The sequence below is a fragment of the Pseudomonas sp. PDM10 genome, from assembly GCF_014852295.1.
Classification (GTDB): domain Bacteria; phylum Pseudomonadota; class Gammaproteobacteria; order Pseudomonadales; family Pseudomonadaceae; genus Aquipseudomonas.
In genome coordinates, this window is record NZ_JACVBJ010000001.1 from 1 (window position 1) to 56008 (window position 56008).

The following is a 56008-nucleotide window of genomic DNA, read 5'->3' on the forward strand; positions in this document are numbered from 1 at the left end:
TTGAGTCCCCTGAAGGGCCGTCGAAGACTACGACGTTGATAGGTTGGGTGTGTAAGCGCTGTGAGGCGTTGAGCTAACCAATACTAATTGCCCGTGAGGCTTGACCATATAACACCCAAGCAATTTGCGTCGAAAGGCCAGATTGCGGTGTGTGAAGACGACACCAGTCGAAAATTCGAAACGAAGCACACAAATCTATCACCTACCCATTCGCTGGAGCGTGAACCGAAAGGTAAACGACCTGGCTACCGAATTTCTTGACGACCATAGAGCATTGGAACCACCTGATCCCATCCCGAACTCAGCAGTGAAACGATGCATCGCCGATGGTAGTGTGGGGTTTCCCCATGTGAGAGTAGGTCATCGTCAAGATTAAATTCCGAAACCCCTATCTGCGTATGCAGGTAGGGGTTTTGTTTTGTCCGCAGGAATGTTGCGTTCAGTTAAAGCACAAATTTGCACAGTTATTTTCGATCCATGACACTAGAATAGGTCCAACTTTTTCGGAGCCAGAGCCTTTATGCCAGATCCGGTTGACGCCCCAGGGCTGTCAGAATTACCGCTGGACGACTTGGTAGCGTGTCATGAGTGCGACTTGCTGATGCGCAAGCCCGAACTCGCCCATGGCGAGAAAGCCCTCTGTCCGCGCTGCGGCTACGAGCTCTACGCCCATCGGCATAACGTCGTACAGCGCAGTCTCGCCTTGGTGCTTGCCGCTCTGTTGTTGTATATCCCGGCGAACTTTTTACCCATCATGCAGCTCCATCTACTCGGGCAGTCATCGAACGACACCGTCTGGAGCGGCGTTGTTGGTTTGTTCGATACCGGAATGCAGGGCGTTGCAGTCGTGGTGTTTCTCTGCAGCATGGGAATTCCGCTGCTCAAGTTGCTTTGCCAACTGGTTGTACTGCTGAGTATTCGTTTTGATATCGGACGCAGTTACGGCCTGTTGCTCTACCGCATTTATCACCATTTACGCGATTGGGGGATGCTCGAGGTCTACCTCATGGGCGTACTGGTGGCGATCGTCAAACTGGCAGATATGGCAGCAATTACCGTCGGGCTTGGCCTGGCGTGCTTTATCGGTTTGTTGTTGGTTCAGGTCTGGTTGGAGGTTGTGATGTCGCCCCATCAGATCTGGCAGGCTTTATCAGGAGAGGATGCCCATGCGGGCGATTGATGCAGGCATTCTGATTTGCGCCGAATGCCATGAATTGAACAAGCAGGAAGCCGACACCGACGAGCAGGTCTGCACCCGATGCGGTGCGCTGGTTCACGCCCGTCGCCCGAACAGCGTGATGCGTACCTGGGCGTTGCTGGTGACCGCTGCAGTGCTCTACATCCCGGCCAACGTGTTGCCGATCATGACCGTCAGTTCACTGGGGCAGGGCGATCCCAGCACGATCATGTCCGGTGTGATCCAACTGGTTCAACACGGCATGATCCCCATCGCCGCCGTGGTTTTTATCGCCAGCATTCTGGTACCCACGTTCAAATTGGTGGGCATCGCACTGCTGCTGTTTTCCGTGCAGCGCCGCCAGCCACTGTCGGCTCGCCAACGCATTTGGATGTACCGCTTTATTGAGTTCATTGGCCGCTGGTCAATGCTCGATATTTTTGTGATCGCCATCCTGGTGGCGGTTGTGAATTTCGGACGGCTTGCCAGCGTCGAAGCCAATCTTGGCGCCATCGCTTTCGCCAGTGTGGTGATTCTGACAATGCTTGCCGCAGTAACTTTCGATCCCCGACTGATTTGGGATAACACGGAGTCGGACGACGACCATGACTGATTTGCCTACAGCAAAAACCCGACCGGCCTCGAACTGGTCAGCTATTTGGGTGTTGCCCCTGATTGCCTTGATCATCGGCGGTTGGCTCGGCTGGCGTGCCTACAACGAGACCGGTATCGAAATTCAGGTGCGTTTCGAAAGTGGTGAAGGCATTCAGGCCAACAAGACCGAAGTCGTTTACAAAGGCATGTCGGTGGGTAAGGTAAAGACCCTCAAACTCGATGACGAAGGCAACTCCAAAGGCGTAATCGCTACCATCGAGATGAATAAGGACGTGGAGCCGTACCTGCGGACCAGCACCCGTTTCTGGCTGGTCAAGCCGAGCGTGACGCTGGCCGGCATCACTGGCCTGGAGACGCTGGTCTCGGGTAACTACGTGGCGGTAAGCCCGGGCGAGGGTGAGCCGACCCGCAAGTTCAAAGCCTTGGCCGAAGAGCCACCGCTGTCGGACGCCCAGCCCGGTCTGCACCTGACCATCAAGGCTGATCGTCTCGGTTCACTCAATCGCGGTAGCCCTGTGTTCTATAAGCAGATCAAGGTTGGCCAGATCAAAAGCTATCTGCTGTCCGAAGACCAAAGCACCGTCGAACTCAAGGTTTTCATCGAGCCCACCTACGCCAAACTGGTGCGCAAACACACGCGTTTCTGGAACGCCAGCGGCATCAGCATCGACGCCAACCTGTCAGGTGTGAAGGTGCGTAGCGAGTCCCTGGCGAGCATTGTCGCCGGCGGTATCGCGTTCGCCACGCCGGAGAACCGCAAGGACAGTCCTCCCACCGACCCGAGTCTACCGTTCCGTCTCTACGAAGATTTCGATGCAGCCGCCGCCGGTATTCGGGTCAAGGTCAAACTCAGCGACTTCGAAGGCATGCAGGCGGGTCGCACACCGGTGATGTACAAAGGCATCCAGGTCGGCAATCTGAAAGCGCTCAAGATCGATCCTGATCTATCCAGTGCCACCGCCGAATTGACCCTCGATCCTCTGGCTGAAGATTACCTGGTCGAAGGCACCCAATTCTGGGTGGTCAAACCGTCGATCTCGCTTGCCGGTATCACCGGCCTCGAAGCGTTGGTCAAAGGTAACTACATCGCCGTGCGTCCTGGAGACAAAGGCGCCGCACCGCAGCGCGAGTTCGTGGCTCGGCCGAAGGCACCGCCGCTCGACTTGCGTGCGCCAGGATTGCACCTGGTGCTGTTCACCGAAAACCTCGGTTCGCTGGAGGTCGGCAGCCCGATTCTCTACAAACAGGTCAAGGTCGGATCGGTCCAGAGCTATCAGTTCTCACGCACCAAAAAGCAGTTGGTGATTGGTGTGCATATCGAGAAGGAATACGAAGGGCTGGTCAACGCCTCGACACGGTTCTGGAATGCCAGTGGCATCACGCTGACCGGCGGGTTGACCGGTGGAATCCAGGTAAAAAGTGAGTCGCTGCAAAGCCTGATGGCTGGCGGCATTGCCTTTGAAACCCCGGAAGCCAAGGCGCCATTGCAGAAGCGGATTCCGCGTTTCCGTTTGTTCGCCAGTCATGATGAGGCAACGCAAAAAGGCGCCGTCGTAACGATCAGGGTTGATCGCGCCGATGGCTTGCGCAGCGGCACACCGATTCGATTCAAAGGCCTGGATGTTGGCAAGATTGAAGACGTCGACCTCAGCGATGACCTGCAATCGGTGCTGCTGACTGCACGAATCACCGAAGTGCCGGAGCGTATCGCTCGGGTCGGCAGTCAGTTCTGGGTGGTCAAACCTGAACTGGGTCTGATCAAGACATCCAACCTCGAAACGCTGGTCACTGGCCAATACATCGAAGTGCAACCCACCGCGAAGAACCTCGGCCCGCAGAAGAACTTCGTGGCCTTGGCCAATCCGCCGGAAGCCGCTAAACAAGAGGCCGGATTGAGTCTGGTGTTGAGCGCTGCCCGACGTGGTTCGTTAAAAACGGGTGTGCCGGTCACCTACCGCGAAATCACCGTGGGCAAGGTGACAGGCTATGAACTCGGTCAGACGGCGGACCGCGTGTTGGTCCACATCCTGATCGAGCCGAAGTACGCGCCGTTGGTGCGTAGCGGTACGCGTTTCTGGAACTCCAGTGGTTTTGGCTTTGATTACGGTTTGTTCAAAGGGGCGACGATGCGTACCGAATCGCTGGAGACGCTGATTCAGGGCGGTATCGCTTTCGCCACGCCGGACGGCGAGCGCATGGGCAGTCCGGCGCTAGCTGAGCAAACGTTCCCGCTGTTCGATAAGTTCGAAGACGAATGGCTGACCTGGGCGCCGAAGATTTCAATCGGCAAGTAAGCCCAAAACAGCAGGGATGAAAAAGGCCGCGATCCATTGGATCGCGGCCTTTTTATTGCCTTCGATTAATGCAAATCAGACGGCATCCAGCTCCGGCTCGTCCGCTTCAACATTAACGGCAGCCTTCACCTCATCGTGACGACGAATGTACTTCCAGTCCGCCTCGTCGATGTAGATCCCGTTCGGCCCGCTGCCACCTTCCAGGTCGATGGCGACACTGGCGCAGACCTGCGGCTTCACACTCGCCAGGATCGGTACGAAGCCCAGTTGCAGGCTGGTTTCCAGCAGCGCTGCCTGGTTCTTCTCGTCGATGTCCGCTGCCTCGTCGAGGTAGTACGGCAGGCGCACGCGACCGGCCTGGTCGCGGTCCATCAAGTGCAGCAACAAGTACATGTTGGTCAGCGCCTTGATGGTCATCGTGGTGCCGTTGGACGCCGCGCCGTCGATGTCGGTGTGAATCACCGGCTGGCCGTTGACCTTGGTGATCTCGAACGCCAGCTCGAACAGGTCCTTGAGGCCGAGCTGATTGTGGTTAGCCGCCACCAGCCGCGCCAGGTATTCCTTGGCTTCTTCGTTCTTGTTGTCCTGATCGGCGCTTTGGCTCAGGTCGAAGACCGAAAGGGTTTCACCTTCTTCGTACTGGCCGGCACTGTGGATGATCTGGTCGATGTGCTTGAGCGCTTCCTTGTTCGGCGCCAAGACAATGCGGAAACTCTGCAGGTTGGAGACCTGACGCTTGTTGATCTCGCGGTTGAACAGCGCCAGTTGATGTTCAAGGCTGTCGTAGTCGCTGCGGATGTTGCGCAGGGTCCGGGCGATGTCGGTAACGGCCGCACGACGGGCCTTGCCAAGGGTCAGGGCTTCGTCGGTGCGGTGTGCGTAAGCGTTGATCAGCAGTTGCAGGCGGCGCTCCATGTCGTCTTCGCTGTCGAACTTGGCCACACCCTTGAGGCGGACCTGAGCGTACAGCGCCTCGATCTGACCATCGCTGCGCTGCAAACCCTGCCAGCTGTCCTGATAGTCATTGAGCAGCGGCAGCAGGTTGTCCATGGAATCGTCGATCGGGTCCATGAACGGTGTACCGAACGGCAGATCTGCGGGCAGCAGCTGACGGCGGCGCAGGGCGTCGTCGAGGGTGCGTTGCTTGGCTTCCATGTCGCCGATCTGCCGGCCGACCAATTGCAGTTTGGCCGACAGTTGCTGGACGCGTTCGGTGAAGGCGTCGCTGGAACGCTTCAACTCGTCCTGCGCCGCTTCCATCTGCGCCAGCTGTTCCAGCTTGTCGCCTTCCTCGGCGCTCAGGGTTTGCGCGCGGCGGAAATCTTCCAGCGCTTTCTGCGCATCCAGCACTTGCTGGTACAGCGCTTCGGTCTGGGTCTTGCTCGCGGCGCGGTCGGCGGCCACGGCCTGTTGGGTTTTCAGTTGCTTGAGTTCTTTGTCCAGACGCTCTTTCTGATCGCGTAATGCCGCGCGGTCAGCCAAGGCTTGCAGGGCCGGCGGCTCGATGTGCGAGATGTCGATGGACAGGCCCGGTACTTCGAAGCGCTCGCCTTTGAAGCCATCGAGAATCAGCTCCATGGATTTGACCCACTGACCGTCCTCGTCCAGCGTAATACCGTGCTCACCCAGCGGCAGGCTGAACAACGCGCTGTTGAACAAACGCATCAGGCGCTCGACATCCTGTTGCGAGAACTCCTCGCGCAGGCGGGCATAGCTGTTGTTGTCGGCATGATCGAGTTGCTGTTTCACCGACTTCAGGCGTTTTTCCAGATCCCGCAGGCGTTCTTCCAGGTCTTCGGCAGAGAACTGCCGCGACTGCGCCAGCGCACCGGCCAGTTCATCGTGCGCGTCCTTGGCCGCGAGCAGTTGCTGCTCCAGGACTTTGACGTCGGTGACCAAGGCGAAGCGATGCTTGAGCACCGACAACTCGCCCAGCCAGCGCTGGATGCCGGTGATTTCCCGCTCCAGACGCATCAGCTCTTGAGTGCCGCCGCGCTGATCGTTTTGCAGCGCATCCTGTTCGTTGCGGTAGTGCTCGGCCTGAATCGTCAGTTCTTCCTTGCGCGCACTGGCGTAGTCCGACCAGGTGCCGAGCAGGGAATCGAGCAGCGGCGAGATCCGGTGCAGTTTGCCGCGCAGGATATTGCGCTGGGTCACGCCTGCCGCAAGGGCTTCGACCAATGGGCCGGCAGTGACCAGCGAGTTGTAGTCCTGCTCCATGCGTCGTACGTCGCGGAACGCTTCTTCGCACGCGGCGATGTAGTCGACGCTACCGGAACGCAGGCTGTGTTCGAACGCATCGAGAAACAGCTGCTTGAGCTTGGCCGCGGTGATTTCGCGCATGTGCAGCAGGTTGATGAACAGTGCGCGGAACGTCTTCAGGCTCTGCTCGCTGGTGGAACGCAGCGGGATCAGCGTCAGGTCCAGCGGGATCGAGGTGTGACCGCCGACCAGCAAGCGACGCAGTTCATCCGGTTTGAGTTCGTAGGCTTTCAGGCCTTCGCGCTCAAGGTTGGTGAACAATTCTTTCTGACGCAGGCAGGTGTCGTTTTTCTGGTAATGGGCCAGGTCCAGTTTGCCGGCGTAGGCAAAGAACTGGTGACCGAAACCACCGCCCGGGCCGCGACCAACCACGCCGATCACATGTGGACCGTGAGGCAGCGAGACTTCGACCAGGATGTAACTGGTGTCCGAGGCGAAGTAGAAACGACGGGATTGTTCCAGGCTGTACTTGCCGAAACTCATGTCCGACATGCGCGCCAGAATCGGGAACTGCAACGCGTTGATCGACGCGGATTTACCGAGGTTGTTCGCGCCGTAAACCGACAACGGTTCTTCCAGCGGGAACAGGCCGAGGCTGTAACCGGCGGTGTTCAAAAGGGCAAAGCGGCGAATGCCGTAGCGTTCCTTGCTCATGCGTCGGTCTCCTGTTCTTCGGCGATGGCGCGGGCCATGGCGTCTTCTTCGCTTTCTTCTTCGAAGTCACTGAGGTCTAGCGGATCATCGGTTTGCAGCAGTTTTTCGTCGCTGTCGTCGTCGATCAGCACCGGCACCGGCAGAGGCAACACGCTGTGCAGGCTGGCCGCCAGATCACGGTCCTGCTGGACCGACAGGCAGACATCGAGGAAACGGTGCATCGGCGGCAGGAAACGGTAGATGCCGTTTTCTTCACCGGCAAAACCGAGCTGAGTCATGCGGCGCATGATTTTTTCTTCAAGTTCTTCGACGGTCTGCACTTCGGCCTGAATGAACAGGTCGCGGTATTTCTCCAGCAGCGATGGCAACTCATCGCGGCCGAGGCTGCCACCGTCGAGCACGGCGACCGGGTCACGGCCCTGATCGGCCAGATGTTCGACGAGGATGAAGGTGAATAGCGCCAGACGTTGCGCGGTCTTGTTCACCGCCGCCGCCGCGAGGTCCGGGACGAAGTAGTAGAAACCACGGGTGTCGCAGACCAGTTCAAAGCCGAGTGCCTTGAACAGCGTGCGGTACTGGTCCTGGAAGTTCGACAGTTGCGCGTACAGCTCCGGGTCGCGGCGGCTGACGTGGTAGCCCTTGAACAGCTCGCGAAAGATCGGCGCCAGCTGGGACAGTTCGTTTAGATCAAGATGCATGTGGGATGCTCGCAGAATCCTCGGCGGCGGTGTCGCGGGCCGAGAGCAGGGCGAAGGAGCGCAGGCTGACCTGATGCTCGTGAGTGTGGTAATCGCGGCGTTCCAGACGCTCGCGTGTGAAGCGTTTTTCCCGCGACAGACGCGAGAACCAATAAAGCAATTCGTCGGTGGCGCCGTCCGGCTCCTGCTCCAGTAGCCAGGTCATCAGGTCCGGCATCGGCAGGGCGTCTTCGCAGCGTTCGAGCATTTCCCGAACCGTACGTGGCGCGCGCGGCGCTTCGCCTTTCTGCGTTTTGTGGGCCTTGGGGAAACGTGCCGGTTTCGGCTCGAAACGCGCCAGGGCGTAAACGTAGGCTTCGACCTGACTGGCGCTGCCGAGGAAGGTGCTTTGCGGGCGGGTGAACATCGGCATCGCCGCTTGTGGCACCGCATCGATGCCTTTGCGACGAATGGCCGACAAGGCCAGCGCCGCGCCACGGGTCACGGCGTTGTGTCGACGGGCTTCTTCACGCAGCGGCAGCAGCAGCTCGCGAGCATGACGCAGCGTCAGCTGGGCGCTGGTCTGCATTTCGAGGATGCGCGCGTGGGTGCGCAGCAGCATGTCGTCGTCGACCAGATGGCCGAGGCGCTGCTGCTCGGTGAGCATCTTCAGCAGAACGTTCTCGACCTTGCGCACGCCTTGTTCGAAGGCGCCGTCGGCGTTCACCAATTGAATCATCGGCTCGACGTATTCGTCCCAGGTCGCCAGTACTTCAGCGTAACGCTGACGCAGGGGAATCTGCCGGTCGCTGGTCTTGGCGCGCTCGGCGACGGCCACCAGGGCCTGTTCGTCGTTGGCGAGTTTCTTCAATACGTCCCGTACGCGCATGTCGAGCAGGCGCAACTGGCGCGCCAGGTCATGGCCGTCGCGGATGTCGAAGGCGTCCTGGATATAACCGGCCAGGCGCTCGAGATGGCGCAGATAGGCTTCGATCTCCAGGCACAGGCCCAGACGGTGCTCACGGCGCAGGTAGGCGAGGAAGTCGTGGATCTGCGCATTGAGCTCGAAACGGTTCGGGCTTTTCGCCACGGGAACCAGAATGTCGAGGCGGATCCACACGTCCAGCAGGCTGGTGATGTCCTGCGGCGTACTGTCGAGTTGCTGGGCGGCCAACTGTGAACGCAATTCGTTGAGGCTCAGAGTGCCTTGGTCGAAGTGCTCGCACAGTGGCTCCAGAAGTGCCCAGTGTTCAGCGAGGGCGCGCAAGACGCGCTTGGGTTCGATCATCGGAATGGCCGGCTGGTTGGCGATTAAAAGTCGCGATTGTACTGCATCACGCCCGTTGCGATTCACTCTCGGGACGGACAGTTGGCTTTCTATCGATCAAGCGTGGGCGATCTTGAGCGAAGGGCGGTAGAATCACCGCACTTTAGTTATCCACAAGTGGCCGACCTTTGCTTATCGAGTCCCGTCGTCGCGCTTATTTGACCGCCATGCAGGTGGTCAACTGGCTGCCGCGCACCGAATTGCCCTTTGCTGCGCCCTCGCGCCCTGAGCTGCTGGAGATGCCCGAGCCGTTGGTCGTCGCGCCGGTTGCTCCGGTTGCGCCCGCGCCTGTGGCTGATTCGCCGGTGGAACCGCTGGTCAAACCGGCCGAACGGGTGAAAATCGAGGTGCCACGGCCATCGCTGGCCAGCACGCGCACGAATGCCAAGGTTGAAGAAGAGGCCGCTCCGGTTGTGGCCAGGGCGCCCGTCGTGCCGCCACCGCGTTTCGCCCTGCAATTGCTGCGGGCCGGGCGTTGCCTGCTGTTGGTGGAGTTACCCACAGGCGAATCGTTCCAGACCCGCGACCCTGCCTATCTGTTGCTCAAAGACATGCTGCGCGCCGCCGGTCTGCCGGACAGCCCGCAGATCGTCGGCGAGCCGGTGCGTTGGCCGCTGTTGTCTCGGGGCACCATGGATCAAGGCCCGGAAGCGGCTCGCGACTTCGTGCAAGGTTTCCTCTCGGCCCGGCTGGAAGACGCACCGTGTGTCTGCGTGTGGCTGATCGGCCTGCCGGCGGTGCGTTTCGCCGGTGAGGCGAACGCCGAATCCTTCAACCGTGAACTCCAGGTCGAAGGCCTGGGCTCGGTCTGGGCCCTGCCGGGTCTGGAATTATTAATGGAAGAGCCACAGCGTAAGGCTGATGTCTGGCAAGCCATGCGTCGGCTGATGGCGCGTTGGAAAGAATCGAATGAGTGACGCTGTATCGTTCCGCCCGATGACCGAGGCGGACCTGGACGCTGTACTGAAAATCGAATACGCGGCTTACAGCCATCCCTGGACGCGCGGGATTTTTCTCGATGGGCTGGGTAAATATCAGATATGGCTGATGTTTGAAGGCCAGCAGCAGGTCGGCCACGGGGTGGTGCAGATCATCCTTGATGAAGCGCATCTGCTGAACATCACCGTCAAACCGGAGAACCAGGGCCGTGGCCTGGGCTTGACGTTGCTGGAGCATTTGATGTCCCGGGCGTATGACGCCAAGGCGCGGGAGTGTTTTCTGGAAGTGCGCGACAGCAACCGTGGTGCGTTCAAGTTGTATGAGCGTTATGGGTTTAACGAGATTGGTCGGCGGCGCGATTACTACCCGGCGGTGGGTGGGCGTGAAGATGCGGTTGTAATGGCCTGTACCCTCGTCGATTGAGCTGTTTTAAAAGCTTCGCGAGCAAGTCGAATCGTCGCACCGCCGCTCCCACATTGAATCGGTGTCGTACACGAATGCTGTGATCGACTGGAATCAATGTGGGAGCGGGCTTGCTCGCGAAGGCGGCTTGTCAGGCGCTACAGATCAACGATTACCGTCCATCGGATCCCGCCGCGCCAGTTCCTCTTCATCCAGCCCATTCCCCCCGCCGATGTCGTCTTCATCGACAATGCTCAAATCCCAGTCGGCTTGGCCACCTTCACCCGCTTCGTGGGCGTCCCGTGCGCCGTCTTCACGGATCAGGGTTTCCGGGCTCATGTCGTCGTCGGTAGACTCATGGTCATCGGTCGAGGCCCCGGTCATGCCGGCTTCACGTACGCGTTCGCGAGGCATCAGGCGTTCACGCTCCGATTGCGTCAGCTCGTCGCCGATTTTGGCGCTGGGTTCTTCCTCGTCGAAATCCAGCTCTTGCATCGAGCCCATGCGGTCTTCGTTGTCATCGATGGGCCCGGGTTGCGCCGCATCGTACGGACGTCGTGATTCAGTCATGGTAATTCCTCATACTGTAGGCCTTACTACGGTGGACCCCCTGGGCTGCTGAGAATTCCTCCGGCATGGAAAACCGGTTATCTGCATCCGGCGCGTGACCCCGACAGAGGGTTGTCTGTCATAGAAGCGCATCATTCTCGAGGCTTCATTGCATGAACGAATTACAAGATCTGATTGATAACAACGAGCGCTGGGCTGACGCGATCACCAAAGAAGATCCTGATTTCTTCGCCAAGCTGGCCCGTCAGCAAACCCCGGAATACTTGTGGATCGGTTGCTCCGACGCCCGGGTGCCGGCGAACGAGATCGTCGGCATGCTGCCCGGTGATCTGTTTGTACACCGCAATGTGGCCAACGTAGTGCTGCACACCGACCTCAACTGCCTGTCGGTGATTCAGTACGCGGTCGACGTGCTGAAGGTCAAACACATCCTCGTGACCGGCCACTATGGTTGCGGCGGCGTGCGCGCCTCAATGCAGGACCGTCAGTTGGGCCTGATCGACGGCTGGCTGCGCTCGATTCGCGATCTCTATTATGAAAAGCGCGAAGAGCTCGCCAAATTGCCCACTGAAGAAGAGCGGGTCGACCGCCTCTGCGAATACAACGTAATCCAGCAAGTGGCCAACGTCGGGCACACCAGTATTGTGCAAAACGCTTGGCACCGCGGGCAGAGCCTGTCTGTCCACGGCTGCATCTATGGCATCAAGGACGGTCGCTGGAAAAGCCTGAACGCCACCATCAGCGGTTTCGAGCAATTGCCGCCGCAATACCGTCTGCGTCCGGTCGAGGCGTTGTAAGGCCCTTCAGCATAGACTTCGCCGGCGCCAGTGTTGCAGAAACAACTGGCCGTCGGCGTTCGGCGGTTCATCGTAGCCGGTGATCCAGCCACGGCAGTCGAACGAACCGCACTGGCAGGCGAACTGACGTATGAGTTTGTCTTCGGTGGTGGCGTAGTCCATCGTCAGTTGATCGCCTTTTTTGATGTCCTTCAGCGCCCACAACCACAGCTCGCTCATGTCGAGAAATACGTTTGGGTCGCAGGAGTGTCGCAGCAGCCCGCAGAAGCGCGGGTCGTAGACATGGATGCCATGGGCCAGTTGCCGGGTATGCCGACAGCGATAAGGCAGCAGGTGCCCCGACGCCCGGCAAATTCGGCTGATGCGTGGAAAATCCCGAAGTACTGCGACGGCTGCCGCGGATCCGTGGGTGTTGTCGATAATCTCGAAGTCGGCCCTGGAGGGGAATCCAAGGCGAACGGGCAGCTCCGCAAATGGATAAATCCCATCGGGAGGGTGTGCCAGCGTCTCGTGCGGGGCGTGGGTTTTCATAACGATCCTTGTTGGCTGGGTGCTGCGACCTCCATCAGCTGACGATCCTGTCAGCTCTGCAACACATGGGTGCGATTCAAGCCTCTCGCAAATGAAACGGCGGGTCTACTGTCATAACTGACAGTAGACCCGCCGTTCATCGTTTTACAGGGCCGGGGCAGGGATCGCCGTTTCGGGGATCGGTGCTTTCAGCTGTTTGAGCTGAGATTTGATGGGTGCCGTTGCGCACTTGGCCACGGCTTTGTCAGGCGTCAGGTTGCGGATCGAGGTGTAGAACAGCCGGCAAGTTTCTTCTGTGTTGGCCACTTGCCAGTTTTGGGTGCAGGTTCTCAGTTCAAGGTCGGGATTAGTGTCCGGTTGGCGACCCATGGCGGCCTGCCAGCACGCGGCACTCAAATCCTGCCCCATGACTTTAAGGCCAGCCGCGTCCGCCTTGGCCTGGGCATCTTTGCCGGTATAGCTTTCCGGGTCGGCGGCGTACCAAATGTAGCTTGGGTGGTTGGAACCCAGCACTGGCACTTTTACCCCGTCGCTCGGACTGATGCTGACCAGGCCCAGCACGTTCACGGTCGGCCCGTATTGCTGCTTGATCCAGTTACGCACCGGCGCGCCAAAGGCGACCATCGGCAACGCCGCACCACTGGCGTTCTGGCTGAGTTGCTTGACCATGGTGGTCTGGTAGTCCTTGAAGTAGTCGTAGACGCCTTCCAGATCCTTGCCAGCGTTTGATGGTGCAGCTATCGGTGCAATGTCGATGATGGTCTGGTAGCCCGGCGTCTGGTCGGCCGGAACTTTGTTGACAGTCAGCAGCGTGGCCCAGCGATCGGTGGTGGCGGATCGCAGGTAATCCTGAGCCTGGGTCAACGAATAGTCGGGTGGGAAGTGCAACAGTTCAATGCTTTTGCGGTTTTCCAAGGCCATGCCCAGTGGCAGAAACAGATACCAGCTGTAAGCCCACTTGCCATCGGCATTCAGCTTGCTGGCGCCGGTATAGGCCAGATCACCGGCATCGAGCAGCGCCGCCAACGGTTTTTCATAGCCATGGGGCACGCCGCTGATTTCGGCATAGAGCTGATTGTTATCGGTTTTGACCAGCACTTTCGCCGTGCTGTAACCATCGCGCTGCACGCTTTGAGTCAGGTAATGCTCGACCGTTTGCTCCAGCGTCCAGTTGCGAAAGCAGATCACGTTGCAGTTGTTGGGGTAAGCGAACAGGCGGGTGACGCGTTCGGTACTGCCCAGTTTCAGGTCGACATCGGCATGGGCGGCGGCGCTCAGGGTGAGGGCCGCGAGGGTGAGTCCTGCAAGTTTGAACATGCTCAGATCCTTTTCAGCGTGGTCCCGTTAATTGGGGTACGCGCCATACTGGATCAGCGGCGTTACACAGAATAGTGGTTGCGTGTAGTTTTTTTGCGTAGAGCCTGTGGTGTGTACGTCAGGAACACTCGGTTATGGCGTCCGGCCCGGGCTTGATGTCTGTGGGCCGGACGGAGGTTGAAGCGTTACAACAGCTTTAGTGCCAGATGAGTACCGGCGCGCAAGTACTCGACCTGTGCAAATACGGCATCCTTGACGAGGGCCTCTCCTGTATCGGTCAGTTTGGCTTTTTTGGCATCGATGATGGACGTTTGCGTCAATTGCATGACTACATCCATCGCTTTTTGAAGGGCGGTCAAATTGTTGTGCTGGCCGAACTCGCGGACGACAGCGTCCATACGGCGATCTGCATCATCACGCAGCTTTTTGTATTCAACGACTGAAACCCTACCGTCCTGGTAAATCTCGTTAATCATCTCTTCCAGCGTTTTCGAAACTAAAGACATGTGTTTGTTCATCCTTGGTCAGTGCTGTCTTGCTTTAAAAAGTGTGTGAGCTGTCGGAGTTTACTCAGCGATTTATAGGTTGGAGATAAGAACTCTCCGGGTTTCATGTCAGGCGCAATCGAGCCTGTTTGTAGGATAAATCCAGGCGTTTGTTTCATGCTCAAGCAGAGTGAACGGATTGCACCTGCCCGCTGCAGGTGCAATCACTGATGTGTTACGGCATGACCGGTGCCGTATACGTCAGCGTCGTCCCCAACGCCCACAGCAGAAACAGCACCAGCGGCGTGTGCACCAGCAGTTGCACGAACGAAAACCCGATCAAGTCCCGCGCCTTCAACCCGAGCACACCCAACAGCGGCAGCATGTAGAACGGGTTGATCAGGTTCGGCAGGGCTTCGGCGGCGTTGTAGATCTGTACGGCCCAGCCCAGGTGGTAGTTCAGGTCGGTGGCCACTTGCATGACATACGGCGCTTCGATGATCCATTTGCCCCCGCCGGACGGGATGAAGAAACCGAGAATCGCCGAGTACACGCCCATCAGCAGCGCGTAGGTGTCGTGGGATGCGATTTGTACGAAAAAGGTCGAGATGTGGTGAGCCAGCGTCTGAGCGTCAGTCCCTTTGACGGTGGTCATCAGCGCGGCGATCGAGCCGTACAGCGGGAACTGAATCAGCACGCCCGTGGTGGTCGGTACCGCGCGGGACACAGCGTCAAGGAAGCTGCGCGGGCGCCAGTGCAGCAGGGCTCCGAGCATGATGAACAGGAAGTTGTAGGTGTTCAGCCCGGAAATCGCACTGATCGCCGGTTTGGTCGAGAACTCATGGAACAGCCATCCGGCCGCCAGCAGCACCAGCAAAATCGTCAGCAGCGGGCTGTGCTCCAGCCATTCGCCGGGGCGGGTGCGTGGTTGCAACGGCGGTAGGTTAAAGCTCGGATCGATGCCGCAGGCTTTGGCATCACGGGCCGAGTTCGGGCCGGGTGCAGTGGCGTAGGCAATGATCAGCGAGATCACGATCAGCGCCAGCAACATCACGCCGGACTGCCAGAGAAAGATCGTTTGCGTGAAAGGAATCACCCCGGTGATCGACAGAATCGACGGCGGCAGGCTGGCCGGGTTGGCCTGCAATTGCGCGGCGGACGAGGACAGGCCTAGGGCCCACACCGCGCCGAGACCCAGATAGGCGGCAGCACCGGCGGCACGGTAATCCATTTTCAGATCGGTACGACGGGCGAGGGCGCGCACCAGCAAACCGCCAAACACCAACGACAGCCCCCAATTCAGCAGCGACGCAACCATAGAGATCAACGCAACCCAGGCCACGGCCGAGCGGCCGTTTTTCGGGATCCGCGCCAGCCGGTCGATCAGTTTCACTGCCGGTGGCGAGCTGGCGACCACATAACCGCCGATCACTACGAAAGCCATTTGCATGGTGAACGGGATCAGGCTCCAGAAGCCGTCACCGAAGGCCATGGCGGCGTCGGTGGGTTTGGCGCCCATGAACAGGGTGGCCACGGCGACGATAATCACCGCCAGTGCGGCAAACACCCAGGAGTCAGGGAACCAGCGTTCGGCAAAACTTGAGCAGCGCAGGGCAAAGCGGGCGGAGCGGGTATCTTCGATATCAGCGGCCACGGGTGTACCTCGAATTTTTATGTTTGTTGTGGTCTTTGGGGCGGCGAAGGCCCGTATAGACAGGCGCCAACAGTAAAACAATCGGTTCTATTTTGTGACGAAGTTTTACGAGTCTAGGACTTTGGTCTAACGGGTTGTCCGTTGGCGCGTTTGCGTAGACCATGGGCGCCTTGGTTTTTTGCCTATGCCAGAGTTCTTTTCATGACTGCCAACACCCACCCGCGTCCGGCGCCGTTCACCCGCTCGGATTACAAGACCCTCGGCCTTGCGGCCCTTGGCGGCGCGCTGGAAATCTACGATTTCATCATTTTCGTATTTTTCGCCCTGACTCTCAGCCAGCTGTTCTTCCCGCCGGAAATGCCTGAGTGGCTGCGACTGCTGCAAAGCTTCGGGATCTTCGCTACCGGTTATTTGGCGCGGCCGTTGGGCGGGATTCTGATGGCGCATTTCGCCGACCGACTGGGCCGCAAGAAGGTCTTCAGCCTGAGCATCCTGATGATGGCGCTGCCGTGCCTGCTGATCGGCATCATGCCGACCTACGCGCAGATCGGTTATTTCGCACCGTTGCTGCTGTTGGCCCTGCGAATTCTCCAGGGCGCGGCGGTGGGCGGCGAAGTGCCGAGTGCCTGGGTGTTCGTCGCCGAGCATGCACCTGTCGGGCACCGCGGCTATGCCCTCGGTTTTCTGCAGGCCGGGTTGACGTTCGGTTACCTGATCGGTGCACTGACGGCGACGTTTCTGGCGCAGGCGTTCACCCCGGCAGAAATCCTTGATTACGCCTGGCGTTACCCGTTCCTGCTGGGCGGTGTGTTCGGTGTAATCGGCGTCTGGCTACGCCGCTGGCTCAGCGAAACCCCGGTGTTCATGGCCATGCAGGCCCAACGTGATGCGGCCGTCGAACTGCCGCTGCGCACGGTCTTGCGTGAACACCGTCTGGCCATGCTGCCGGCGATGATCCTCACCTGCGTACTGACCTCGGCAGTGGTGGTGTTCGTGGTGATCACCCCGACCATGATGCAAAAAACCTTCGGCATGACCGCCAGCCACACCTTCGCCCTGAGTGCCTTGGGCATTGTTTTTCTGAATATCGGCTGCGTCCTCGCCGGGCTGCTGGTGGATCGCATTGGCGCCTGGCGAACGGTGATGCTCTATAGCCTGCTGCTGCCATTGGGTATCGGCGTGCTCTATACCTGCCTGATCATCGGTGGCAGCTGGATCGGTCTGGCGTACGCGGTGGCCGGCCTCGGTTGCGGGGTGGTCGGCGCGGTGCCGTCGGTGATGGTCAGCCTGTTCCCGGCGCGGATTCGTGTCTCGGGAATTTCCTTCACCTACAACATTGCCTACGCCGTCTGGGCGAGTATCACACCGTTGTTGCTGATCGGTCTGATGCCGTGGAGCCCATGGATCTGCGTGATTTTCAGCGCGGTGATGGGGACTGTGGGGGTGAGCAGTGCCGCGTATTTCGGGACGCGGATGCCTAATGTCGGGAGCCGCAGCGTGGCTCCCTGCGTTTAGTGACTGTCAGCGGGTTCCTGCGATGTACAGGAGCAACACAATGCAAAGGAGCAGCACAAGTGCAATTGGTACCCATCCTTGAAGTGTCCCGTCAGGTTCAGTCGCGTGTGCGCGATTTGCGTAATCAACCTGATGTTCGCCAATACATGTACACCGATCATGAGATATCCGAGGCCGAGCACACGGCCTGGCTCGGCTCGTTAACGGACAATCCGCGTCAATCCGTGTTCGTACTCATGCTCGACGGCGCAGCCCGTGGCGTGGTGTCGCTGAACGCGATCAGCACGTTGCACAAAACGGCTGACTGGGCTTTTTATCTCGACAGTGATCTGCAAGGACAAGGGCTGGGCAGTCGGTTGGAGTTCTGGCTTCTGGACCACGCGTTCGGTGTGGCAGGTCTGGAAAAGCTCAACTGTGAGGTATTGCAGAGCAACCCGGCGGTGATCAGCCTGCACCAGAAGTTCGGCTTTTCCGTTGAGGGCGTGCGACGCCAGAACATCATCAAGGACAACGTCAGAGTCGATGTGGTGATGCTGGGCATTACTCGACAGGAATGGGCGGCGCGACGGCCGAAGATGGAAGACGTGATGGCACGGCTAAACCGTGTCAGCTGATCAGGTGGGCGCACCGCAACTATTTTTGTAGGACAACCCTGAAACACTCTTCAGAAAATATCCCAAAGGCCGATGGCTAGGCTGCATGCCGCTTTCTTTCCCTGTCCATCGGTGTATCCCATGTTCAACAAACGCTTGAAGCAGGAGCTGTCGGCTCTTCGCGAAGAACTCTCCAGCCTTCAGCAAGTGAAGGAAAGTCTGGAAAGCGAGATGCTGGTCCTGACCCTCGATGCCGACGGGCGGATTCAATCGGTCAACCAGAACTTCATCGGCGAGATGCTCTACAAAAGCAGCGACCTGATAGGGCGACACATCGAAGACATCGTCCCGGCCCATGTGAAGTCGGACGAATTCCATCAGCGCTTCAAGTTCGCGTTGACCCGTGGCGAGCACTTTGCCGGCACGGTGCGCTTGTTGCGTGGCAATGGTCAGGAAGCCTGGCTGCGCTCGATCGTGCAACCGGTTCGGTCTGCGGACGGTCGGATCAAACACTTCTCGATTTACTCCAGTGACCTGACCCGCACCATCGAGGCGTCTCGTGAGCATGAGAACCTGATCGGCGCGCTTGTGCGCTCCACGGCAGTCATCGAGTTTGACCTCAATGGCAACGTGCTGGCGGCCAACGAGCGGTTCCTCAGCGGCATGGGTTACAGCCTGGCGCAGATCCAGGGCAAACATCACCGCATGTTCTGCGAGCCCGAGGAATACAACAGCACCGCGTACCAAGACTTCTGGCGCCGCTTGAATGCAGGCGAGTTCGTCGCCGCCCGTTTCAAGCGCATCGACAGCCACGGTCGCGTGGTCTGGCTGGAGGCTTCCTACAACCCGGTGGTCGATGCCAACAACAAGCTCTACAAAGTGGTGAAGTTCGCCACGGTAATTACCGATCAGGTCAATCAGGAGCAAGCCGTCGCCGAAGCGGCCAACATTGCCTACAGCACCTCGCAGCAAACCGACAGCAGCGCGCAGCGCGGGAATGCGGTGGTGACTCAGGCGGTCAATGTGATGCGTAACCTGGCCACGCACATGCAGACCGCCGGTGAAGGCATCGAAGCGCTGAACGAGCAGTCGCTGGTGATCGGCACCATCGTCAAAACCATCAGCGGGATTGCCGAACAGACCAACCTGCTGGCGCTCAACGCGGCCATCGAAGCGGCTCGGGCCGGGGAGCAGGGGCGTGGTTTCGCGGTGGTGGCGGATGAGGTCCGGCAATTGGCTTCGCGCACCAGCCAGGCAACCGATGAGATTGTCGGCGTGGTGCGGCAGAACCAGGACATGGCGCGCAACGCCGTGGCGCTGATGACCGAGGGCAAACTCCAGGCTGAACAGGGCCTGGCGCTGGCGGCAGAGGCGGGGACGGTGATTGTCGAGATTCAGGACGGTGCACAGAAAGTGGTGAACGCGGTCGGGCAGTTTGCCAATCAGTTGGCGACTTGATGCCTGCCATCGCGGCGTAAATCGCTACAATCGGCGTTTTCCCCAGGAGCAGCCATCATGAGCGTTTCTCACCGCCGTCCGGTTCCCTTGGCCAAGGCGTATCGTCTGCTCAATCACGGCCCGACCGTGCTGGTCAGCGCGGCTCATGACGGCCAGCGCAACATCATGGCGGCGGCCTGGGCCATGCCGCTGGATTTCGAACCGCCGAAAATTGCCGTGGTGCTGGACAAGTCCACCTGGACACGTCAATTGCTGGAGGCTTCGGGCACGTTTGTGCTGAATGTTCCCTGCGCCGCCCAGGCCGATATCGTCCAGACCGTGGGTTCGACGTCCGGCCTGGAATTGACCCGGGAGAAAGGCCGGGACAAGTTCCAGGTCTATGATTTGCCGACGTTCAGCGCTGAATTGATTGATGCGCCGATGCTCGAAGGCTGCGTCGCCTGGCTGGAGTGTCGACTGCTGCCGGAGCCCGGCAATCATCAGCAGTACGATCTGTTCCTGGCTGAAGTGATTGCCGCTCAGGCAGACGAGCGGGTGTTCAGTGACGGTCGCTGGCACTTCGAAGGGCAAGACGCGTTGCGCACCTTGCACCATGTGGCGGGCGGGCATTTCCTGAAAATCGGCGATCCAGTGGACGGCAAGGTCTTGCAGGCGTAAGCAGCCTGCCTTTCACACCCAGACGTCATTCTGCGCAGTGCGCTCGCCACCTTCGTTACCTGTGTTCAGCACACCTTTGGGTTCGATCAGCAGGAGTTTCACCTCCTGCTCGGCGAACGGTTTGTGCTCGACACCTTTTGACACCACATACATTTCGCCGGCGTTCACCAGCACGTGGCCATCGCGAAAGTCGATACGCAGTTGCCCTTCCAGGACGATGAAGGTTTCGTCGGTATCCAGGTGATCGTGCCAGATGAAATCCCCCAGCAGTTTCACCACCTTGAACTGGTAGTCGTTCATTTCGGCGATGACCCTGGGCGTCCAGTACGGGCCGATCCTGGCGATTTTTTCAGCGAAATTCAGGCTTTCGTAAGCTTTCATGCAGCAGCTCTCGTGGTTGATCGTGCATCCACGATAGCCGGCGTATCGGCGTGCTTCTTGAACGATCGTGCGGGCTCAGCGGCGGTGCATTTTCATCCAGCGGGCCGGCGACAGTCCGTAGGTTTTGCTGAACTGCCGGGTCATGTGGCTCTGATCGGTGAAGCCGGCGATCAGCGCGGCGCTGACCAGTGGTTGGCCCTGGATCAACAGCGAGCGGACCAGGTCGAGGCGGCGCATGGTCAGGTATCGATAAGGGCTGGTGCCGAACAACAGGCGAAAATCCCGCGACAGGCTCCAGCGATCACGGCCGCTGTGTTGCGCCAGTTCTTCCAGCGTCACGGTGCGATCCAGCGCGCTGTGGATGAATTCCCGCGCGCGTTCGGCGGCCGCGTAGTCGAAGCTCTGGCGGGTGGCAGGCACGCCGGAAACGCTGTTCAAGGCTTGGGCCAGGTCGAACAGCGCATCCTGCTCTTCGAGAGGGTCGAGAGGGCAATCGAGGCTTCGCAGCAGCACGGCGGTGGCGGCGAACAAACGTGGATCGGCTGACAGGCCGGTCTTGATAAACGGCAACGGCTGGCCGCCGAGCATTTGCTGGATCAGCGCCGGTTCGATGTACATCATTCGGTACTGGAACCCGGTCTCGGTGCCGGCTTCGCCATCGTGGACTTCGTCCGGGTGCAGCACCATGGTCCCGCCCGGCAGACTGTGACGCCAGCCGCCGCGGTACTGAAAACTCTGCACCCCGGCCAGGGTATGGCCGATGGCGTAGGTGTCGTGGCGGTGAAGGTCGTAGCCGTGGCCTGCAAAAAACGCCTCGAAACGTTGAAGCCCGCCAACGTCGGGCGCGCGGTGGAACCAGTCGATAGCGGGCGTTTGCTTGGCCATGGTGGTGTTGCCTTGAACTCGATGCTGAACACGTTACCCCACTCACCAACCGCTTGTCTGCTGCCGATCGAATCACCCGGCTGGTAGAAAATCCCCGACTAATGTTGCAAGGTGTTGCATATTTTTTAAGCCACGAAGGCGCCCCACATCATGGAAATATCCCACCTGAGCTACGCCGCTCCGTTGTTGTCGTTGGCGCTGTTATGGACAGTTGCGGTGGTGACGCCGGGGCCGAACTTCTTCAACACCGCGCAACTGGCTGCCAGTTGCTCCCGGCGCCACGGGGTCGTCGCCGCACTGGGCGTGGCCACGGGCACGGTGCTTTGGGGGTTGGCGGGTGGCCTGGGCATCAAGTCGCTGTTCAGCGCCGCGCCGACGCTCTACCTGAGCTTCAAGATTGCCGGCGGTTGTTACCTGATCTATCTGGGTTTGAAGCAGTTCAAGCGCAAACCACCGAGTGTGCCGGGCGATAACGGCTCGCTGAATGTCGCCGGTCGCACGCTGCTATCGGCTTATGGCCGGGGCTTTGTGGGCAACATGACCAATCCCAAGGCCGCGCTGTTCGTTGCTACGATTTTCGCCACGGCCATGCCGGCCTCACCGCCACCGATGTTGCTGGCGCTGGCCGTGCTGACCATGGCGACCTTGTCTTTCAGTTGGTATTGCAGCGTGGCGCTGCTGTTTGCCAGCCGGCGGGTCGCGGGTGCTTATGATCGTTCGCGTAAATGGCTGGATCGCTTCGCCGGCAGTTGCTATCTGCTGTTCGGCGCGCATCTGGTGGCCAATCGTTGAGGAGTTCTGAATGAGCAAACTGCGGGTAGGCATTATTTTTGGCGGCCGTTCGGCTGAACATGAAGTGTCGCTGCAATCGGCGAAAAACATCGTCGATGCGCTGGACCGTTCGCGCTTTGAACCGGTGCTGATCGGCATCGACAAGCAAGGCCACTGGCATCTGAACGACCCTTCGAACTTCCTGCTCAACCAGGAAAACCCGGCGTTGATCGCCCTTAACCAATCCAACCGCGAACTGGCCGTTGTGCCGGGCAAGGCCAGTCAGCAATTGGTGGAAACCTCCAGTCAGGAAATGCTGGGTCATGTCGATGTGATCTTCCCGATCGTCCACGGCACCCTGGGCGAAGACGGTTGCCTGCAAGGCTTGCTGCGCATGGCCGATCTGCCGTTTGTCGGCTCCGACGTGCTCGGTTCGGCCGTCTGCATGGACAAGGACATCAGCAAGCGCCTGCTGCGTGACGCCGGGTTGGCGGTCACTCCGTTCGTCACCTTGACCCGCGCTACCGCAGCGCGGACCGGGTTCGCCGAGGTGCAAGGCAAACTCGGTTTGCCGCTGTTCGTCAAACCGGCGAACCAGGGATCTTCCGTGGGCGTCAGCAAGGTGAATGATGAAACCGAGTACGCGGCAGCGGTGGAGCTGGCCTTGGGTTTCGATGAGAAAGTCTTGGTCGAGTCCGCCGTCCGTGGCCGCGAGATTGAATGCGCCGTGCTCGGCAACGAAGACGCCATCGCCAGCGGTTGCGGCGAGATCGTGGTGCGTAGCGGGTTTTATTCCTACGACAGCAAATACATCGACGCTCAAGCGGCGGAAGTGGTGGTCCCGGCAAACATCAGCCGCGAGGCTAGTGAACGCATCCGTGCCCTGGCCGTCGAGGCATTCCAGGTGTTGGGTTGTTCCGGGCTGGCGCGGGTCGACGTGTTCCTGACCGACAGCGGCGAAGTGCTGATCAATGAAATCAACTCGTTGCCCGGCTTCACCCGCATCAGCATGTACCCCAAGCTATGGCAGGCCACTGGTATGACTTACAGCGAGTTGGTCAGCCGTTTGATCGACCTGGCGCTGGAGAAGCATCAGGCGCGACAGGCGCTGAAGATCTCTCGCTAGGCTGAATCAGGCGCGCCGTGAACTCCGAAGTCGTCATCCAGCTCGATGGCGACGCTCACGGCGTCTCATATCATTTTGGGTATGTCGGCCTGATTCGTCTGCTGACGCAACCGCTTCGATTCATACGCTTCGATCAGCGTGATCATAATGTCGAAGAAATCACCCTCAGGGGTGCCAGGCTCTGGTTCGTTGTCGAACAGCGCTGACACGTTCTTGAGGGCTGCACGATAGTCCTCGTCGGTGTGAATGGGGCGGATGTTCATGGGTTACTCCATCTCGACAGTATCAGCGTCGATTGCGTCGTACTGTTTGTGAGTGCCGACTCTATCCAAGAAGCAGTCATTTGTAGGTAGGAAAAGGCTGCGTGAAGTGGCCGATCAGGATGTATCAGGTGTAAAAAAGGGCCTACCTCCCGGTAAGCCCTTGCTCATTCCCACGTACGACTCAATCCCCCAACGCCGCCCCCTCACGCCGCGGATCGGCCCCTCCTGCCAACGACGTTTTCCCCTGCGCATCCTTCACCCGAACAATCGCCTGGGTCCCGCTGGTCATGTCGATCTCGTTCACGCTGTGCCCTTTGTCTTTCAGCGCCTGAATCAGCGCCGGGCTGAACTGCCCCTGTTCCAGTTCGGTCGGGCCGTTGCGGCTGCCGAAGTTGGGCAGGCTGATGGCGGTTTGTGGGTCGAGGTTCCAGTCGAGCAGGCCGATGGTGGATTTGGCGACGTATTCGATGATCTGCGAGCCGCCGGGGGAGCCGATGGTGGCGAGGAATTCGCCGCTCTGACGGTCGAAAATCAGGGTTGGTGCCATGGAAGAGCGTGGGCGTTTTCCGGGTTCGACGCGGTTGGCGACCTTCTGGCCATTCTCTTCGGGGATGAACGAGAAGTCGGTCATCTGGTTGTTCAGCAGGAAACCCTGAACCATCAGGTGCGAGCCAAACGCGGACTCCACCGTGGTGGTCATGGATACGGCGCCACCTTCGTCATCCACCGCCACCACTTGCGAGGTGGAGATGCGCAGCGGCGAACGGTCCGGTGCGTAGGCGACCTGGATGCCTGGCGGGGTGCCAGGTTTGGCCGTGCCCATGCTGCGATCGCCGATCAGGGCCGCGCGGTCAGCCAGATACCCAGGGTCCACCAGACCTTTGACGGGGACGGGCACGAAGTCCGCGTCGGCCACGTATTGCGCGCGGTCGGCGTAGGCCAGGCGCTCGGCCTCGGAGATCAGGTGCACGGCTTCAGGCGTCGGTTCGATGCCCGCAGGTTTGTTTGTCTTGACCGGTTTGAGCGGCGCCAGGGCAAAACGCGGGTCACGGGTTTCCAGGGCCTGCAAGGTGCCGAGGATCTGCGCCACGGCGATCCCGCCTGACGACGGTGGCGGCATGCCGCAGACCTGCCAGCGTTTGTAGTCGGTGCACAGCGGCGCGCGCTCCTTGGCGCTGTAGCCGTTGAGGTCGTTCAGCGACAGGCTGCCAGGGTTGGCGTGGCCCTGAACCTTGGCGACGATCTCCTGTGCGACGGGGCCTTTGTACAACGCATCCGGTCCTTCCTTGGCAATGCGTTTGAACACCGCGGCCAGCGCCGGGTTTTTCAGCGTAGTGCCCGCGGCTTTCGGGCTGCCATCGGCATTCAGGAAGTAGGCGATCATGTCCGGCGAGCGTCGAATGGACGAGTCCGAGGCGATCAACTGGTGAAGGCGTGGCGAGATGGCGAAGCCTTGATCCGCGAGTTTGATCGCCGGTTCGAACAGCCGTGCCCACGGCAGATGACCGTGTTTCTGATGGGCCAACTCAAGCGCTCGCAACACGCCCGGTGTCCCGACTGAACGACCGCCAATCTGCGCCTGGGTGAACGGCATCGGTTTACCGTCGGCTTGCAGGAATAGCTTCTCGGTGGCGCCGGCCGGAGCGGTTTCGCGACCGTCATAAGTGCGTACAGCCTTGCCATCCCACAGCACGATCAACGCACCACCGCCAATGCCCGAGGATTGCGGCTCGACCAGGGTCAGCACGGCCTGCATCGCAATCGCGGCATCGATTGCCGAACCCCCCTGGCGCAACATCTCCCGCCCGGCCTCGGCCGCCAGCGGATTGGCCGCGGCCGCCATGTGTTTTGAGGCGTATTGGGTCTGCAGGTCGGCGCGATAACCTGACGCGACTTCTGGCGCGACAGGCAACGTCGAAGTGGTCGGGGCGCTACAGGCTGCGAGGGTTAAAGCCGCGGCGATCAGCGAAAAGGCTGACAGGCGATAGTGGCTCAAGGAGAAGGTTGAGAACACGTGGGGGCACTCCGTCCGTGGGAAAGATCAGGGGACTTTATCGGCCGAAAGGAAGTGACGCAAACCAGCGCCTACAGCAAAGATGCTTTTACCCTTCATGAGTCCGGGGATTTTCTGTAGGGTCGAGGGCAATAGACTGGCCAGAAGATCAACAAGAGGCAGATATGCAGACCGAGTTCCCCACCCAGCCAAGTTACCGCACCCAGCGTGATCAATTCCTGGCCGCCGCGACCGCGGCCGGTGCGACGCTGACCGAGTACCCGCATCCACTCAAAGGGCCGTTCGGTGAGCCGTTGAGCACCGATGTGGCCGTGCTGGGTGATCCGCGGGCGAAGCGTTTGCTGATTGCGCTGAGTGGCACTCATGGCGTCGAAGGTTTCTACGGTTCGGGATGTCAGATCAAGTGGTTGCAGGCGTTGGGCAAGCGTTCGCTGCCGGCCGATGTCGCGGTGGTGATGATCCACCTGATCAATCCGTGGGGCACTGCGTGGCTGCGTCGGGTCAACGAAGACAACATCGACCTGAACCGCAATCACCTGAACTTCGAGCATGCATTGCCCGATAATCAGGCCTACGCAGCGCTGCATGAAATCTATGCCTGCACGCAGTTGCAGGGCCCGGAACGTGATCGCGCCGATGCCTTGCTCGATGAGCAAATCGCCGAACACGGTTGGCCAGCGGTGATGTCGATTGTCGAGGGTGGCCAGCACCGTTATCCCGATGGTTTGTTCTACGGCGGGCTGGCGCCGAGCTGGTCGAATCGCACGTTGCATCAGATCATTCAAAAGCATGTTTCCCATGCCGAAGTGGCCATGTGTTTCGACTTGCACACCGGGGCAGGGGAGTACGGTCATCCGATGTTGCTGACCATTACCGAGGCGGCGTATCCAGCGCTTGCGGATGCGCAGGCGATTTATGGTCCCTGGCTCTATACCTTGCACACAGGCGCCGACACGCTGAGCGAAACCGGCGTTGCTGCCACTGCTACCGGCTACACCTCGCAGGCGTTGATCAATGCGTTGCCGCACGTGCGGTTGATGCCGTTTGTGATCGAGTGCGGGACGTATCCCGGCGCCGAGGTTCATCGTCATCTGCGCGATGATCACTGGCTGCACCTGCATGGCAATCCGAGTGATGCAGTGGGGCGCGGGATCAAACTGAATCTGGTGGAGCAGTTCTATCCCGCCGACAGCGACTGGCAGGCGATGGTCTGGCTGCGCACCTGGCAGATTTGGGAGCGGGCGTTGTCAGCATTGCCGGCAATCCGTTCCTGACGTGATTTGCGCGGACGTGGCCTCTCGTTGCCCGAACTCATGCGGTTCAAATCTTCCTGCAGCCGCAGCATGCTTTCTTCGCCGACGCGGATGAAGCCGCTGCGGGGCTGATCCAGGTCGAGGGTGATGGTGAAGACCATGGCAATCAGGATCGCGAAGATGGCCGTCGAGCCGTGCCGTCGACGGTGACCCAGGCCATAGCTGTAAGCGATGAAACCCAGCGCACCGATGGCCACGACGAACAGCAGATTGATGACGGTTGCCGGGACATGATCGTCCTGCTCGGCGCGGCGCTTTTCATTGACGTTGTAGACGTCGGTCAACGCCTGGATCACCAGGTTCATGGCGGCTGTCGCTTCGCCTTGAGCCTCGGCGGCTGCGGCCAGATTCCATAACTGGTCCTCGATCGTCCGCGACGATTCGCTGGCGGCCTTCAACAGTTTCTCGTCCGTGCCGGCGCGCATGAATTCAATCCGCGCCGAGACATAATCCTTGAGCATCGCTGACATCTTCCCGCGCAGATCAGACGGCAGCAATTTCGCTCGCAGATAGGTCGAGCCGATCACCGTGACTTCATCTTGAATCAGTGTCTGGCGCGCTTCGAAACGTGAGGTGGCCATGGCGAAGTTGAAACCCAGCAACAACGCGAGCAGACCGAGGAGGGCGGTTTGCAAAACGGAGAGGTGGGAGCGGGTCGAATCATTGCTGTGGGTTCGGTGATGACGGCCGAGACGAAAAGCGAGTTCCAGCACCACGCAGAAGATGGCGACCACGATGAAAAACAGAATGATTTCGTCCAGGCCCCAGTACATAGGCTAGGTCTCTCTGCGTTCAAGCTTTGGCATTAACTGTAGGAGAGAACCGCGAAGAGTGGGCATTAACCGCCCTGTGGGCCAGAGCACTTTTCTTGAGGCATAAAAAAACGGCCTACCTTTCGGTAAGCCGTTTTTAGTACTTGGTGGCTACACAGGGACTTGAACCCCGGACCCCAGCATTATGAATGCTATGCTCTAACCAACTGAGCTATGTAGCCAAGTGGCGCGCATTATTGGCTTGGAACAGAGATGTGTCAAGCGTAAATCTAAAATATTTCTCTACGCTTTCAACCGCTTATCCGCCTGACCCGAAAAAACGGGTCAGGAGAGGGCATCAACTGAGCTGAAATCTCCCGGTATTGGCACTCAAGGCCTTGCTGCCCTGGCTCAAGGTGTCCGCTGCCAGGTTCACCGCTCGCGCGCCTTCGAGCAAGCGTACCGCGGCCTGATCGACTTGCTGGATATTGCCGCTGACCTCGTCGGCGGTGGTCGCTTGCTCGTCGACCGCGGTAGCGATTTGCGCCAGGGTGTCGGTGACGCTCTGCACGGCACTGGCAATTTCCCCCAGGCGTTCGCCGAGGCCAGTGACGGCCTGGGCGTCGGACTGAGCCTGGCCGCAAGCGGCTTCCATCAGGCTCACCGCTTCGTTTACGGTGCTGCGCAGGCTGTCGACAGTCCCGGCAATCTGCGCGGTGGAGGACTGGGTGCGTTGCGACAGGCTGCGCACTTCATCGGCCACCACCGCAAAGCCACGACCTTGCTCTCCCGCGCGAGCGGCCTCGATGGCGGCGTTAAGTGCCAATAGATTCGTCTGCTCGGCAACGCCGCGAATGGTATCCACCACCAACTGAATCTGCTGCCCTTGTTCACTGACCCGGCCCAGGGCTGCCGCGGTGTCGTTCAAGCGCTGATTGAGTTGCTGAATACTCGCCGTCGTGCGCTGGCTGTCACGGCTGCTGTCGGCGGCGATGCGCTGGGTGTGCTGAGCGCTGCCGGAGGCCTGTTCGCAACTCTGGGCGACCCCTTGTGAGGTCGCGGCCAATTGCGTGGCTGCCGCGGCGATCTGGCTGATCTGCAACTGCTGAGCTTCGACTTCTCCAAGGGCGCCGCTGGAGTGATGGTTGAGGGTGCGCACCGCGTTGCTCAGCTGCAAGGTTTCATGATCGACCCCCAGCAAACTGTTGCGCAGTTGCACCACCGCGACGTTGAGGGCGGTGCTGATGGCGGCCAGTTCATCGCGACCTTCTACCGGTACTTGCAGGCTCAGATTGCCGTCGCGCAAGGCTTCGGCCAGCAGGGTAATACCGCTGGCGCTACGACGGATCGAGGCCTGCAAGCAGATGAACAGGTACAGCGCGGCCAGCAACAGGCAGCCAAAAATGCTCGCTACCAGGATGAACTGGCGAATGGCAGAACCGTGGTAATAGTCCAGGCGCTGATCCAGCGACACCAACGACTGCTGACGCAACGAAGCGAGGTCGGCGAGCAGGGTGTCGAGGTTGCGTTCGAACTCTTCCGGCTTGAGCTTGATGCTGCCGCCGAACACGCCGTCATCGAGGACTTTCAACTCGGCGTCCAGGTGCTTGAGGCTGTCATGGTATTGCCCGGCCCAGGTTTGCAACGCGCTGGGCAGCCGCGCTTCCAGCAGGTTCGCTGTTTTGACCAACTGCTCCCGGGCGTCGCCGATGCGGCTGCGCAAGTCGCGCAGTTGCAGACGGCTTTGCAGGGTGAATTGCCCGGACACTACAGAGGCCTGGCCAACGCTGGCGAGACGGCCGACTCGTTCAATCAGGTCTGGCGCGTGCTGCGTGGAGATCTGCGTCAGCAAATAGGTTTCCAGCCACGGCGCCAACGTCAGGCGATTATCCATGGCGATCTGCTCGCGCAAGGCTTGCAGGGCACTCAAGGCATTGGTGAAACGATCGTAACCGTCCGGCCACCAACCGACGCTGCTCAGGCTTTTTGAGTCCAGGCCGTTGAGGGCGGTTTGCAGGGCTTGATATCGGGTCAGGGTTTCGCCCTCGGCGCCTTCGGTTTGCAGTGCGTTGCCGAGGTCCGAGGTGGCTTGGGCGACGGCTGGCTGAACCGTATCGAAAGCCGCCATCGCCGCGATCGTCGCGGGTGTCGGCTGGCGATTGGTTTCCGTGGCGCGCCAGCGAGCCGCGCGGTCACGCTGAGCGGCGAGCAGGTTATCCAGAGCATCGAGGGCGAGCAGTTGCCGAACCCCGGCACGTTCGCCGGAGATCAGGTTCAGTTTGTCGCGATAGTCCTGACCGATCATCCACAGGCTGCCCGTCAACGGCAGGATAAACAGTAGAAACAACAGCTGAAATTTGCGTGCGAAGCCAAAACGCCCCAGCAACCCGATCCCCGGTGATAAAAAAGCCTGCATGCCCCAAAACTCCTCTGGGCACCACGCACCATTGGCGTGCGTCGCAACCGTTGCGGTCGCGACCTGTGCCCTTCTAAAAGGCCTCGAAAGTTCACCCTCGTCAGCTCTGTAGGCCGACTCTGTAGCGAAACTTCCCATTCTCGGTCCCCTTTGTAAGGGGCCGCGTTGAAGCGGATTACCAAGGCAAGATTCAGACCATGGCGTTGCGCTATCACCTTTTCAGCGATGAAAATCGAGGTCGTTAGCAGGCTAAGGGGATGGCGCTGCTGCACTGAAAAATGGCACATTGACGCACCTGCCCGTGTGCACCCATCTGTTGTACGGAAACTCTTATGGCTATCAGCAATGTCCAGACCGGCGCGCAGCCGGCATCCGCGACTTCACAAAGCAGCCCTTTGGTCATGCGCATTATCGGCGCCGTGGCGCTGGCGCATTTGATCAACGATTTGATCCAGTCGGTGCTGCCGTCGATCTATCCGATGCTCAAGGCCAACTATGGCCTGACGTTCACCCAGGTTGGCCTGATCACTTTGACGTTCCAGCTGACGGCTTCGCTGTTGCAGCCGTGGGTCGGTTACTACACCGATCGGCACCCCCAACCCTGGCTGCTACCCGCCGGGACGGTTTGCACCTTGATTGGCATTTTGATGATGTCGGTGGTCGGCACCTTCCCGTTGATTTTGCTGGCAGCAGGGTTGATCGGTATCGGCTCCTCGACCTTTCACCCGGAAGCTTCTCGCGTGGCGCGATTGGCCTCGGGCGGGCGATTTGGCCTGGCGCAATCGACCTTTCAGGTGGGTGGTAATGCCGGTTCGGCCTTCGGTCCGTTGCTCGCCGCCGCGATCATCATTCCATTCGGTCAGGGCCATGTGGCCTGGTTCGGCCTGTTCGCGGTGTTTGCGCTGTTCGTGCTTTATCGGATCAGCCGCTGGTACGCCAATCACTTGAGCCTGTTCAAACTCAAGCAAGGCCAGGCGGCGACGCATGGCTTGTCGAAGAACCGCGTGATCAGTGCACTGGTGGTACTCGGGTTGCTGGTGTTCTCCAAGTATTTCTACATGGCCAGCTTCACCAGTTATTTCACCTTTTACCTGATCGAGAAATTCGACCTGTCAGTAGCGAGTTCGCAGTTGCACCTGTTCCTGTTTCTCGGCGCGGTAGCGGCGGGGACCTTCTTTGGTGGACCGATCGGCGACAAGATCGGGCGTAAGGCGGTGATCTGGTTCTCGATCCTCGGCGTAGCGCCGTTCACCCTGATTCTGCCTCATGTCGACCTGTTCTGGACCAGTATCTTGAGCGTCGTGATCGGCTTCATCCTGGCGTCAGCATTCTCGGCAATCGTGGTGTATGCGCAAGAACTGGTGCCGGGCAATGTCGGGATGATTGCCGGGGTGTTCTTCGGGTTGATGTTCGGCTTTGGCGGGATTGGTGCCGCGTTGCTCGGGCATTTGGCGGACATACACGGCATCGAATACGTGTACTTGCTGTGTTCGTTCTTGCCGTTGTTTGGGGTGTTGGCGATTTTCCTGCCAAGAACCAAAAAAGTCTGATCCTTACAAATCCCACAGTTGATCGGTGGTGTGGTGGTGATTATTTCAGGCACAAAAAAGCCGCGTCTAAACGCGGCTTTTTCTTGGGCGGGTGTCTTACACGTTGAAGCGGAAGTGCATCACGTCGCCGTCTTTAACGATGTAGTCCTTGCCTTCCAGACGCCATTTACCGGCTTCTTTGGTGCCGGCTTCGCCCTTGTACTGGATGAAGTCGTCGTAGGCGATGACTTCGGCGCGGATGAAGCCTTTCTCGAAGTCGGTGTGGATCACGCCAGCGGCTTGTGGTGCGGTGGCACCCACGCGGACGGTCCAGGCGCGGACTTCTTCGACACCGGCGGTGAAGTAGGTCTGCAGGTGGAGCATTTCGTAGCCGGCGCGGATGACGCGGTTCAGGCCAGGTTCTTCGAGGCCCAGGGCTTCGAGGAACATGTCTTTCTCTTCGCCGTCTTCCAGTTCGGCGATTTCGGCTTCGATCTTGTTGCAGACCGGAACCACCATGGCGCCTTCTTCTTCGGCGATGGCTTTGACGATGTCCAGCAGCGGGTTGTTCTCGAAACCGTCTTCAGCGACGTTGGCGATGTACATGACCGGCTTGGTGGTCAGCAGGTGGAAGCCACGAATCACCGCTTTGTCGTCGGCGCCCATGTTCTTCATCAGCGTACGGGCAGGCTTGCCGAGGGTGAAGTGAGCGATCAATTGCTCCAGCAGGCCTTTCTGGACCACGGCGTCCTTGTCACCACCCTTGGCGTTGCGGGCGACTTTCTGCAGTTGCTTCTCGCAGCTGTCGAGGTCGGCGAAGATCAGTTCCAGGTCGATGATTTCGATGTCGCGTTTCGGGTCGACGCTGTTGGAGACGTGAATCACGTTCTCGTCTTCGAAGCAGCGGACTACGTGCGCGATGGCATCGGTTTCACGGATGTTGGCGAGGAACTTGTTGCCCAGGCCTTCACCTTTCGAGGCGCCGGCTACCAGGCCTGCGATGTCGACGAATTCCATGGTGGTCGGCAGGATACGCTTTGGATTGACGATGGCCGCCAGGGCTTCCAGACGTGGATCCGGCATCGGCACGATACCGGTATTCGGCTCGATGGTGCAGAAGGGGAAGTTCTCGGCCGCGATCCCGGATTTGGTCAGGGCGTTGAATAGGGTGGACTTGCCGACGTTAGGCAGGCCGACGATGCCGCAATTGAATCCCATGGTGTTTTCCCCGAGGAGTGAGTCAGGCCTTCTGGCTGTGCAGGTTTTTCATCGCGCGGTTCCATTCCCCGGCGAGGATATCCGGCAGCACGCCGAGGGCAAAGTCGATGCTGGCATCGAGTTTTTCCTGTTCGGCGCGTGGCGCACGACCCAGGACGAAATTTGAAACCATACTGGCAACGCCCGGGTGGCCAATGCCAAGCCGCAAGCGGTGAAAGGTATTCTGATTGCCCAGTTGCGCGATGATGTCGCGCAACCCGTTGTGACCGCCATGGCCGCCGCCCTGTTTGAGCTTGGCAACGCCGGGTGGCAGGTCGAGTTCGTCATGCGCCACCAGGATTTCTTCAGGCGTAATGCGGAAGAAGCCGGCAAGTGCCGCGACGGCCTGGCCGCTGCGGTTCATGTAGGTGGTGGGAATCAGCAGACGAACATCCTGACCCTGATGCGAAAAGCGCCCGGTCAGGCCGAAATATTTACGATCCGCCACAAGGTTTACGCCTTGTGCGTTCGCGATGCGCTCAACAAAAAGGGCCCCTGCGTTATGCCGGGTCTGTTCGTATTCAGCGCCTGGATTTCCCAGGCCAACGATCAGTTTGATGGCAGTCACGATAGGGGCCCTTCCTTGGAGTGGTGGATAACATCGCCGCGACAGGTGTGTGCGGCGAAAGTGGACGACAAGTGCTCATTTACCATTATGTAAACTCCGCTTTCTCGCCCGCTTTCTCGCTACGCTCTAGTCCGCGATGTTTCCGGTCACTCCGGCGAACAGAGTGAAATTACTCTGCTGCGCCTTCTTCAGTAGCTTCTGGAGCAACACGTGGAGCGTGGACGTTGGCAACAGCCTTGTCATCACCGTGTACCAGAGCAACAAACTCAACGCCTTTAGGGGCTTTGAGGTCAGACAGGTGAATGATCGAGCCGATTTCGGCGTTAGCCAGGTCGACTTCGATGAATTCAGGCAGGTCTTTCGGCAGGCACGAAACTTCGATTTCAGCAACAACGTGCGAAACTTCGCCGCCTTTCTTGATCGGCGCTTCTTCACCAACAAAGTGTACAGGCACGATAGCGGTCAGTTTCTGGCCAGCTACAACGCGTACGAAGTCAGCGTGCATCACGTGGCCTTTGGCCGGGTGACGCTGCAGGGCTTTGATGATTACGTTTTGCTTGGTGCCGCCAACGTTCAGCTCGATGATGTGGCTGTAAGCCGCTTCGTTTTCGAGCAGTTTGGCAACTTCTTTAGCCAGCATGCTGATGGATTCAGGGGCTTTTTCGCCACCGTAAACTACAGCAGGTACCAGGCTTGCGAGACGACGCAGGCGGCGGCTCGCACCTTTCCCCAGGTCGGAACGCACTTCAGCATTCAGAGTAAATTCGTTCATGTTGTATCTCCAAAATAACCACATTCGCCCCAGCGTTTGCGACCAGCGCTAAAGGCGATATGGGCAAAAAAGCCCCGCCCCGACAGGAATGCCGGGGCGGGGCGCTTTTCGTCAACGAAATATTCGTGAAGGGCAGGGCCCTTAACGGAACATCGCGCTGATCGATTCTTCGTTGCTGATGCGGCGAACCGCTTCGGCAACTACCGGCGCGATATCCAGTTGACGGATACGCGAGCAGGCTTGAGCAGCAGCGGACAACGGGATGGTGTTAGTCACCACCAGTTCGTCCAGCATTGAGTTTTCGATGTTTTCGATCGCCCGACCGGACAGCACAGGGTGTGTGCAGTAGGCGAAAACCTTGGCAGCGCCATGCTCTTTCAGGGCCTTGGCCGCGTGGCACAGAGTGCCGGCGGTATCGACCATGTCATCGACCAGAATACAGGTACGCCCTTCGACATCACCGATGATATGCATCACTTCAGAGTGATTGGCTTTCTCACGGCGTTTGTCGATGATCCCGAGATCCACGCCCAGGGATTTGGCAACAGCACGTGCACGCACGACGCCGCCAATGTCCGGGGACACGATCATCAGGTTTTCGAAGCGCTGATCTTCAATGTCATCCACCAATACCGGGGAGCCGTAGATGTTATCTACCGGAATATCGAAGAAACCCTGGATTTGGTCAGCATGCAGATCAACCGTGAGAACACGGTCGATGCCGACTACGGTAAGCATGTCAGCAACGACTTTCGCGCTGATAGCCACACGTGCGGAACGCGGACGGCGATCCTGACGGGCATAACCAAAGTAAGGAATAACAGCAGTGATACGAGTAGCCGAGGAGCGGCGGAAGGCGTCAGCCATCACTACCAGTTCCATCAGGTTATCGTTAGTCGGAGCGCAAGTCGGCTGAATAATGAAGACATCTTTACCGCGGACGTTTTCATTGATCTCGGCGGTAATTTCGCCGTCGGAGAACTTACCGACAGAGATGTCACCGAGAGGGATATGCAGCTGACGTACAACACGCCGAGCCAGATCGGGGTTAGCGTTCCCCGTAAAGACCATCATCTTGGACACGCGCAGTACCTAGAGGCTGAGGGTAACCTGGATGAGTATAGAAAATGGCAGGGGCGGCTGGATTCGAACCAACGCATGGCAGGATCAAAACCTGCTGCCTTACCGCTTGGCGACGCCCCTGTGTCTGTTGCAACGAGTACCCAGTACTCGATTCCTTTTAGAGCAGACTTTGCAGCTTGCGATGCAACATCGAAACGTTGCTTCCCTTTGCTACAAACCCTGTAAGGGTCTCTGTAAGAAGGGCCGAGACTTTATCAGCTTCAGCTTTGCTTGGGAAGCCCCCAAACACACAACTTCCAGTTCCGGTGAGTTTTGCTTCGGTAAATTTACCTAACAAATTCAAAGCGTTACGTACATCTGGGTAACGCCTTGCTACCACCGGTAAGCAGTCATTTCGACTGTTTCCCTTGGGAACGGGGCGCACTTTAATGGGAGAAGAGTTACGTGTCAACAACGGATCTGAAAAAATTTCTGCTGTACTTACAGAGACTTGCGGCACAAGCACGAGATACCACGGTTCTTCGGGGTCTACAGGGGTCAGTTTCTCCCCCACGCCTTCTGCAAAAGCCGCGTGCCCACGCACGAAAACCGGGACGTCCGCGCCAAGCGTCAGGCCCAGCACGGCCAGCCGATCCTCATCCCAACCCAGTTGCCAGAGATGATTGAGGCCGAGCAAAGTCGTCGCAGCATTTGAACTGCCACCACCGATACCACCGCCCATGGGCAGAATTTTTTCGATCCAGATGTCGATACCGAGGGAACAACCGGATTGCTCCTGAAGTTTTTTTGCAGCTCGAACAATCAGATTGCTGTCGTGAGGAACGCCATCGAATTCGGTGTGCAGTCGAATGACACCGTCATCACGAACGGCGAACGTGATTTCATCGCCGTAATCGAGAAACTGAAAAATAGTCTGCAACTCGTGATAACCGTCTTCACGGCGACCGAGGATGTGCAGCATCAGATTGAGTTTGGCCGGGGAGGGCAGCGTCAAGCGCGGAGCGGTCATGTTCACTGCCCCAATTTGCGAGGTTGCCATTCCTTGATCACCAGCGTGACGTCAAGGTCGGTGCCGTGCAGTTTGATCCGCTCGGGCAGCCAAAAGCCGTTTTGCTCGGCATAGCTGAGGTATTCGACCTGCCAGCCATCCTGCTCAAGATTGGCCAGGCGGCTGTCGGCATCCAGTGTCAGACGGCTTTTGCTGTCCGGAGCCGGGAGCCCGCGAACCCACCAGGCCAGATTGGACACCGGTAACTTCCAGCCCAGTTGTTCTTCGACCAGCACTTCAGGCGTCGGCGCTTCATAGCGGCCCTGGTTGGCGACTTCCAGCGAGACCTTGCCGGGGCGGCCGGTCAGGCGTGCTGCGCCGCGACCCAGGGGGCCGGAGAGGCGAATGTCGTAGTAATCCTGTCGCTGCAGCCAGAACAACGTGCCGCTGCCCGAGTCTTTCGGGGCGCGAATGCCGATCTTGCCGTTGATCTGCCAGCCGTCGAGGCTGGTCAGTTGCTGTTTGTACTCGCGCCATTGGGCCGGGTTGCCTTTGCCCTGGACCGATTCGCGGGCACCGAAGCCCGCGCAACCGGCGAGCAGGGCGATGAAGCTGAAAACAATGAGGTGGCGCAAAAACATAATCTTAAAGAGTCTCTGATCCGGTCAGGCGCTTGATGGTGCTGCGCAGGAGGGGGCTGTCGGGCTGTTCCTTGAGGAACTTACTCCAGATTTGTTTGGCTTCCCGTTGCTTGCCATTGGCCCACAGGACTTCGCCCAGGTGCGCGACGACTTCCTGATCGGGGAAGCGCTCCAGCGCCTGGCGCAGCAGGCGTTCGGCTTCGTCGAAGTTGCCCATGCGGAAGTTCACCCAGCCGAGGCTGTCGAGTACCGCCGGGTCTTCCGGATTGATCTTGTGCGCCTGTTCGATCAAGGCCTTGGCTTCGGCGTAGCGCGTCGTACGGTCGGACAGGGTGTAACCGAGGGCGTTCAGCGCCATCGCGTTGTCCGGGTCGCGCTTGATGATCAGGCGCAGGTCTTTTTCCATCTGCGCCAGGTCATTGCGTTTTTCCGCTTGCATGGCGCGGGTGTACAGCAGATTCAGATCGTCCGGGTATTGCTGCAAGGCTTGCTTCAATACATTCCAGGCCTTGTCGGGCTGTTTATTGGCGGACAAGGTTTCGGCTTCGATCAAATACAACTGGATCGCGTAATCGGGCTGTTCATCGCGCTCCGCAGCCAGACGGCTTTGGGCTTCGGCGGTCTTGCCGTTGTTCATCAGGATATCGGCCTGACGCAATTGCGCCGGCAGGTAATCGTTGCCCGGGCCGACCTGGGCGTACTCGATCAGCGCGCCTTGAGGGTCATTGCGCTCTTCTGCGATACGACCGAGGTTCAAGTGCGCCGAATCGACGTGGCTTTCCCGGGCAATCAGGTCTTCCAGATAGCCCTTGGCCTCCTTCCAGGCCTTGGCTTCCAGGCAAACCAACGCCAGGGAGTAACGCAGTTCGTCGTCTTCGGGGTACTGCTGAACCAGGCTCGAGAACTCGGCTTTGGCGTCGTCCATGCGGTCCTGTTCAACCAGCATGCGCGCATAAGTCAGGCGCAGGCGTTTGTCGTCCGGGTATTTCTTGATGCTTTTTTGCAGCAGCGGCAAGGCTTCATCGCCACGACTGAGGGTCTGCAGCAGGCGTGCGCGCAGTAGAATCGGTGCTATTTCGCCTTCGTCCGGTGGATTGTCTTCCAGCAGGCCCAGCGCACCCTTGGCGTCACCGTCCTGTTGCAACAGCAAGGCTTTGCCGAAAATCAGCTGACTGTTGTTCGGATGGCGCTGCAATAAACGGTCAAAACTTTTCATCAAGCCGTTGCGCGTGTCCTGGTCGGTGTCGGCCGCAGACAGGGCGAGGAAGTCGAAATGCGTGTCGCCCTTGCCTTGCAGGACCTTCTCCATATAGGCCATGGAGTCGTCATAACGCCCGGCACGAGCCAGTTGCACGGCAGCGGCCCGTTGCGCCTCGAGGTCTTGCGGCGCGTTTTTCGCCCAGATCAACGAGGTGTCCAGGGCAGCCTGATCGGCGCCCAGGTACTCGGCGATACGGAATGCCCGCTCGGAGATGCCCGGATCCTGAGTGTTGATCGCCTGGGTCACGTAGTTGTCCAGGGCAATGTCGAAACGATTGCGCTGGCCAGCCAGTTCGGCGCTCAACAGACTGAAGATGGTTTCTTCACTGAATGAGCTGTAAACCTTGGGCTTTTCAGGGGCCGGAGTGCTGTCTTCGACCGGCGGCGTACCGTCCGACGAAACGGGTGCCAAGGCCTGGCAGCCGCTGAGGAAGACAAAAGCGAGGAGCAACGCGGAAGATCTATTCATATAGGAAGAGGACGACTAACCTGCGGTCGGATCATCATGACACAAGCCTTCGGCCAAACATAACCGTGTCTCAATTGGCGCCTTTATAGAGGCAGGTCATTGGGACAATAGTCAGCGGTAGTTGTTCTGGCTCTGTCGAAGTAGGACAATTGCCGGCTTCACGTCACCATCAGCGACCTTGAATGGCCTTCCTTGCACTCGGTATTAACCACAAGACTGCTTCAGTAGACGTCCGCGAGCGCGTGGCCTTTACCCCTGAGCAGCTGGTGGAGGCTTTGCAGCAGCTCTGCCGACTGACCGACAGCCGCGAAGCTGCGATCCTCTCCACCTGCAATCGCAGTGAACTCTATATAGAACAGGATCACCTTTCGGCGGACGTCATCCTGAGCTGGCTGGCCGATTATCACCATTTGAGCCTCGAAGAGCTGCGCGCGAGCGCTTATGTGCACGAAGATGATGCGGCAGTTCGTCACATGATGCGGGTGGCCTCCGGGCTCGATTCGCTGGTGTTGGGCGAACCGCAGATTCTCGGCCAGATGAAATCGGCCTACGCCGTGGCCCGCGAGGCCGGCACCATCGGTCCGTTGCTCGGGCGGCTGTTCCAGGCCACGTTCAATGCGGCCAAACAGGTGCGCACCGACACCGCCATCGGCGAGAACCCGGTGTCCGTGGCGTTTGCCGCGGTCAGTCTGGCGAAACAGATTTTCAGCGACCTGCAACGTAGCCAGGCCTTGCTGATCGGCGCTGGCGAGACCATCACTCTGGTCGCCCGCCACCTGCATGAATTGGGTGTAAAGCGCATCGTCGTCGCCAACCGCACCCTGGAGCGCGCGAGCATTCTGGCCGAGCAGTTCGGCGCCCACGCGGTGTTGCTCTCGGACATCCCGGCGGAACTGGTGCGCAGCGACATCGTTATCAGCTCCACCGCCAGCCAGTTGCCGATCCTGGGCAAGGGTGCGGTGGAAAGCGCCTTGAAACTGCGCAAGCACAAGCCGATCTTCATGGTAGACATCGCCGTCCCCCGGGATATCGAGCCGGAAGTCGGCGAACTGGACGACGTTTACCTGTATAGCGTCGACGATCTCCACGAAGTGGTCGCCGAGAACCTCAAGAGCCGCCAGGGCGCAGCCCAGGCGGCGGAAGAGATGGTCTCGATCGGTGCCGAAGATTTCATGGTTCGCCTGCGTGAACTGGCGGCGGTGGATGTGCTCAAGGCCTATCGCCAACAAAGCGAGCGCCTGCGCGACGAAGAATTGCAGAAGGCCCAGCGCATGCTGGCCAACGGCAGCAGCGCCGAAGACGTGCTGGTGCAGCTGGCGCGGGGCCTGACCAACAAACTCTTGCACGCACCGAGCGTGCAGTTGAAAAAGCTCTCTGCCGAAGGCCGCCTCGATGCGCTGGCCATGGCCCAGGAACTCTTTGCCCTGAATGAGGGCTCATCGGATAGCTTTTCGGATAAAAAACCGCAATGAAAGCGTCACTGCTCAATAAGCTGGACATCCTCCAGGACCGTTTCGAGGAATTGACCGCCTTGCTTGGCGACGGCGAAGTCATTTCCGATCAGGCCAAATTCCGCACCTATTCCAAGGAATATGCGGAAGTCGAACCGATTGTCGAAACCTATAAACAGTTGCTCAAGGTGCAAAGTGATCTCGAGGGCGCTCAGGCGCTGCTCAAGGACAACGACCCGGACATGCGCGAAATGGCCGTGGAAGAAGTCCGCGAAGCCAAAGAGCAACTGATCGACATCGAAGCCAGCCTGCAACGCATGCTGCTGCCCAAGGATCCGAACGATGGGCGTAACGTGTTCCTCGAAATCCGCGCCGGCACCGGCGGTGACGAGGCGGCGATTTTCTCCGGCGACCTGTTCCGCATGTATTCGCGTTACGCCGAGCGTCGCGGCTGGCGGGTGGAAATCCTCTCGGAGAACATCGGTGAACACGGCGGCTTTAAAGAAGTCATCGCCCGCGTCGAAGGCGACAACGTCTATGGCAAGCTGAAATTCGAATCCGGTGCCCACCGCGTACAACGGGTTCCCGCTACTGAATCCCAGGGTCGCATCCACACCTCGGCCTGCACCGTAGCCGTATTGCCTGAGCCGGACGAGCAGGAAGCAATCGAGATCAACCCCTCGGATTTGCGCATCGATACCTACAAATCCTCCGGTGCCGGTGGTCAGCACGTTAACAAGACGGACTCGGCGATCCGCATCACGCACTTGCCGTCCGGTATTGTCGTCGAGTGCCAGGAAGAACGTTCCCAGCACAAGAACCGCGCCCGGGCGATGTCCTGGCTGTCGGCCAAGCTCAACGATCAGCAAACCAGTGCCGCCGCGAACGCTATCGCCAGCGAGCGTAAGTTGCTGGTCGGTTCGGGCGATCGCTCGGAGCGGATCCGCACGTACAACTTTGCCCAGGGGCGGGTCACCGACCACCGGGTCAACCTGACGCTGTATTCCCTCGACGAAATCCTCGCGGGTGGCGTCGATGCGGTGATCGAGCCGTTGCTGGCCGAATACCAGGCCGACCAATTGGCAGCGATAGGTGAGTAAATGACGATCATTGCCAGTTTGTTACGCGCCGCCGACCTGCCAGATTCGCCCTCCGCGCGCCTGGATGCCGAACTGTTGCTGGCCGCTGCGTTGGGCAAGTCCCGCAGTTTTCTGCACACCTGGCCCGAGCGCATCGTTCCAAGCGAGGCGGCACTTAAATTTGCCGAGTATTTGCAGCGCCGCCGTGGCGGTGAGCCAGTGGCCTACATCCTCGGTCAGCAAGGTTTCTGGAAACTTGATCTGGAAGTGGCGCCGCACACGCTGATCCCGCGCCCGGACACCGAGCTGTTAGTGGAAGCGGCGCTTGAACTCCTGCCCGCCACGACTGCCAAGGTCCTCGACCTCGGCACCGGCAGCGGCGCCATTGCGTTGGCCCTGGCCAGCGAGCGTCCGGCCTGGAAGGTGACCGCCGTGGATCGCGTGCTCGAAGCCGTGGCCCTGGCCGAGCGCAATCGCCAGCGCTTGCATCTGAACAACGCCACCGTGCTGAGCAGTCATTGGTTCAGTGCGCTGGAAGGTCAGCGTTTTCAGCTGATCATCAGCAACCCGCCTTACATTGCATCCGCCGATCCGCATCTGGTGGAAGGCGATGTGCGCTTCGAACCGGCCAGTGCCCTGGTGGCTGGCGTCGATGGGCTAGACGATCTGCGTCTGATCGTCGCCCAGGCGCCGGATTATCTGGAAGCGGGCGGTTGGCTGATGCTTGAACACGGTTACGATCAAGCCACTGCGGTACGCGATTTGCTGCTGACCCGCGGCTTTGAAGAAGTCCACAGCCGCACCGATCTGGGCGGTCACGAACGTATCAGCCTGGGGCGCCTGCCGTGCTGAATGATCAGGAATTGTTGCGCTACAGTCGGCAGATTCTGTTGCAACACGTCGACATCGACGGCCAGTTGCGACTGAAAGAAAGCCGCGTGTTGATCGTCGGTCTTGGCGGCCTCGGCTCGCCGGTTGCGCTATATCTGGCCGCCGCCGGCGTCGGTGAGTTGCATCTGGCGGACTTCGACACTGTCGACCTGACCAACCTGCAACGCCAGATCGTCCATGACACCGACAGCGTTGGCCTGAGCAAGGTCGACTCGGCGATCCGCCGACTGACTGCAATCAATCCCGAAATTCAGTTGATCGCCCATCGCACCGCGCTGGACGAAGATTCCCTGGCCGCCGCCGTGGCCGCGGTGGATCTGGTGCTGGACTGTTCCGACAACTTCTCCACCCGCGAAGCGGTCAACGCTGCGTGTGTCGCTGCCGGCAAACCTCTGGTCAGCGGCGCAGCGATTCGGCTCGAAGGTCAGTTGTCAGTGTTTGACCCGCGTCGTCCGGAAAGCCCGTGCTACCACTGCTTATATGGTCACGGCAGCGAAGCCGAACTGACCTGCAGCGAAGCCGGCGTCGTAGGGCCATTGGTTGGCTTGGTGGGCAGCCTTCAGGCACTGGAAGCCATGAAGTTGCTGGTGGGTTTCGGCGAGCCGCTGGTGGGGCGCCTGTTGTTGATCGATGCCTTGGGCTCGCGCTTCCGCGAATTGCGGGTCAAGCGTGATCCGGGCTGCAGCGTTTGTGGTTCGAAGCATGCGTGAAGCGCCGATTGGCGTGTTCGACTCCGGCGTCGGTGGGCTTTCGGTGCTGGCCGAGATCCAGCGTTTGCTGCCCAACGAGTCACTGTTGTACGTCGCCGATTGCGGGAATATTCCCTACGGCGAGAAAACCCCGGAATTCATCCGTCATCGCTGCAGCGTGATGGCCGGTTTTTTTCAGCAGCAGGGCGCCAAGGCCTTGGTGTTGGCCTGCAATACGGCGACGGTCGCTGGCGTTGCCGACTTGCGACGCGATTATCCAGAGTGGCCCATCGTCGGCATGGAGCCGGCGGTCAAACCGGCCGCTGCCGCCACCCGCAGCGGTGTGGTCGGTGTGCTCGCTACCACCGGCACCTTGCAGAGTGCCAAGTTCGCCGCGTTGCTCGACCGATTCGCCACCGATGTGCGCGTCATCACTCAGCCGTGCCCCGGCCTGGTGGAGCTGATTGAAAACGGCGATCTGCACAGCGAGGCATTGCGCCAGTTGCTGGCCAGGTATGTCGAACCACTGCTCGGCGCCGGGTGCGACACGATAATTCTGGGCTGCACGCATTATCCTTTCCTAAAGCCGTTGCTGAAGCAGATGATCCCCGATGACATCAGCTTGATTGATACCGGGGCCGCTGTAGCGCGGCAACTTCAGCGATTGTTGGCCGAGCGGGAATTGCTTGCCGAGGGGCCTGCACGTGCGGCACAGTTCTGGACGAGTGCCGATCCAGAGCATTTCAGAAATATCTTGCCGATACTGTGGAATACCGCTGGCGTTGTGCGAAGCTTCAAGGAGTAAACAAAACTCGGGGCAAGCGAGTAATTGGGGTGAACTTCTGATTAATCGTCGACTTCTATAGCGTCAAGCAACAAAAAAACCTTACGAAATCGTTCGGAAAAGGATGTTTCTAATGAAGCGACTATTCTGCTTGGCCGCGATTGCGGCTGCACTGATGGGGCACAGTTTTACCGCACAAGCGGCAGGCGTGGAGTTCGCGGTCGGAGAGACCAGCGACTCGACCATGACCTATCGACTGGGCATGCAATTCGATTGGGACAAGAGCTGGTTGCAGAGTGATATCGGTCGTGTGACCGGTTACTGGAGCGGTGCCTACACCTATTGGGAAGGCGACACGACCTCCAGCAACCACAGCCTGTCGTTCTCGCCTGTGTTTGTTTACGAGTTTGCCGGTCAGAACGTCAAGCCGTACCTGGAGGCCGGGATTGGCGTGGCGTTGTTCGCTCATAGCGAACTTGAAGACAACAACCTCGGTGGTGCTTTTCAGTTCGAAGACCGATTCGGCTTTGGTCTGCGCTTTGCGGGCGGACATGAAGTCGGGATTCGTGCGACGCACTACTCCAATGCCGGTCTTAACAGTTACAACGACGGCGTAGAAAGCTACTCGCTGCACTACACGATGCCGTTGTAGGCGCTTTGAATGTGGGAGCAAGTCATGTGGCGAGGGGATTTATCCCCGTTCGACTGCGAAGCAGTCGTAGACGCGGTTTAACTTTGAAATGCTGGGGCTGCTACGCAGCCCAACGGGGATAAATCCCCTCGCCACAGAGGCTTGCTCCCACATTTGTATTCGGTTGACTTCGACTTCAGCGATACGCCGTGGTAATCCCTTGGCGTTCGTCGATGCATTCTGGTGCGCCCATCTCGAACTCCCGGCAGATCAACGGGCGTTTTTCATAGATGGTGCACATCATCGTGTTGCGATCCAGCGCGGCGCACCAGCCGTCATCCAGACGCAGCATGACTTCCCCACCCCAGTCATCGGTATCGATAAAACGTTCGGGCACGCCCGTGTCTGTGATCAGCATGACTTCGAGCTGACAGCAGCAAGCTGCGCAGGTCGAGCATGTGACCGCAGGCTCGGCGATTTGCGTATGGGGAATGGTTTTCATGGCGCCCAGTGTAAGGCACTGAGCCGGTGCTGTGTGAAAGGCCTGACGGACGCTTGGTTACCGGTTCGAACAGGGTGATCTTATGGCTGCGATTCAGCAGCCAGGTGCGATCAGCCTTGAGAGGCAGGTGATTTCACGGCTGGTCCTTGATCGGCGGATTGCTGCGCACCATGCGTTTGCCGATTGCCAGTTTTCCTCGGTTGGGTCTTGTCGACAATGGCCAGTGGTCGGCCATGAACAACGCCGGAAAGGCTATCTCCAGTGGACGATTCTTGAGTTCGGCGAAGATGTAGCGTGCGGACTTGTCCACCGGCCAGTTGAGTGGCATGGAGACGTTGTGCGCCGTCAGCGGCGTCTCGACAAACCCCGGGCTGACCACGGTGACTTCGATGCCTTGCGGTGCAAGATCAATTCGCGACGATTCAAACAGGTAACGCAGCCCGGGCTTTGAGGCACCATGCGCCTCGGACCGTGGCAGCGGCAGGTAGGTGACCGAGCTGGCGACGCCCACCAGATACGGCGCGGTGCCGGCGCGCAAGAGCGGCTGGGCAGCCTGGATGCAATAGCTGCTGGCAAGCAGGTTGGTGCGCACTACGTGCTCGACGATCGATGAATCGAACTGCTGAACGTCGACATATTCGCAAGTGCCGGCGTTGATAATCACTGTGTCCAGAGCTCCCCACGCCTCGGCGATCTGTTCGCCGATTTCTCGCACGGTCTGGCTGTTGGTCAGGTCACCGGCCACCACCAGCACTTGTCCCGGATAACGCTGGGACAAGACTTTGAGTGGCGCCACCGAGCGAGCGCTCACCGCGAGGTGAGCACCGGTTTTCAGTATTTCTTCGGCCAGCGAGGCACCAATGCCGTTACTGGCACCTGTCAGCCAGTAGCGCCGTGGAGGTGTAAAACTCATCCCATTCTCCTTTTCAGTCAGGCAATCGCCCGGCAGGTTGTCGTGATGGCAGGTTCTTGAACGCGGCCAGCGCCCGTTGGCGAGAGCTGCTCAGATTGACGATCGGTGACGGATAATCCGCTACGCCGAACAGGCCGCCGAGGTTCGCCGGGTTGTGCACATCCTTCTTGTTCAGCCCGGCCAGTTCCGGCAGCCAGTACTTGATGAACAGCCCCTCGCTGTCGAATTTCTCCGACTGGCTCAGCGGGTTGAAAATCCGGAAGTAGGGCGCTGAATCGGTGCCAGTGGACGAACTCCACTGCCAGCCACCGTTGTTCGCCGCCAGGTCGCCATCGATCAGATGCCGCATGAAAAAACGCTCGCCTTCACGCCAGTCAATCAGCAGGTTCTTGGTCAGGAACATTGCCACCACCATGCGCAGACGGTTGTGCATCCAGCCGGTTTCAAGCAATTGACGCATGGCCGCGTCGATAATCGGCAGGCCGGTACGGGCTTCTTGCCAGGCCAGGAGTTCATTCGGGGCATCGCGCCAGGCGAGGGCTTCGGTTTCCGGGCGGAAGGCGCGATGACGCGAGACCCGTGGGTAGCCCACCAGAATGTGTTTGTAGAATTCGCGCCACAGCAATTCGTTGATCCAGGTGACGGCGCCGACCTTGCCACTTTCGAACTCGCCCTGATTGCTTTGCAGCGCGGCGTGCAGACATTGGCGGGGGGAAATCACCCCGGCGGCGAGATAGGCCGACAGCTGACTGGTGCCCGGTTTGGACGGGAAATCGCGTTCGTTTTTGTAGTCGTCGATCTGGGCATCGGCGAAGGTGTCGAGGCGACGGTGGGCTTCGGCTTCACCGGCAGGCCATAGACTGCGCAAGTTGTCGCTGGGCGTTGCGAAACCTTCAACGTTCGATGGGATCTTGTCGCTGCTGATCGCCAGCGGCGCCTGCACGGCAGGTGCTGGGACGCGCTTCGGCAACGACCCGCGCAGACGGTCGTAACACGCCTTGCGGAACTGGCTGAACACCTGAAAGTAAGTGCCCGTTTTGGTCAGTACAGTGCCCGGTTTTAACAGCAGTTGATCAAGGTAGCTAAAAAAGTCGATGGCATTGGCTTTCAGTGTTTCGGCCACCGCTGCGTCACGACGGCTTTCATGAATGCCGTATTCCTCGTTGACGTGCACCGCGCCAATCTTCAATTGTTGGCAAAGATCGAGCAGCACCCTGGGTGCCTCATCCCAGCGAGATGCCTTGCGGATCAACAAGGGAATGTTCAGCTCATCCAGCGCGCCGCGTAACTCGCTCAGGTTGCGTAGCCAGAAATCCACTTTGCATGGCGCATCATCGTGCTCCAGCCATTGCTCCGGGCTCAGCAGGTACACCGCCACAGTCGGGCCGCGGGCTGCGGCGGCCGAGAGGGCGGTGTTGTCCTGTAGGCGCAAGTCGCTGCGCAGCCAGATCAATTGCACAGAGGTGTCCGCACGATTCATTAAAAATTCGCCATTAAATGAGCCCACGCTGAATCAGGCCCTGATGCGCTGCTAACGGATCTTCAGCCAGGAACAAATCAGTAATCTTGAACGTTCGTGCGGACAACTCGGTGTGATGGATGCATACCGTTGGTCCGGCAATCATTTTTGGGCAACTGACACCATTCAAAAGTTTCGGCAGCTGCGAAAGATTCATCGCTTTGCTGGAATACAGCAGTACGCCGCGGGCTTGCAGATGATCGACCGCCAGCGAGAGTTCGCCAGCGGGGAGCGGCCAGTCAAACACTTCCACCGGGCAATCGGCGCTGCTGATCAGCCAGGCGGTCAGCCACAGATGAGGTTCCAGTGGGAGGTCCGAGTGATTGATCAACAACAGTGGCGCGGTGCGTAACTGACGGTTGTTATGGTAGATGCGTGCGCCAAATTTGCTGCGTAACCAGGAGTAAAAAAACACTTGCTCCATCTGCGCGCCGAACTGGCCTTGCCAGCGTTGCTCCAGTTCAGCCAGCAATGGCATCAGCAGTTGTGCGCACAAGGTCCGTGGTGGATACAGCGCCATGGCCTGATTGACCGTGTCATCGACGGTGCGTTCGTTCAGTTGAGTGACCGCTTGCAGCAGCGTATGGCGCAGCACGTGCCAATCGCTTTCGACGGATTCGGTAAAGGCCTGCGGAGTGTCGAGCAGTGGCTTGACCTGGCTGACGGCCACGCCGCGGTTGAGCCAGGTGAGGATCGTCAGGATGCGTTGAACGTGTTCGGCAGAGAACAGTCGATGACCCTTGGGCGTGCGTTGCGGCACGATAAGGCCATAACGCCGTTCCCAGGCTCGCAGGGTGACGGCGTTGACACCAGTCTGCCGCGCGACCTCACGGATTGGCAGCCAGCCTTCGTCGAGAGCTTTCTTGAAGTCGGCGCCGGGGTCTTCGCTGGCGCTGGTGTCGAGTGGGCTTTTCATTGGATTGGCATTAGATTGCGTTTCGCAGGCTGAGATTTTCCGGATGCGGTTGCAGGTAAACCTGTTGCGCAATGTAGGGATCCGGGTGTTGACGGAAGTAGTGTTTGAGCAGCGTCAACGGCACCACCAACGGCACGATGCCGTGGCGGTACTGGCCGATGACGTGTTGCACTTCCTGTTTGTCTTCAGGGCTGATGGTCTGTTTGAGATAGCCACTGATGTGTTGCAGGACGTTGGTGTGGGTGCGGCGGGTGGCGCATTTTTTCAAGGCCCCCATCAGCTCGCTGAAGTAGCGTGGGCCGAGTTCGTTCGGGTCGGTCTGGCCCATGTTGCCCAGCAGGTTTCCCAGGGTTTTGTACTGCACCGGGTTGTGGGCCATCAGCAGGTATTTGTAGCGCGAGTGGAAGTCCGTGAGGCCACGGCGAGTCAGGCCGTCGCGCAGCAACTGCTGCCAGGCACTGTAGGCGAACACGCGGGTGAGGAAGTTTTCTCGCAGCACTGGGTCGTTGAGTCGGCCGTCTTCTTCCACCGGTAAATCCGGATGCCGCGCGCAGAACGCCTGGGCGTAGATGCCACGGCCACCACCGTCCACCGGCGCACCGTTGGCGTGGTAGACCTTGACCCGATCCAGGCCGCATGACGGGGATTTCTGCATGAAGATGTAGCCGCAGATGTCGCCCAGTTCCGCGGCCATTTTCTGACCGTATTCGGCGAGCGGCCGGGTGACATCGAGTGTTGTGTTAACGGTACCGATGGCTTCTGGATGTTGTGGATCGCCCACCAGACGGATCGGTTCACGGGGAATGCCGAGACCGATGGCGACTTCCGGACAGACCGGAACAAAATCGAAATAGTCGGTGAGGGTGCGACTGCACAACTGCGAGGCCTTGTGCCCGCCGTTGAAGCGCACTTCTGCCCCCATCAGGCAGGCGCTGATGGCGATCTTCGGTTTCACGGTGGCGTGGGGCATCGGAGCACCTCGAATCTAAACCTGTACAGACTGTTCGGTCTGTACAACATAACTTCATCATAGATTCAAAGGTGTACAAGTCAAATTATTTGTATAAGTTTTATCGTCGGCCTCCTCCCGGATTAATGCGGTTCACTGCAAATGTGCGTGCAAGCGGCGGGCGGCTTCCTGGCCGCTGAGCCAGGCGCCTTCGACACGACCGGACAAGCACCAGTCGCCACACACATAGAGGCCCAGATCGGCATCGGCCAGGGCTCCCCATTCATGGCTGCTGGCGGGCCGGGCGTAGAGCCAGCGGTGCGCAAGGCTGAAGGTCGGGGCGGGCATGGAGTCGTGCAGCAGCTCGGCAAATGCGCCGTGCAATTGCTCGATCACCGCTTCCTTGGACAGGTCGATATGTTGCCGGCTCCAGGCACTGGTCGCATGCAGCACCCATGTATCGAGGGTGTTATCGCGCCCGGGTTTGCTGCGGTTGCGAGCCAGCCAGTCGAGTGGACTGTCCTGTACGAAGCAGCCTTCCATGGGCGTATCCAGCGGTGTCTCGAATGCCAGCGCGACAGCCCAGGTCGGGTCCATTTTCACCCCGGCGGCGGCACCGGCGAGTTTCGGCGCGGTGGCCAGCAGTGCAGTCGCCTGAGGCGCTGGCGTGGCGATAATCACATGACTGAACGGGCCGTGGGTGAAGCCTTCGGCGTCCTGCAGATGCCAGTGCTCCTCGCCGCGATAGACCTCGGTAATGCGGCAGGCGAAATGCACTTCCAGGTCGCCGAGCAAGCCGCGGGTGATCGCGCTCATACGAGGCGTGCCGACCCAACGAGTCTGTTCGTCCGGCGACAGGTTGAGCTGGCCGCCATGGTAGGTGTAGAGCTGCGGCATCCATTCAGCGACCCAGCCGTTGCCTTGCCAGCGTTGGACTTCAGTGACGAAGCGGCGATCGCGGGCGGTGAAATATTGCGCGCCCATGTCCAGAGCCCCCGCATCGCTGCGCTTGCTTGACATGCGTCCGCCACTGCCGCGGCTTTTATCGAAAAGTTGAACGACATGCCCGACCTCTGTCAGGGCCTGGGCGGCGGAGAGTCCGGCGATGCCGGTGCCGATGATTGCGATAGGTACAGTCATAGGGGCCTCGTTTACCTTTCTGTACAGACTACGCCGTGGATGAAACCTGTACAATATTGTTTTTTGGTATAACTTTTAGCGTTCTCGTTCTGACAGCTTGGCCTATTGTTAAACACAGAGCCTGCCCGATACCAAAGATCCCTGCATATAAAAATAGACTAGTGATCAAGGTAAAACGCCACGCGAGGAAGAAGTCATGCACATATTGCTGACCGGCGGTACTGGTTTGATAGGACGTCAGCTCTGCCGACACTGGTTGAGTCAGGGACATCGTTTGACTGTCTTGAGTCGCACACCTGAAAAAGTCGCAAAAATTTGCGGTGCGCAGGTGCGGGGAATCACACAGTTCGAGGATATTGGACAAGAAACGGTTGATGCCATTATCAATCTGGCGGGCGCACCGATTGCCGACCGGCCATGGACCTCCAAACGCAAAGCGCTGCTCTGGAGCAGCCGGATCACGCTGACCGAAACCCTGCTGGCCTGGCTCGAAAGCCGCGAGCACAAACCTCAGGTATTAATCTCGGGCTCCGCCATTGGTTGGTACGGCGATGGGGGCGAGCGGGAGTTGACTGAAAAATCCCCGCCCGTCATCGATGATTTCGCCAGCCAGTTGTGCATTGCCTGGGAGGAAACGGCCCAGCGCGCCGAGGCGTTGGGCATTCGCGTAATTCTCATCCGCACCGGGCTGGTGTTGTCGGCAGAGGGCGGCTTTTTGTCGCGGCTGTTGCTGCCGTTCAAAGTGGGGCTGGGCGGGCCTATCGGCAGTGGCCGGCAGTGGATGCCGTGGATTCATATCAACGATCAAATCGCCCTGATTGATTTTCTTCTGCATCAGGAAGACACCAGTGGTCCTTATAATGCCTGCGCGCCCAAGCCGGTGCGCAACCGCGAATTCGCCGATACGTTGGGCCGCGTGTTGCACCGCCCGACGTTCATGCCCATGCCGGCCCTGGCGTTGAAGGTGTGTCTGGGCGAGTTGTCATTGCTGTTGCTGGGCGGCCAGAAGGCCGTACCGGCTCGCTTGCTGGAAGCGGGTTTCACTTTCCAGTTCACTGATTTGCGCGCGGCTCTGGACGACCTTTCCAGCCGCCTTTGAAATAGGACGTTGCATGACCGATCACGCATTGCTTCTGGTCAATCTGGGCTCACCGGCTTCCACCTCGGTGGCGGATGTGCGCAGTTACCTCAATCAATTTCTGATGGACCCGTATGTGATCGACCTGCCATGGCCGGTGCGACGTTTGCTGGTGTCGCTGATCCTGTTCAAGCGCCCGGAGCAGTCGGCCCACGCCTACGCCTCGATCTGGTGGGAGGAGGGCTCGCCGTTGGTGGTGCTCAGCCGTCGCCTGCAACAGGCCATGACTGCCCAGTGGCACCACGGGCCGGTGGAACTGGCGATGCGTTACGGTGAGCCGTCGATGGAGTCGGTGCTGGTGCGCATGGCAGCCCAGGGCCACAAGCGGGTTACGCTCGCACCGCTCTATCCACAGTTCGCCGACAGCACGGTGACCACGGTGATCGAGGAGGCCAAGCGGGTAGTCCGCGAGAAGCAGCTGGACGTGCAGTTGTCGATTCTCCAGCCGTTCTACGATCAACCGGAATACCTCGATGCGCTGGTCGCCAGCGCCAAGCCGTATTTGCAGCAGGATTACGATCACCTGCTGTTGAGTTTCCACGGTTTGCCGGAGCGGCACCTGACCAAAATCGACCCTACCGGTCACCATTGCTTCAAAAGCGACAATTGCTGCCAGAACGCTTCGCCAGAAGTCTTGGCGACTTGCTACCGCGCCCAATGCCTGCGCACGGCGTCCGAGTTTGCCAAGCGGCTGGGGCTGCCGGACGGCAAATGGTCGGTGTCGTTCCAGTCGCGTCTGGGGCGGGCCAAATGGATCGAACCCTACACCGAAGCGCGCCTTGATGAGTTGGCTGGAATGGGCGTGAAGAAAGTGCTGGTGATGTGCCCGGCGTTTGTCGCCGATTGCATCGAGACGCTGGAAGAGATCGGGGATCGCGGCAAGGAGCTGTTCCGCGAGGCGGGGGGAGAGGAGTTGGTGCTGGTGCCGTGTCTTAACGACGATCCGCAGTGGGCGCGGGCGTTGAGCACGTTGTGCGAGAGAGCGCCGTTGGCGCTTTAAAAGCATCGCGGGCAAGCCTTGCTCCTACAGGATCGTTCCCACGCTCTGCGTGGGAATGCCTCTAGGGACGCTCCGCGTCCAGTGACGCGGAGCGTCACGGGCTGCATTCCCACGCAGAGCGTGGGAACGATCAGTTCACTCAAAGCAGCGACTCATTCGCCTTCTTGTGCTTCCAGCTGTCATTACCCGGCAGCAACAGGTTCAGCGCAATTGCCGTCACCGCGCACAGCGCGATGCCTTTGAGGCCGAAGTCGTCCGGCCCTGTGCCGGTGCCGACCAGTACGCCGCCAATCCCGAACACCAGGGTCACCGAGACAATCACCAGATTTCGTGCTTCGCCCAGGTCGATCTTGTGGCGAATCAGCGTGTTCATGCCCACCGCCGCGATCGAGCCGAACAACAGGCACAGAATCCCGCCCATCACCGGTACCGGAATGCTTTGCAGCAGCGCGCCGAACTTGCCGATGAACGCCAGGCTGATGGCAAATATCGCCGCCCAGGTCATGATCTTGGGGTTGTAGTTCTTGGTCAGCATCACCGCGCCCGTCACTTCGGCATAGGTGGTGTTGGGTGGACCGCCAAACAGGCCGGCTGCGGTGGTGGCAATGCCATCACCGAGCAGGGTGCGGTGCAGGCCGGGTTTCTTCAGGTAATCGCGACCGGTCACGCTACCGACAGCGATCACGCCGCCGATGTGCTCGATGGCCGGAGCCAGGGCCACCGGAACGATGAACAGAATCGCCTGCCAGTTGAATTCCGGCGCGGTGAAGTGCGGGATTGCAAACCACGGTGCAGCAGCAATTTTCGCGGTATCAACGACGCCGAAGTAGAACGCCATCGCAAAACCCACCAGCACGCCCGAGATGATCGGCACCAGGCGGAAGATGCCTTTACCGAACACCGCGACGATCAGGGTGGTCAGCAGCGCTGGCATCGAGATCAGCATCGCCGTCTGATAATGGATCAGTTCGGTGCCATCGCCAGCCTTGCCCATCGCCATGTTGGCGGCGATCGGCGCCATGGCCAGGCCGATGGAGATGATCACCGGGCCAATCACCACCGGTGGCAGCAGGCGGTCAATGAAACCGGTGCCTTTGATCTTCACCGCAAGGCCGAGGAAGGTGTAGACGAAACCGGCCGCCATCACGCCACCCATGGTCGCCGCGAGACCGAACTGGCCCTTGGCGAGAATGATCGGGGTGATGAAGGCAAAGCTCGACGCCAGGAACACCGGCACCTGACGCCCGGTGACGATCTGGAACAGAATCGTCCCCAGGCCTGCAGTGAACAGCGCCACGTTCGGGTCGAGGCCGGTAATCAACGGCATTAACACCAGAGCGCCGAAGGCCACGAACAGCATCTGCGCACCCGACAGCACCGTGCGCCAGAGCGGATCGTTGAACTCTTGCTGCATGCTCAAGCGTCCTTCTGCTTGGTGCCGAAGATCTTGTCACCGGCATCGCCCAAGCCTGGGATGATGTAACCGTGTTCGTTGAGTTTTTCGTCAATGGACGCGGTATAGATGGTCACGTCCGGGTGAGCTTTCTCTACCGCGGCAATGCCTTCAGGGGCCGCCACCAGCACCATCGCGCGGATATCCCGGCAACCGGCCTTTTTCAGCAGGTCGATGGTCGCGACCATGGAACTGCCGGTGGCGAGCATCGGGTCGATGATCATCGCCAGGCGTTCGTTGATTTCCGGAACCAGTTTTTCCAGGTAGGTATGAGCCTGCAGCGTTTGTTCATTGCGAGCCACGCCCACGGCGCTGACTTTGGCGCCCGGGATCAGGCTCAGCACGCCTTCGAGCATGCCGATACCGGCGCGCAGGATCGGTACTACAGTAATTTTCTTGCCAGCGATTTTCTCGACCGACACCGTGCCGCACCAGCCTTCGATGTCGTAGCTTTCCAGCGGCAGGTCTTTGGTGGCTTCATAGGTCAGCAGGGCACCGACTTCCTGAGCGAGCTCACGGAAATTCTTCGTGCTGATGTCGGCGCGGCGCATAAGGCCGAGTTTATGGCGGATCAGCGGATGGCGGATCTCGAGGATGGGCATGGGAAAGGCTCCGGCGGCGGGCAAAAAAACCGGCCTAGATTAATCTATCCGAGGGTGTTGTCCTATAGACATTCAGAACGTTAGTCCACAAACGCTTGATCTGGCCTCGCTTGATGCGTACCTTTGCCCGCTTTTCCTGAACCGCCACCCCCTGGAGAACGCCATGTCCGCTGATCTCGAGCATATCCGTCAAATCATGCGAGAGGCTGACTGCCTGTACACCGAAGCAGAAGTCGAGGCGGCCATCGCCCGCGTCGGTGCACAAATCAACGACCAGCTGGCTGAAAGCAATCCGGTGGTGTTCTGCGTGATGAACGGCGGGCTGATTTTCTCCGGCAAGCTGCTGACCCATCTGAACTTCCCGCTGGAAGCGTCCTACCTGCACGCCACTCGTTATCGCAACGAAACCAGCGGCGGCGACCTGTTCTGGAAAGCCAAGCCGGAAGTGTCGTTCCTCGACCGCGACGTGCTGATCATCGACGACATCCTCGATGAAGGTCACACCCTGGGCGCGATCATCGACTACTGCAAACACGCCGGCGCCCGCGCTGTGCACACCGCCGTGCTGATCGACAAGGACCACGACCGCAAGGCTCGCCCGGACCTGAAAGCCGATTTCGTCGGCCTGCCATGCATCGACCGTTACATCTTCGGTTACGGCATGGATTACAAAGGCTACTGGCGTAACGCCAACGGGATTTTTGCTGTTAAAGGCATGTAAGAAAATGAGCGCTCCGAGCTTTCTCGATCAAACCCTGTTCGCTGAATTGGCCGAGAAAGCCGCAGCCAATCCTCGTGGGCGTCAGCATCACAACTTCCATCAGATGGAAGACGCCTGTCATCGCATGGTGGTTGGCTTGCAGCCCGACACCTATATCCCGCCTCACCGGCACTTGGGGGAAAACAAGGCTGAAACCTTGTTGGTCCTCAAAGGGCGACTGGGTGTGTTGATCTTCGATGAGTCAGGCGCGGTGGTGAATAAACAAATCCTGCAGGCTGGTGGCGACTGTCTCGGCGTGGACCTGCCAGCCGGCGTGTTCCATGGCCTGGTGGTACTGGAAGCGGACAGCCTGATGTTCGAGTGCAAGGCGGGCCCGTATCGCCCGGTCGGTGACGGTGAGCTTGCTCACTGGGCGCCGCGCGAAGGCGAGCCTGGTGTGGCTGAGTATCAGGCGTGGATGCGCGCGCAGTTCACCTGAAGCGCGCTCAATTTTCCCCGGCCAGCCAGCGCTCGCTTTTGCGACGAGCCTGTTCCAGGTTGTTCACGTAGGCCAACTGACGCTGCTCCCGATGGATGCCCGCGCGCCTGAGCTTCAGGCGCACCCGTGGGGCGGTTCCTACCAGAATCAGGCCAATGCCGTCTTTGCGGTAATCCCTCAGGATATTGTCGAAGGCTGCCAGCGCGGTCATGTCCAGCATCGGCACGGCGCTCATCTCGACGATCACCACTTTGACCTCCGGACTGAATTTGCGTAGCACCCCCAGGGCTTTTTCGGCAGCACCGAAGAACAGCGGCCCGCGTATCGCATAGCAACGAACATGCGCCGGCATGTCCTTCAAGGCTTGATGGAAGCCGCGGGGCAGTTCGGCGGTGTCCGTGAGATCGCTCATGCGCTTGATAAATAACCCGGCGGCCAGCAGCAGGCCGACGGCGACGGCCATCACCATGTCAAACAACACGGTCAGGCTCAGGCAGGTCAGCAAGACCAGCACATCGCTGCGGGGCGCGATGCGTAAGGTATGCAGCACGTGCCGGGCCTCGCTCATGTTCCACGCCACCATCACCAGCAACGCGGCCAGTGCAGCCATCGGCAGGTAGCTGAAAAGCGGTGCGAAAACGAGTATCGCCATCAGTACCACCGCGCTGTGAATAATGGCGGCCAATGGCGAAAAGGCCCCGCTGCGCACATTGGTGGCGCTACGGGCGATCGCCGCCGTG

Annotated in this window: 52 protein-coding genes, 2 tRNA genes, 2 rRNA genes and 3 pseudogenes (1 of these 59 cut by a window edge); 27 read left to right on the plus strand and 32 right to left on the minus strand. The window is 59.4% G+C overall.

Annotation, left to right across the window (positions count from 1 at the left end):
* The 5 genes from IB252_RS00005 to IB252_RS00025 all read left to right on the plus strand — a co-directional run.
* A 23S ribosomal RNA gene (locus IB252_RS00005) occupies window positions 1-108 on the plus strand; the annotation flags it as partial.
* A 148-nt stretch (window positions 109-256) separates the two neighbouring features.
* Window positions 257-372, plus strand: a 5S ribosomal RNA gene (gene rrf / locus IB252_RS00010).
* A 148-nt stretch (window positions 373-520) separates the two neighbouring features.
* Window positions 521-1180 (plus strand): paraquat-inducible protein A, encoded by a 660-nt coding sequence (locus IB252_RS00015; RefSeq protein WP_111451243.1) that lies wholly within the window; start codon window positions 521-523, stop codon window positions 1178-1180.
* Window positions 1167-1790 (plus strand): paraquat-inducible protein A, encoded by a 624-nt coding sequence (locus IB252_RS00020; protein WP_008145542.1) that lies wholly within the window; start codon window positions 1167-1169, stop codon window positions 1788-1790. The genes IB252_RS00015 and IB252_RS00020 overlap by 14 nt, the downstream gene beginning before the upstream one ends.
* A complete protein-coding gene (locus tag IB252_RS00025) occupies window positions 1783-4086 on the plus strand; it encodes a PqiB family protein (RefSeq protein ID WP_192406165.1) in 2304 nt (767 codons plus the stop codon). The genes IB252_RS00020 and IB252_RS00025 overlap by 8 nt, the downstream gene beginning before the upstream one ends.
* 75 nt (window positions 4087-4161) lie before the next feature.
* Here IB252_RS00025 and mksF read toward each other — a convergent pair whose 3' ends face one another.
* From mksF to mksB, 3 genes are read right to left on the minus strand one after another with little or no spacing between them, the layout of a single operon-like run.
* Entirely contained in the window at window positions 4162-7002 is a 2841-nt protein-coding gene (gene mksF, locus IB252_RS00030; RefSeq protein WP_192406166.1) for an Mks condensin complex protein MksF, read from the minus strand.
* On the minus strand, window positions 6999-7700 hold the full coding sequence (gene mksE, locus IB252_RS00035) for an Mks condensin complex protein MksE (protein WP_038981553.1): 702 nt from the start codon (window positions 7698-7700) through the stop codon (window positions 6999-7001). Before mksE ends, mksF begins: the two co-directional genes overlap by 4 nt.
* Window positions 7690-8967 (minus strand): Mks condensin complex protein MksB, encoded by a 1278-nt coding sequence (gene mksB, locus IB252_RS00040; protein WP_008145536.1) that lies wholly within the window; start codon window positions 8965-8967, stop codon window positions 7690-7692. The genes mksE and mksB overlap by 11 nt, the downstream gene beginning before the upstream one ends.
* Before the next feature lie 206 nt (window positions 8968-9173).
* Here mksB and IB252_RS00045 point away from each other — a divergent pair, with 206 nt between their 5' ends.
* Together IB252_RS00045 and rimI are read left to right on the plus strand one after the other, a co-directional pair.
* On the plus strand, window positions 9174-9923 hold the full coding sequence (locus IB252_RS00045; RefSeq protein ID WP_192407541.1) for an energy transducer TonB: 750 nt from the start codon (window positions 9174-9176) through the stop codon (window positions 9921-9923).
* Complete coding sequence (rimI, locus tag IB252_RS00050) at window positions 9916-10368, plus strand: ribosomal protein S18-alanine N-acetyltransferase (protein ID WP_008145534.1); 453 nt, start codon at window positions 9916-9918, stop codon at window positions 10366-10368. Before IB252_RS00045 ends, rimI begins: the two co-directional genes overlap by 8 nt.
* Before the next feature lie 144 nt (window positions 10369-10512).
* Here rimI and IB252_RS00055 read toward each other — a convergent pair whose 3' ends face one another.
* The gene (locus IB252_RS00055; RefSeq protein WP_192406167.1) at window positions 10513-10917 is read right to left on the minus strand and encodes a serine kinase/phosphatase; all 405 of its coding nucleotides are present in this window, start codon (window positions 10915-10917) and stop codon (window positions 10513-10515) included.
* A 152-nt stretch (window positions 10918-11069) separates the two neighbouring features.
* Here IB252_RS00055 and can point away from each other — a divergent pair, with 152 nt between their 5' ends.
* Window positions 11070-11714: a carbonate dehydratase gene (can, locus tag IB252_RS00060; protein ID WP_008145531.1), complete on the plus strand. Its 645-nt coding sequence runs from the start codon at window positions 11070-11072 to the stop codon at window positions 11712-11714.
* 6 nt (window positions 11715-11720) lie between these two features.
* On the opposite strand, the gene IB252_RS00065 is transcribed toward can, so the two are convergent.
* The 4 genes from IB252_RS00065 to IB252_RS00080 all read right to left on the minus strand — a co-directional run bounded on the left by IB252_RS00065 (window position 11721) and on the right by IB252_RS00080 (window position 15701).
* Entirely contained in the window at window positions 11721-12245 is a 525-nt protein-coding gene (locus tag IB252_RS00065) for an SET domain-containing protein-lysine N-methyltransferase (protein WP_192406169.1), read from the minus strand.
* 144 nt (window positions 12246-12389) lie between these two features.
* Window positions 12390-13562, minus strand: coding sequence for a hypothetical protein (locus tag IB252_RS00070; protein WP_192406170.1), 1173 nt, complete (start codon window positions 13560-13562; stop codon window positions 12390-12392).
* Between the two features lie 185 nt (window positions 13563-13747).
* Entirely contained in the window at window positions 13748-14068 is a 321-nt protein-coding gene (locus tag IB252_RS00075) for a hypothetical protein (protein WP_192406171.1), read from the minus strand.
* Window positions 14069-14282: 214 nt separating this feature from the next.
* Complete coding sequence (locus IB252_RS00080; RefSeq protein ID WP_033061219.1) at window positions 14283-15701, minus strand: short-chain fatty acid transporter; 1419 nt, start codon at window positions 15699-15701, stop codon at window positions 14283-14285.
* Window positions 15702-15902: 201 nt separating this feature from the next.
* On the opposite strand from IB252_RS00080, the gene IB252_RS00085 reads away from it, so the two are divergent.
* The 5 genes and pseudogenes from IB252_RS00085 to IB252_RS00100 all read left to right on the plus strand — a co-directional run bounded on the left by IB252_RS00085 (window position 15903) and on the right by IB252_RS00100 (window position 19924).
* A complete protein-coding gene (locus IB252_RS00085) occupies window positions 15903-17216 on the plus strand; it encodes an MFS transporter (RefSeq protein WP_192406172.1) in 1314 nt (437 codons plus the stop codon).
* Window positions 17217-17275: 59 nt separating this feature from the next.
* Window positions 17276-17830, plus strand: coding sequence for a UDP-4-amino-4,6-dideoxy-N-acetyl-beta-L-altrosamine N-acetyltransferase (gene pseH / locus IB252_RS00090; RefSeq protein WP_192406174.1), 555 nt, complete (start codon window positions 17276-17278; stop codon window positions 17828-17830).
* 210 nt (window positions 17831-18040) lie between these two features.
* A pseudogene (locus IB252_RS30505) lies at window positions 18041-18727 on the plus strand (PAS domain-containing protein); the annotation flags it as partial.
* A 102-nt stretch (window positions 18728-18829) separates the two neighbouring features.
* Window positions 18830-19267 (plus strand): annotated as a pseudogene (locus tag IB252_RS30510) (methyl-accepting chemotaxis protein); the annotation flags it as partial.
* 57 nt (window positions 19268-19324) lie between these two features.
* Window positions 19325-19924 (plus strand): flavin reductase family protein, encoded by a 600-nt coding sequence (locus IB252_RS00100; protein ID WP_192406177.1) that lies wholly within the window; start codon window positions 19325-19327, stop codon window positions 19922-19924.
* A gap of 12 nt (window positions 19925-19936) precedes the next feature.
* Here the strand turns inward: IB252_RS00100 and IB252_RS00105 are convergent, their stop codons facing one another.
* Window positions 19937-20305 (minus strand): cupin domain-containing protein, encoded by a 369-nt coding sequence (locus IB252_RS00105; RefSeq protein WP_111451254.1) that lies wholly within the window; start codon window positions 20303-20305, stop codon window positions 19937-19939.
* A 75-nt stretch (window positions 20306-20380) separates the two neighbouring features.
* Window positions 20381-21190, minus strand: coding sequence for an AraC family transcriptional regulator (locus tag IB252_RS00110; RefSeq protein WP_192406179.1), 810 nt, complete (start codon window positions 21188-21190; stop codon window positions 20381-20383).
* Window positions 21191-21340: 150 nt separating this feature from the next.
* Between IB252_RS00110 and IB252_RS00115 the strand changes: the two genes are divergently transcribed.
* Together IB252_RS00115 and ddlA are read left to right on the plus strand one after the other, a co-directional pair.
* Complete coding sequence (locus IB252_RS00115) at window positions 21341-21982, plus strand: LysE family translocator (protein ID WP_076029765.1); 642 nt, start codon at window positions 21341-21343, stop codon at window positions 21980-21982.
* Between the two features lie 10 nt (window positions 21983-21992).
* Entirely contained in the window at window positions 21993-23087 is a 1095-nt protein-coding gene (gene ddlA, locus IB252_RS00120; protein ID WP_192406181.1) for a D-alanine--D-alanine ligase, read from the plus strand.
* A gap of 110 nt (window positions 23088-23197) precedes the next feature.
* Here ddlA and IB252_RS00125 read toward each other — a convergent pair.
* Together IB252_RS00125 and ggt are read right to left on the minus strand one after the other, a co-directional pair.
* Window positions 23198-23350, minus strand: a pseudogene (locus IB252_RS00125) (transcriptional regulator); the annotation flags it as partial.
* 181 nt (window positions 23351-23531) lie between these two features.
* Window positions 23532-25364, minus strand: coding sequence for a gamma-glutamyltransferase (gene ggt / locus IB252_RS00130; protein ID WP_192406182.1), 1833 nt, complete (start codon window positions 25362-25364; stop codon window positions 23532-23534).
* Between the two features lie 164 nt (window positions 25365-25528).
* Here ggt and IB252_RS00135 point away from each other — a divergent pair, with 164 nt between their 5' ends.
* A complete protein-coding gene (locus tag IB252_RS00135) occupies window positions 25529-26638 on the plus strand; it encodes a DUF2817 domain-containing protein (RefSeq protein ID WP_192406184.1) in 1110 nt (369 codons plus the stop codon).
* Here the strand turns inward: IB252_RS00135 and IB252_RS00140 are convergent.
* The 3 genes from IB252_RS00140 to IB252_RS00150 form a co-directional block, all read right to left on the minus strand.
* Window positions 26542-27450, minus strand: a complete 909-nt coding sequence (locus tag IB252_RS00140; RefSeq protein WP_192406185.1) for a hypothetical protein — start codon at window positions 27448-27450, stop codon at window positions 26542-26544. The two genes, IB252_RS00135 and IB252_RS00140, sit on opposite strands and share 97 nt — an antisense overlap.
* 144 nt (window positions 27451-27594) lie before the next feature.
* Window positions 27595-27671, minus strand: a tRNA-Met gene (locus tag IB252_RS00145).
* 116 nt (window positions 27672-27787) lie between these two features.
* On the minus strand, window positions 27788-29845 hold the full coding sequence (locus tag IB252_RS00150) for a methyl-accepting chemotaxis protein (protein WP_192406187.1): 2058 nt from the start codon (window positions 29843-29845) through the stop codon (window positions 27788-27790).
* Window positions 29846-30177: 332 nt separating this feature from the next.
* Between IB252_RS00150 and IB252_RS00155 the strand changes: the two genes are divergently transcribed.
* Window positions 30178-31395: an MFS transporter gene (locus IB252_RS00155; RefSeq protein WP_192406188.1), complete on the plus strand. Its 1218-nt coding sequence runs from the start codon at window positions 30178-30180 to the stop codon at window positions 31393-31395.
* A 96-nt stretch (window positions 31396-31491) separates the two neighbouring features.
* On the opposite strand, the gene ychF is transcribed toward IB252_RS00155, so the two are convergent.
* The 8 genes from ychF to IB252_RS00195 all read right to left on the minus strand — a co-directional run bounded on the left by ychF (window position 31492) and on the right by IB252_RS00195 (window position 38412).
* Window positions 31492-32592 (minus strand): redox-regulated ATPase YchF, encoded by a 1101-nt coding sequence (gene ychF, locus IB252_RS00160; protein ID WP_008011955.1) that lies wholly within the window; start codon window positions 32590-32592, stop codon window positions 31492-31494.
* Between the two features lie 22 nt (window positions 32593-32614).
* Complete coding sequence (pth, locus tag IB252_RS00165; RefSeq protein WP_111451263.1) at window positions 32615-33199, minus strand: aminoacyl-tRNA hydrolase; 585 nt, start codon at window positions 33197-33199, stop codon at window positions 32615-32617.
* A gap of 169 nt (window positions 33200-33368) precedes the next feature.
* Entirely contained in the window at window positions 33369-33971 is a 603-nt protein-coding gene (locus IB252_RS00170) for a 50S ribosomal protein L25/general stress protein Ctc (protein ID WP_192406189.1), read from the minus strand.
* A 141-nt stretch (window positions 33972-34112) separates the two neighbouring features.
* Entirely contained in the window at window positions 34113-35054 is a 942-nt protein-coding gene (locus IB252_RS00175; protein ID WP_003208392.1) for a ribose-phosphate pyrophosphokinase, read from the minus strand.
* 45 nt (window positions 35055-35099) lie between these two features.
* A tRNA-Gln gene (locus IB252_RS00180) sits at window positions 35100-35174 on the minus strand.
* Between the two features lie 37 nt (window positions 35175-35211).
* Window positions 35212-36063: a 4-(cytidine 5'-diphospho)-2-C-methyl-D-erythritol kinase gene (gene ispE, locus IB252_RS00185; protein WP_046053453.1), complete on the minus strand. Its 852-nt coding sequence runs from the start codon at window positions 36061-36063 to the stop codon at window positions 35212-35214.
* Window positions 36064-36065: 2 nt separating this feature from the next.
* Window positions 36066-36683, minus strand: coding sequence for a lipoprotein insertase outer membrane protein LolB (lolB, locus tag IB252_RS00190; RefSeq protein ID WP_111451266.1), 618 nt, complete (start codon window positions 36681-36683; stop codon window positions 36066-36068).
* 4 nt (window positions 36684-36687) lie between these two features.
* Window positions 36688-38412 (minus strand): tetratricopeptide repeat protein, encoded by a 1725-nt coding sequence (locus IB252_RS00195; protein ID WP_192406190.1) that lies wholly within the window; start codon window positions 38410-38412, stop codon window positions 36688-36690.
* Between the two features lie 182 nt (window positions 38413-38594).
* Between IB252_RS00195 and hemA the strand changes: the two genes are divergently transcribed.
* The 6 genes from hemA (at window position 38595) to IB252_RS00225 (ending at window position 43958) form a co-directional block, all read left to right on the plus strand.
* A complete protein-coding gene (gene hemA, locus IB252_RS00200; protein ID WP_192406191.1) occupies window positions 38595-39884 on the plus strand; it encodes a glutamyl-tRNA reductase in 1290 nt (429 codons plus the stop codon).
* Complete coding sequence (prfA, locus tag IB252_RS00205) at window positions 39881-40963, plus strand: peptide chain release factor 1 (protein WP_111451269.1); 1083 nt, start codon at window positions 39881-39883, stop codon at window positions 40961-40963. Before hemA ends, prfA begins: the two co-directional genes overlap by 4 nt.
* The gene (gene prmC / locus IB252_RS00210; protein WP_192406192.1) at window positions 40964-41794 is read left to right on the plus strand and encodes a peptide chain release factor N(5)-glutamine methyltransferase; all 831 of its coding nucleotides are present in this window, start codon (window positions 40964-40966) and stop codon (window positions 41792-41794) included.
* Window positions 41788-42543, plus strand: a complete 756-nt coding sequence (locus tag IB252_RS00215; protein WP_008153418.1) for a molybdopterin-synthase adenylyltransferase MoeB — start codon at window positions 41788-41790, stop codon at window positions 42541-42543. Before prmC ends, IB252_RS00215 begins: the two co-directional genes overlap by 7 nt.
* On the plus strand, window positions 42536-43327 hold the full coding sequence (murI, locus tag IB252_RS00220) for a glutamate racemase (protein ID WP_192406193.1): 792 nt from the start codon (window positions 42536-42538) through the stop codon (window positions 43325-43327). Before IB252_RS00215 ends, murI begins: the two co-directional genes overlap by 8 nt.
* Before the next feature lie 112 nt (window positions 43328-43439).
* Window positions 43440-43958, plus strand: coding sequence for an acyloxyacyl hydrolase (locus IB252_RS00225; RefSeq protein WP_111451273.1), 519 nt, complete (start codon window positions 43440-43442; stop codon window positions 43956-43958).
* A gap of 175 nt (window positions 43959-44133) precedes the next feature.
* Here the strand turns inward: IB252_RS00225 and IB252_RS00230 are convergent, their stop codons facing one another.
* The 6 genes from IB252_RS00230 to IB252_RS00255 form a co-directional block, all read right to left on the minus strand.
* Window positions 44134-44439 (minus strand): YkgJ family cysteine cluster protein, encoded by a 306-nt coding sequence (locus tag IB252_RS00230; RefSeq protein ID WP_008153413.1) that lies wholly within the window; start codon window positions 44437-44439, stop codon window positions 44134-44136.
* Window positions 44440-44572: 133 nt separating this feature from the next.
* Window positions 44573-45352 carry an SDR family NAD(P)-dependent oxidoreductase gene (locus IB252_RS00235; RefSeq protein WP_192406194.1) on the minus strand — a complete coding sequence of 260 codons (780 nt, stop codon included), beginning with the start codon at window positions 45350-45352 and terminating at the stop codon, window positions 44573-44575.
* 13 nt (window positions 45353-45365) lie between these two features.
* The gene (gene phrB, locus IB252_RS00240; protein ID WP_192407543.1) at window positions 45366-46811 is read right to left on the minus strand and encodes a deoxyribodipyrimidine photo-lyase; all 1446 of its coding nucleotides are present in this window, start codon (window positions 46809-46811) and stop codon (window positions 45366-45368) included.
* A 34-nt stretch (window positions 46812-46845) separates the two neighbouring features.
* Complete coding sequence (locus tag IB252_RS00245) at window positions 46846-47787, minus strand: MerR family transcriptional regulator (RefSeq protein ID WP_111451275.1); 942 nt, start codon at window positions 47785-47787, stop codon at window positions 46846-46848.
* A 10-nt stretch (window positions 47788-47797) separates the two neighbouring features.
* Window positions 47798-48757, minus strand: coding sequence for a YbgA family protein (locus IB252_RS00250; RefSeq protein ID WP_192406196.1), 960 nt, complete (start codon window positions 48755-48757; stop codon window positions 47798-47800).
* 132 nt (window positions 48758-48889) lie between these two features.
* Window positions 48890-49876 (minus strand): NAD(P)/FAD-dependent oxidoreductase, encoded by a 987-nt coding sequence (locus IB252_RS00255; protein ID WP_111451277.1) that lies wholly within the window; start codon window positions 49874-49876, stop codon window positions 48890-48892.
* Window positions 49877-50072: 196 nt separating this feature from the next.
* On the opposite strand from IB252_RS00255, the gene IB252_RS00260 reads away from it, so the two are divergent.
* Entirely contained in the window at window positions 50073-50975 is a 903-nt protein-coding gene (locus IB252_RS00260; RefSeq protein ID WP_192406197.1) for a TIGR01777 family oxidoreductase, read from the plus strand.
* Window positions 50976-50988: 13 nt separating this feature from the next.
* Window positions 50989-52014 (plus strand): ferrochelatase, encoded by a 1026-nt coding sequence (gene hemH, locus IB252_RS00265; RefSeq protein ID WP_192406199.1) that lies wholly within the window; start codon window positions 50989-50991, stop codon window positions 52012-52014.
* Between the two features lie 139 nt (window positions 52015-52153).
* On the opposite strand, the gene IB252_RS00270 is transcribed toward hemH, so the two are convergent.
* On the minus strand, window positions 52154-53428 hold the full coding sequence (locus IB252_RS00270; RefSeq protein WP_008153403.1) for a uracil-xanthine permease family protein: 1275 nt from the start codon (window positions 53426-53428) through the stop codon (window positions 52154-52156).
* A 2-nt stretch (window positions 53429-53430) separates the two neighbouring features.
* On the minus strand, window positions 53431-54069 hold the full coding sequence (gene upp, locus IB252_RS00275; protein WP_008025893.1) for a uracil phosphoribosyltransferase: 639 nt from the start codon (window positions 54067-54069) through the stop codon (window positions 53431-53433).
* Between the two features lie 163 nt (window positions 54070-54232).
* On the opposite strand from upp, the gene IB252_RS00280 reads away from it, so the two are divergent.
* Window positions 54233-54790, plus strand: coding sequence for a hypoxanthine-guanine phosphoribosyltransferase (locus IB252_RS00280; protein WP_008153401.1), 558 nt, complete (start codon window positions 54233-54235; stop codon window positions 54788-54790).
* Between the two features lie 4 nt (window positions 54791-54794).
* The gene (locus IB252_RS00285; RefSeq protein WP_192406200.1) at window positions 54795-55268 is read left to right on the plus strand and encodes a WbuC family cupin fold metalloprotein; all 474 of its coding nucleotides are present in this window, start codon (window positions 54795-54797) and stop codon (window positions 55266-55268) included.
* Window positions 55269-55275: 7 nt separating this feature from the next.
* On the opposite strand, the gene dauA is transcribed toward IB252_RS00285, so the two are convergent.
* Window positions 55276-56008, minus strand: the 3' end of a protein-coding gene (gene dauA / locus IB252_RS00290) for a C4-dicarboxylic acid transporter DauA (RefSeq protein ID WP_192406201.1). It continues 989 nt past the right edge of the window; only the last 733 of its 1722 coding nucleotides appear in the window; its start codon lies beyond the right edge, outside the window; the stop codon is at window positions 55276-55278.

Coding starts and splice junctions, on each gene's coding strand:
- IB252_RS00015 (WP_111451243.1), top strand. CDS start 521: ATGCCAGATCCGGTTGACGCCCCAGGGCTGTCAGAATTACCGCTGGAC.
- IB252_RS00020 (WP_008145542.1), top strand. CDS start 1,167: ATGCGGGCGATTGATGCAGGCATTCTGATTTGCGCCGAATGCCATGAA.
- IB252_RS00025 (WP_192406165.1), top strand. CDS start 1,783: ATGACTGATTTGCCTACAGCAAAAACCCGACCGGCCTCGAACTGGTCA.
- mksF (WP_192406166.1), bottom strand. CDS start 7,002: ATGAGCAAGGAACGCTACGGCATTCGCCGCTTTGCCCTTTTGAACACC.
- mksE (WP_038981553.1), bottom strand. CDS start 7,700: ATGCATCTTGATCTAAACGAACTGTCCCAGCTGGCGCCGATCTTTCGC.
- mksB (WP_008145536.1), bottom strand. CDS start 8,967: ATGATCGAACCCAAGCGCGTCTTGCGCGCCCTCGCTGAACACTGGGCA.
- IB252_RS00045 (WP_192407541.1), top strand. CDS start 9,174: ATGCAGGTGGTCAACTGGCTGCCGCGCACCGAATTGCCCTTTGCTGCG.
- rimI (WP_008145534.1), top strand. CDS start 9,916: ATGAGTGACGCTGTATCGTTCCGCCCGATGACCGAGGCGGACCTGGAC.
- IB252_RS00055 (WP_192406167.1), bottom strand. CDS start 10,917: ATGACTGAATCACGACGTCCGTACGATGCGGCGCAACCCGGGCCCATC.
- can (WP_008145531.1), top strand. CDS start 11,070: ATGAACGAATTACAAGATCTGATTGATAACAACGAGCGCTGGGCTGAC.
- IB252_RS00065 (WP_192406169.1), bottom strand. CDS start 12,245: ATGAAAACCCACGCCCCGCACGAGACGCTGGCACACCCTCCCGATGGG.
- IB252_RS00070 (WP_192406170.1), bottom strand. CDS start 13,562: ATGTTCAAACTTGCAGGACTCACCCTCGCGGCCCTCACCCTGAGCGCC.
- IB252_RS00075 (WP_192406171.1), bottom strand. CDS start 14,068: ATGTCTTTAGTTTCGAAAACGCTGGAAGAGATGATTAACGAGATTTAC.
- IB252_RS00085 (WP_192406172.1), top strand. CDS start 15,903: ATGACTGCCAACACCCACCCGCGTCCGGCGCCGTTCACCCGCTCGGAT.
- IB252_RS00100 (WP_192406177.1), top strand. CDS start 19,325: ATGAGCGTTTCTCACCGCCGTCCGGTTCCCTTGGCCAAGGCGTATCGT.
- IB252_RS00105 (WP_111451254.1), bottom strand. CDS start 20,305: ATGAAAGCTTACGAAAGCCTGAATTTCGCTGAAAAAATCGCCAGGATC.
- IB252_RS00110 (WP_192406179.1), bottom strand. CDS start 21,190: ATGGCCAAGCAAACGCCCGCTATCGACTGGTTCCACCGCGCGCCCGAC.
- IB252_RS00115 (WP_076029765.1), top strand. CDS start 21,341: ATGGAAATATCCCACCTGAGCTACGCCGCTCCGTTGTTGTCGTTGGCG.
- ddlA (WP_192406181.1), top strand. CDS start 21,993: ATGAGCAAACTGCGGGTAGGCATTATTTTTGGCGGCCGTTCGGCTGAA.
- IB252_RS00135 (WP_192406184.1), top strand. CDS start 25,529: ATGCAGACCGAGTTCCCCACCCAGCCAAGTTACCGCACCCAGCGTGAT.
- IB252_RS00140 (WP_192406185.1), bottom strand. CDS start 27,450: ATGTACTGGGGCCTGGACGAAATCATTCTGTTTTTCATCGTGGTCGCC.
- IB252_RS00150 (WP_192406187.1), bottom strand. CDS start 29,845: ATGCAGGCTTTTTTATCACCGGGGATCGGGTTGCTGGGGCGTTTTGGC.
- IB252_RS00155 (WP_192406188.1), top strand. CDS start 30,178: ATGGCTATCAGCAATGTCCAGACCGGCGCGCAGCCGGCATCCGCGACT.
- ychF (WP_008011955.1), bottom strand. CDS start 32,592: ATGGGATTCAATTGCGGCATCGTCGGCCTGCCTAACGTCGGCAAGTCC.
- IB252_RS00170 (WP_192406189.1), bottom strand. CDS start 33,971: ATGAACGAATTTACTCTGAATGCTGAAGTGCGTTCCGACCTGGGGAAA.
- ispE (WP_046053453.1), bottom strand. CDS start 36,063: ATGACCGCTCCGCGCTTGACGCTGCCCTCCCCGGCCAAACTCAATCTG.
- lolB (WP_111451266.1), bottom strand. CDS start 36,683: ATGTTTTTGCGCCACCTCATTGTTTTCAGCTTCATCGCCCTGCTCGCC.
- IB252_RS00195 (WP_192406190.1), bottom strand. CDS start 38,412: ATGAATAGATCTTCCGCGTTGCTCCTCGCTTTTGTCTTCCTCAGCGGC.
- hemA (WP_192406191.1), top strand. CDS start 38,595: ATGGCCTTCCTTGCACTCGGTATTAACCACAAGACTGCTTCAGTAGAC.
- prfA (WP_111451269.1), top strand. CDS start 39,881: ATGAAAGCGTCACTGCTCAATAAGCTGGACATCCTCCAGGACCGTTTC.
- prmC (WP_192406192.1), top strand. CDS start 40,964: ATGACGATCATTGCCAGTTTGTTACGCGCCGCCGACCTGCCAGATTCG.
- murI (WP_192406193.1), top strand. CDS start 42,536: ATGCGTGAAGCGCCGATTGGCGTGTTCGACTCCGGCGTCGGTGGGCTT.
- IB252_RS00225 (WP_111451273.1), top strand. CDS start 43,440: ATGAAGCGACTATTCTGCTTGGCCGCGATTGCGGCTGCACTGATGGGG.
- IB252_RS00230 (WP_008153413.1), bottom strand. CDS start 44,439: ATGAAAACCATTCCCCATACGCAAATCGCCGAGCCTGCGGTCACATGC.
- IB252_RS00235 (WP_192406194.1), bottom strand. CDS start 45,352: ATGAGTTTTACACCTCCACGGCGCTACTGGCTGACAGGTGCCAGTAAC.
- IB252_RS00245 (WP_111451275.1), bottom strand. CDS start 47,787: ATGAAAAGCCCACTCGACACCAGCGCCAGCGAAGACCCCGGCGCCGAC.
- IB252_RS00250 (WP_192406196.1), bottom strand. CDS start 48,757: ATGCCCCACGCCACCGTGAAACCGAAGATCGCCATCAGCGCCTGCCTG.
- IB252_RS00255 (WP_111451277.1), bottom strand. CDS start 49,876: ATGACTGTACCTATCGCAATCATCGGCACCGGCATCGCCGGACTCTCC.
- IB252_RS00260 (WP_192406197.1), top strand. CDS start 50,073: ATGCACATATTGCTGACCGGCGGTACTGGTTTGATAGGACGTCAGCTC.
- hemH (WP_192406199.1), top strand. CDS start 50,989: ATGACCGATCACGCATTGCTTCTGGTCAATCTGGGCTCACCGGCTTCC.
- IB252_RS00270 (WP_008153403.1), bottom strand. CDS start 53,428: ATGCAGCAAGAGTTCAACGATCCGCTCTGGCGCACGGTGCTGTCGGGT.
- upp (WP_008025893.1), bottom strand. CDS start 54,069: ATGCCCATCCTCGAGATCCGCCATCCGCTGATCCGCCATAAACTCGGC.
- IB252_RS00280 (WP_008153401.1), top strand. CDS start 54,233: ATGTCCGCTGATCTCGAGCATATCCGTCAAATCATGCGAGAGGCTGAC.
- IB252_RS00285 (WP_192406200.1), top strand. CDS start 54,795: ATGAGCGCTCCGAGCTTTCTCGATCAAACCCTGTTCGCTGAATTGGCC.